Raw genomic sequence first — 57003 nt, 5'->3', positions numbered from 1 at the left:
GCGATTGTGTCTCAGTTTGCAGAAAGAAGAAAAGCAATACCCCAACCGGAATCGCAAAACCGAGTCGTACGAGAAGCCATTTCCGGTTTGCGGTAACCATTTGCTTCAAACGCTGATGTTTATTCATAAGCTACCCCTTTAATTGTGATGGACTCACACGCTAACCTCGTGTCTTTTCAACCTCACCATGTGAATCTCGTACGTTGAATCTCGCGACGAGTCGGTTGTTCTGTATCCATCCAGCTCAACTGTTGATCGAGTTTATGCTGCGTAAACCAGATTAATGCGCTGCCACTGACGAATAGAAGGAAAGGAATCAGGTTGGTCAGGATATTCAGTCGCATCATCATCGGAAAAATCACGGCCATCATGATGACGAACAAGTAATCGAGTTGATATTGGATACCGATCACCTTCTTCGCTTGATCATGCGCCGTTAATGCTCTGACGAAGCGCGCTTCCCTCATAAACAAAACACTTGCCGCACTGGTCAACGATAGAAGGAACGCTGCTATAATCATCGGTGAGCCTTGCGACTGTAAAAAGTAATAAACGAGCACACCGGTCGGAAGGGCGAAGGCGAGCCGTAACAACATCCACTGTACATTCATTTGTTTCACGCTATGTAATCGTTCTTGTTTACTCATCTCATTCACCTCTTAACTACCTATACGGTTTTTAACGAAAAAAGTTCCGTTTTTTTACAATTACCTTGTAGTAGCCAACTCGCTTGACGAACCCGTGACTTCGCTATATAGTTTAGTTAACTTAACTATATTAAAAGGCAGAAAGACTGAGGTTTTCTTTATGAATTTGCTACAAAATCCACGCTTCGTATTCACGTGGTTATCCGGCATGACGCTCACGCTCGGCTTCTCGATTTTCTTCTTGAGCGTGTCGTGGCTCACAATCGATGTGCTGAAGCAACCGGCCCTCCTCGGGATTATCATGACCGCCGTCTCATTGCCGCGCGTCGTGATGATGATATTCGGCGGTGTGTTCGCCGACCGATTCCAAAAGAGTCGGCTCTTGTTTTTGACGAACCTCGGGCAAGGTCTTCTCATGGTCGCGGTCGTGGCGCTCCATCTCGCGGACGCATATTCGGTGTTCGCCTTGATTATGATTTCTATCGTGTTCGGACTACTTGACGGCATGTCCTATCCGGCGTTGTCTTCTTTGATCCCGTCGCTCGTCAAACAAGAAGAGTTGCAGCGTGCCAATTCGCTCTTCCAAGGGACGCTCGAGCTCATGTTCGTGTTCGGACCGTTCCTCGCCGGTGCCTTACTCACATGGGGCGGCTTCGGGCTCAGCTTTGGGACGGCAGCCGTCTTGATTTTCATCGCCGCTCTCTTGATCATGCCACGCTTGATTCGTGACTCCATCCCCCTCGCCCGTGCCATGTCGCTCAGTCATGTCATCGTCGATTTGAAAGAGGGCATCCGTTACGTCTCGAGCACACCAATTTTACGGAGTGGAACGCTGTCGATCGCCATCGTCAACTTGTTCGTCATGGGACCACTCATCATGAGTATCCCGATTCTCGTCGGTGAACGGGGCGGGAATGCGTTTGACTTGAGTCTGATTGAAGGTGGACTTGCTATCGGGACGTTCGCCGCGAGTTTTCTCGTCCTGTTGTTCCGCTCGGTCCATCGGGGACGTTTCGTCTTCCGCGTCTTGTTTTTGACGATTGGGGCCTTCTTCCTCTATACGCAGGCGCAATCCATCACGCTTCTCGCCTTGGCTGCGGCTGCGAGCGGATTCATGTTGATGCTCGTCTACTTGCCGACGGTCACACTCATGCAAGAACATAGCGACCACGACAAAATCGGACGCGTCATGAGCATCATGGCGCTCGCCGCATCGGGACTAGAACCGATTGCGTTCGCTGTCCTGTCGATTTTGGTCGCCCTGGCCGTACCGATTCAAACGTTGCTCATCTCATTTGGTATAATCGGATTAGTATGCAGTATCGTGTTATACGTGCGGAGCCAGACGTTCCGTGACACGCGATGAAAGGAGAACGACGATTGAATGATACACGCAAACAACAAGTCATCGAGATGTACCGTCAAATTGACGAGCTCGACTTGTTGTTCACCAAATATTTTACCGAGTTGAACGAATTCGAACTCAGTTACCAGCAAGAACAGATGTTGCTCCTGTTCAAACGAAAAGACACATGGACGACGACCGAGATTGCGACAAAGATGAATATCTCGAAGAGTGCGGTCAGCCAAGTGCTCAAAGTGCTCGAACAGCGTCGGTTCGTCCAGAAAGAGAAGAACCCGGACAACTTGCGCGAGAGCTTCATCCGTCTCGGTACAAACGGTTTAGAGTACTCGAAACAAATCGATGCGATCGAGGAACGCCTCGCTGAAGAGATGTTCTCCGTGCTCGAAGACGACGAGATGACGATGATCAATCGTTCGCTCGCGCTGATGATCAAGAAGTTCAAATGAAAAATGCGTATCGTCCCGTCTCGGGATGATACGCATTTTTGGTTAGAGTTTCTCGACGACACGTTCCGCTGCCCGGAGCGCGCCTTCAATGTGACCGCCGAACAAGGAGTCCGTCTCCGTCCCAGCGAGTGAAAGCCGTCCTTCCCAAGCTGGGTCGAACGCGATCGGCTGATAGACAGGGAAGTCGGTCAACGGCACCCCATCTTGAACAGTGGCCGTATGCCGGTCACTCGACCAATCGACGTATAAGACGTCTCGCGGCTGTCTCGCCTCTTCCCCGAACAGGCGCACGAGTTGATCGATGACGCGACGATTCAGCTCGTCCCGGTCGAGTACCGAGCGTTCGGCAGCAGACAACCGAAAGAAGCCGAATAACGCGGCCAGTCCGCCCGGTTGTGAGGCGTCATGAATCTCCTGCAACACCCCGGCCCAGCTCATGCCTTGACCAGATTGACCACTGTCTCGCCAAAACGGGCGGTCATACACGGCGAGTACTTTCGCTTGCCCGGCCATCCAGGTCGGAGTGTCTGCCAGCTTCGACTTCGTCGTTTCAAACAGTTCCGGGCGAAACGAGATGCGTGAGACGAGTCGTGGCGGGATGGCTAAGATGACGTGTTCGAACGCTGTTGTCTGTCCGCCTTCGAGCTCGACCACTATCTCGTCTTCCGCCTGTTGAATTGAGGTGACGGTCGACTCGAGTTGAATTGTCCCTGCCGGTAGTGTCGAAGCGAGCGCTGTCGTCAAGCTGGCCATGCCCCCGACGAGTCGCATCGACGGGACGGTGTGGCCAGGCGGGAGCGTATGGCGTTCGATGACACCGAACTGCCGCTCGAGCATCAAGTCACCGGTCGTGTGTTGAGAAAACGTCTGGAGGCCGAGGCGTTCGATCAGCTGGGTGATTGTTGTCTCTGTCTCTGGCCAATACCAGGTAGGACCGAGGTCGAAACCGTCATGGCTTAACACCCGTCCCCCGATACGGTCACGCGCCTCGAACACGGTGACGTTATAGCCTTTCTCAGTGAGGAGCGACGTGGCATATAACCCGCTCGCGCCCGCTCCGATGATGGCGATTGATTTGGTCATATAAATACTCCTTCTCTATACGTGGTGCTCCCATTATACTGAAAAAGATGCATCTATATGATTTGAGCGAATCGCTCGGGAAAGGGCGTTGCGACATGAAGCGTTTCTTCTATTACATCTTATTTCCTTACATCTTGTTAATGCGAGGGTTATATCGGTTTATTAAAACGGAAGGTACAATGTTTTATGCATTCATGTTGTTCTTTGTCCCTATCCATATCCTCATAATTGGCTATAGCCTTCCAGTGTCGCTATTACTAGAAACCTTTTTTATGATTTATCTTTCGGCAGGATTGTTTACGCCGATGTATTACTTCGAATCTGATGTGAAGCGACGACGCACAAAACCGGGATACGTTCCGATTGATGAAACCAAATAGCGTATTAAAACGTATTCAATTAGAAAGGATACGTTTTTTTGTTTCTTATATCGATTAAAAAGCAGAATCCGTAGATTACATAAAGGGGAGGAAGACAGAATGAACATAGCATTCGTCTCGTTATTCGGCTTATTGGTGACATTCTTGCCAATTATTTTAGCCATCACCGTCATCGTGATGGTCATGAAATTTATGAACCGTTATGAACAGCGTGCTGATGAACGGCTTGAGCTTGAGCGTCAAGTAGCCGCTCGTCAACAAGAGCAATTCAACGTGTTAGTAGAACGACTCGATCAAATTGAAGAGAAGATGGAGACTCGCCCGTAAATCGAAAGGAGTGTTTAAATGGATTGGACCACGATCATGTTGACTGCCTCATTGATCTTGAACGCCTTCTTGCTCAATATCATTGCGCAACAAGCAAAAGAGATTAGTGCATTGAAACGAAAACAACTCCATACAGAACCAATCGTGCAAGATGCTGAGTTTCATGCGTTAATTAAAGAAAAGATTGATACGATTGGAATGATTCCGACCGTGAAATTCTTGCGTGAGACATATGACCTGTCGTTGCTTGAAGCGAAACAATTGGTCGATCGGGTAAACGAAAGGGAGTAGCGCGCGCTACTCCCTTTTTCCAGCTTTTATGAGTTGAAGTAACCGACTTTTCCTCTGGCGTACACTTTGTGCGTCACGTGCTCAGGGTCAACTTTGCCGAGTCTTTGATCGAGCCGAGACGACGCAATGATTCCGATTCCATAAGTACCGGTTGCGACAACCGTCACACTGATTAGTTCCGGATTGAGCAGTAGCGTCAAGATCAATACAACATATGCTCCAATCAGTCCAAATGCTGTCCACCATTCGAGACGCACAAGCCGCTTATACTCAGCGGACTGGTTGAAGCGCAGCAATGTGTTCGTCCGAGCCCCTATTTTCACGAGACCGACAGATGGAAACACTAGAAGGAACCAGATGAATTCAGCGAGACGACGTTCGCCAATCATCATCAAGGTCACACTGATTCCTGTAATCAGTGCAAACAGAATGATTGCCTGACGGGTCGAGCGCTTGCCGCTTTCATACAAATGATTGAACCGTTCGCGCTGCGTCATGGAACCAGACTCCTTTTGTTCAACTAATTTCTTTCAACCCAGTTTGGTCTCGCCACTGGAACGGTATCGATTTCTTCGAACCAAGTCGATAGCCGAGACGCCATCCCAATCCTCGAATCCGGTCCACCCAACTGTCACTCAAGTCTTGAAACGGCATGACGGCCCGGACGTGATGCAGCTCGATGCGATGAATCACGTATTGATAGCTAGGTGCCGCTATCGACCGATTGACTGCCATCTTTTCGCACCACTTCTGGTCAAAGAGTTTCTCCCAAGACTTTCGCGTATACGCTGGAGTGGGTTCTTCCTCGGTGTCGAATGCTTCGGCTGTATCAAATAAAGTAGAGTTGTGTAGAACAAAATCCCAAAATGAAATTTCCGAAGCCAACACTTGATCATCCGGTAATTCAACCGTCAACACCACACCTTTATTCCCCGATCCAATCCCTTTGCCGGTGCCTAGGTCAGGAAACTCGTCCCGACACCAAACCGGATAGTTTCCGTTTAGCGGATTTCCAATTCGTTGCTCATATTGTTCAACCATCCAGTCATAAGCCGGTTTGAAAAATTCGAATCCTTCGTCATTGAACATGGCGTAGCGAGGATCACCTTGTAGATACCCTCGCTCCAATGCTACTTTCCAAGCGTCTTCATGCTGATACGTATAATAGATGCCCATATTCATTAACCCTCTCCAGACTTATTCTTTCACCACTTTATCCGATTTCACATCAAGAAGTAGTGAAAATAATGGTCAGGGTTAATCGGTCGATTACAACTTAGGCGTTCGGACTCGGATACTTCACCGCATTTTTCTCGAGCTTCTCTTCAATCGCCTGCGACACATCGATTCCTGCCGCATGGGCGAACGTCAACGCGTAGATGAGGACATCCGCGAGCTCTTCTTTCATCTCGACGTGTTTCGTCTCGAGCGCTTCTTCACTCGACACCCATTGGAACAACTCCAACAGTTCGCTCGCCTCGAGCGATAACGATAATGCCAAGTCTTTCGGGTTATGGTGGAACGCCCAATCGCGCTCGTCACGGAATTCAATCACTTTGTCCATCAATCGTTGTACTTCGTTCATGTCTGTAACTGCTTTCTCTTCCTATGGTGAAACTGTATACTTTTGAACAACGTTGAGTATTCTTCTGTTGTATGAATTACTACTTCATGCAACGCTCGAGTCAACGAGACATACAACCGTCGCGCTTCCTGTGGAAATTCAGGGTAGTTATCTTGATTAACGTCCATTAAAAGTACTGCATCAAATTCCATACCGCGTAAATAGTCTACTGTAGAAATAACGATGTCTTCTCCCACTTTAGTGGTGTCAGACAAAATTAATTGGGTAGTTAAATTAAGTTTCGCATGTAAGAACTGTGCACGTTCAAGTGTTGGTGTGATTATACAAATCGTAAATTGCTGTTCTCGCCAGCGAGCCAGCACTTCTCTTATCTCTCGACTTTTCTTCGTGACTAGAAATTCTATAGGTTGCCCATCTCGATTAAATGGATCAATCCATGTCGTATCGTGATCTGAGTCATACAGTATTTCTTTAGCAAAATTAATAATTGGTTTCGTCGTTCGGAATGCTTTAGTTAAATACTCTATGTGCCATTTTGACGTTCCATTAGTTTGAATCGCATCCCACGACTCCATGTCGAACTCTTGATAACTTTGTAACATATCCCCGAACACGGTCATCCCGTGGCAGATTTTCTCAAGCACCATTAAATCGAGCGGACGAAGCGTCTGTGCTTCATCAACGAAGAGATGGCTCCATTTTTCAGGATATCCGTTCGTTTCATAATGAAGATACATCCAAAGGAAGAGATCTAACCTTGTCGGAGATTTATATTTGTGCCATGCCTTCAATAGAGTCTCATCAACGTCTACTTTCATATGGTCAAGCATCAATGGATTTTTTAGCATTTTCCAAACCGTTTCGGCATCAATTCGTAAAATATCACTCCAAAAGTTTAAAAACGCTTCTCGTTCTTTCTTTTCGGATAGTAATCGATTTTCAAAACTCTCCTTCATCAACTCACTTAATTTTTGACGCTTTTCATCATACAAATATTTTGTCCACGTCGAAGCTGTTTCAATATATTCTTGTTCGTAATCTTGTTTATTTAAAATATGAATTTTTTCAAGTTCACTTCGAATCGTTTGGAGAATCCGCAATCTCCTTTCGTGAAACGTTCCTTTTCCTGACATCCAGATATCAATTGCTCTCTCATGTAAGTTGACTAACTCATGAATTGGTTCATAACTAAAAAGCGTTTCACAGATGTCTTCGTTCCATTCTGCCAACGCCTCATCCACCCACTTGATTAAATGGCTTGATTCATATAGCGGAAGCAATTCCAAATGACCGTTCTGATTTAAAAACTTTTTGTTCAATTGAACCGCAAAATCATCAAACGCCATTGTCGACACCGATTGAATTTGTAAATGCTCCGCGTCCTTCAACAGTTGATGAATAGTCGCCTCATTCGGAGCCAAATAAAGCATCTTCCGACGCTCGTCTTGATACTGCAAATAAGACATACGATGTAGCGCCGTCAACGACTTCCCCGTCCCGGCCGCCCCTTGGACAATCATATATGTATTCACTGGTGCCTGGATGATGTGGTTCTGTTCGGCTTGCCTTGTCGCAATGAATCCATCAATGGATCGGTCTTTTTGTTTCTTTGTCAACTCCTGCTCCATAAAACTCTCTTCTGGGACGTCAGGCACCGTCGAAGGCTTTTTGAATGTCGACTTAATTTGTTCGGTAAACCGTTTCGTCAATGAGCTCGATTGCCGTTTTGGAGCACGACGATGATTTGCCTGAATGACACGTCGTTGTCTTCGATCAAGCTCGAGCTGTGTCATTCCAACGATATCACCACCAGGCGTCTCAATCGTCTCTCCATTAAACATGGACGCACGCATCGCCATCTCACTCCGCCAGTCTAGAACGAGCGGAATCTCAGGTGAACGAGGGTGCGCCACTCCGAACTTCCCGACCGGATAAATCTCTTCTTCGCCTTCGTCCTCAATCACGAATGTGAACGAATACAACTCTTTCAACGCGTCTTTGTACCGTTGTCGCTCCTGTGCACTTTCTGATTGACGTGAATGCCCCCGCATGTCAATCATTTCATAGTCGCTTGACTCAAGACCTGGTTTGTCACCAGCCGTCTTCCCATTTAGATGAGATTCAATGACCATACAAAAATGATCAAGTCGTTGCTGTTCACTTTCTAAAACTGCCTTCATACCTTGCACCCCTACGTCATTTGATATCCTCATTTTACCAAATAATGCATCTTATCGATTTTTCAATATTTATAAACTAGGTGAATTCTTTAAAATGAGATGAAAAATAGTAGTTCAAATTTCTTGATTTATGAATATCAATCATTCTATTTTCTAATTACAAGTTGCTGTACATAATAACTAAAAAACTGGCATCGAATAACGATTCGACACCAGCAGAAAGTTAACTGATTATAGCTAAGGGAGAATATCTTGCTTAACTTCTATATCCGTGATTACCTGTCAGTATCGCTGTACTACATTCTGTTTTTTTCGTTCTTTGCTGCATGCAAATCAATAATCGCTTTATGGCCATGATTTTCTAACAAATATAATAAGTTACTGCCATTTAACAATGTTAATGGCTTATCCTTAACAAAGTTATAGGCATCAGGACCATAGTCTGCAGTAGATACTAAAATCCCTTTAATAGCACCTTCATTCATCACTGTCCCGTATAAGTCACGAACAGCAGACACTCCTACAGTATTTGTGTACCTTTTTGCTTGAATAACTATCTTACCTCCCCGCAAAGGATCTGGGTCAAATGCTATTGCGTCAACTCCACCATCTCGACTTGCTTGTGTGATTCTTACTTCTCCACCATTTTTACTAAACTCTTTTTCAAATATTTCACGAATCAGATGTTCGAAATCCTGCCAATCCATAGAAGCTAAATTTGTTGTTTCTTCTAATTCGTGAATTGTATCCTTACCTTCCATAATCCTATTATCATTCCAGTCCATTTTAATGACCGGTGCGACTGCGGTGAGAGAATAAAGTTTACTACTACCGATTCCTTTCAACTGTTTAAAACATACGTTAGGATTGACCATCTCTAAATTGATATCTAAAAATTCTTCTCGAGACACAAACAAAGAAGATATGCATAACGTCTCTGTCTTTCCAGTTCCTGTATTAATAGAATCCACATAACCATTAATAGCTACAGATTCAATATCGTGTCTCTCATCATATTTAAAAATCAAATGAATCATGCTAAGCAAATATGAATACAGTAGCCGGTCATAGAGTTCATTTAGGTATTTTTCAGATAACCGAACCTCTAAAAAATCATCTCCTTCAACCACATACTTAACCTCTTTAACATTCGTCATGTCTTTAACTGTCGGTAAATACTGCTCAATATAAAGAGTTTTTGTCTCCTTCAAATACTTGGTTGTACGTTGGATTGGGATATAATCCAGTAAAATAAAATGATTTAATATAAAGTCAAAGTAAGACTCTATACTCTCATCTCTATAAAATTTATAGTCTTCAAAAACCTTGTGTACATGATTGAATCTCTTTTGTTCTGCTTTTTCAAAAGCTTCTTTTTCCCGACTCCATTTTTGGTACTTCTCTCGATATTCGCTTAGAGTTTTCTCGTTCCTTGCATCGATTTCATCTTTTTCCGCTAACCAAATATTTTTTTCTTTATTGTATCTAAGCTGAGCTTCTTGTTTCTTCCCTGGTGCCAAAAACGGAAGTAACTCCTCGATAAAGTTATACATAGGTTGATAAACTTGAGCTGAGGGATCAGGTGCATTCCGAACTTCCTCGAGAGTTGGAGAAGAAGGCTCTTTCATAGTAAAAGTTTTTAGAGTGAGATTATCTTTTAAATTTTCATTGCGTGCTCGTTTGATTACACGCTGAAGATAGTCTTCTGCAACCGTTCTCTCATCCTTCAACTTTTTTGACATTAACTGTGCAATCGCTCTTCTGTTAGTTTTTTGTTTCAATTCCTCTTGTTTTTTTATCACTTTATTCCACTGATCTTCCCAAATCTTTAACTGCATTTCCGCTTTCTGATCAATTTCATACATAGACTTCCCTCTGATTATTCGAAATTTACGTAAGCCGTCGTGACGGATTTCTCGCTCATACATAAGGAAGCTCCTTTCATATCATTTGTTTCTTATATTCCCTGTAAATTACTCTTTTCACGAAATTGAAGATAGAATTTTTATAATCATGTCCTAATTACGCACAAAGGATATTGTTTATAAATATTCTTCAAATTTAATCGAAGAGTTCGTAGTAACAGCGTATCCAAATGATATAATCCCACTAAAAAGGGAGGGATTCGGTGCTTACGTTCGACAACGTCTCTGTTCGCCAACAGGACACGCTCATCCTTGAAAATATCTCGTTCACCATCAATCCGGGTGAAGTCGCAGCCATCCACTGCGGCGTCACTTCCCGGGAAATATTATTCTCGCTATTGACTGATGCGCATGCGAACTACTCGGGAACTATCGATACAGCGAATCGTACGCTCTCAGTCTTCTCCATCCGTGACGGCTTATACGACCGGCTGACGGTCGAGGAATATTTGCGTTTCACACACATGCTCTACGAATCGACGGAATCGCTGGATGCCGTCCTGCAAACCGTTCAACTCACCCCATATCGGAACAAACGATTGAACCGGCTCAGCTTGTCGCTCGTCCGGCGCGTCCAATACGCGGCGCTGCTCTTACATAATCGCGACATCTACGTCCTCGAAGAACCGGATCAAAACGTCGACCAAGAGACACGGCACTTGTTCGCAACCGTCTTGCTGCAACTGAAGCAACAACAAAAAGCCATCCTGCTCCTGACGAGCAACATGGAGAGCGCCCTGTTCGTCACGTCGACCGTCTATCGCATCGACCACCGACACTTGCGCCTGCTCGATGTGGAGCCGGATGAACCGGAGGCGAACGAAGATGCCACCCCTGACGTCATGCACGTCCGCTTCGAGAAGATTCCGACGAAAGTGAACGAGAAAATCGTCTTGCTCGATCCGCCGGAAATCGACTACATCGAAAGTCAGGACGGACAATCCGTCTTACACAGTCAGTCCGAGCAGTTCCCGAGCGTCTTCACGATGAACGAACTCGAGACACGTCTGACCCCATACGGCTTCTTCCGCTGCCATCGGTCGTACATCGTCAACCTTCAACGGGTGCGGGAAGTGATCACCTATACAAAGAACAGTTTCAGCCTCGTGCTCGATGATGCGGCGAAGACGACAATCCCGCTCTCGAAGACGAAAATGGCCGAATTGAAGACGATGATTGGGCTGAAATAGGCTCCATTCACTGTCCGATTTGCTCCACTCAGTCCTCAAGAAGCGCCATTTATGGCCATTCTAATGCGCCCCACTCTTCCTCTCGATATGATGAAAGCAAGCAAGACGACATCGACGAGGAGGAACGAGAATGGACTCAATCATTCAAGTGAACGGATTAAAAAAGCTATTCGGCAATGAAGAGGCGTTACGCGACGTAACGTTTTCTGTCGGCAAGGGAGAAGTGTTCGGCTTCCTCGGACCGAGTGGATCTGGGAAGACGACGACCATCAAAATCTTGACGTCCCAACTCGCGCAGACGTCAGGTGACGCCACCGTGTTCGGCGTCCCGGTCTCAGAATTGAAACAAGAACAGTATCGGAAGCGAATCGGTGTGTTGACCGATAACAGCGGTCTATACACGCGTCTCTCGATTGAAGAGAACTTGCAGCTCTATTGCGACCTGTACGACGAGCCACGCACACGTATCGATGACGTGCTCCAGATGGTGAACTTGGCCGGGGAACGCAAAAAACGCATCTCCGCTTTATCGCGCGGGATGCTGCAACGGGTGACACTGGCCCGAGCATTGTTACATGAACCGGAACTGTTATTTTTAGATGAGCCGACGTCCGCACTCGACCCGGTCAACTCACGCCACATCTATAAAGGCATCGAACGCTTGAAGGCAAAAGGGACGACCATCTTCTTGACGACGCACGATATGAACGAGGCCGAAGAACTGTGCGACCGCGTCGCTTTCTTACATCAAGGGGAAATTCAACTCCTCGACGCCCCGAAACGATTACGCCGGAAATATGCGAATGGCTCCATGCGCGTCGAACTGCATGACGGGGAAACGGTTGAATTGAAGCAAGGAAAAGACGGGGCCGACTGGCTACACGAACACATGCGCGACCAAAACATCGCGGCCATCCATTCGAATGAGCCGACGCTCGGAGATATCTTTATCGAAGTGACGGGGAGGAAATTATCATGACATTTTCAATAAAACGGGCACTCGCCATTTTTCAGAAAGACTACAAAGACTTGTCGCGGAACTTATTCGTCTCCTCGACGTTAATCATGCCGCTGTTCTTCGCTGTCTTCTATTCTCAGCTCGGTGGAGAAGGTATCGACGTGACATACTTCGTCATCAATATCACGTTCAGCCTCGTCGCAACGTTCGTCCAGTGTGCCTTGATCGCTGAAGAGAAGGAGAAGAACACGCTCCGTGGGCTGATGTTATCGCCTGCAAGCACGCTCGACATCTTACTCGGAAAGAGCGCGCTCACGTTCGTGACGACGCTCATCCTCATCGCGGCGTGTGCCTTTATCATGGGATACAGCCCGGCGAACCTTCTCGTCATCTCACTCGCACTCATCGTCTCGACGTTCTTTTATATCGGGATTGGAACGATTCTCGGATTGATGACGAAGACGGTCATGGAAGCCTCACTCATCGTCATGCCGGCGTTTTTCTTCTTCTCGTTCTCACCGATGCTGTTGGTATACGAGGACCGCTTCTCCATCATCGGTCTCCTCGAGTACTTGCCGAACATCGTCTTGATCGACCTCGCGCATCAAATCGAGGCGGGAGCAGGACTTGGCTCTACATGGGTGGAGCTTGCGGTTCTGTCGGCTTGGGCACTTGTCGTGTTCGTCGGAAGTATTGTGATGTATAACCGGAAACAGACAGACTAAAAGCGACGATATTACTCGTCGCTTTTTTTGAAGCGTTCTTTTAAATCCATTCCATAAAGAACTACATATAAAAGACATGCTGGTAATACGGTAAACAACGGGACCTTTCTATGAAACCCTAACCCCTCATCGTGAATGCCATAATCAATGGCCCAATATGCTAAACCAATAGATAAGCATAGTCCTAGGAATTTCAACATCTGCTTGCGTTCTCATCGTGATTACTTAGTTTTAAAAAACTTCGTACAACTGTCATACTTGCCACATTCATCCCTTTTTCGTCAGCAAATTAATCAGCGTTTTTCTCGCCTCTGGATTTTTTGCCAATACCAATGCGGCACCACTGACTCCAGCCACAATCGATGCACCCATCCATCTCTTGAACTCCGAATCTTTTTGAAATGACTTATCCACCATTCGCTCAATTCGATCATTGAGTTTGTCTCTAGTTTCATCCGTTAGGTTGTCGTCTTTGAGTTGTTCGGAAAAGACATCAATCGCTTTATCAATCGTACTGTACACTTTGTCTTGCGATTTTGAGCCGACTTCTCCCATATTGCTAACCGCATTTATGACATCAGGAGTATGCTTTAAAAGCGTTTCATCTTGGTTAAAAGAAAAGTCACTTAATTCATTTTCCGTAAACTTTTTTACGGATTGAACGATTTCTCCTTTTTCACTCATCACTTTACCTCCTAGTGTTGTTGTCTCAATCCAATTATACGATACCTTTCAACTCCACATGTTATACAAATGGCAACGCCTCTTCATGTTGCGTATTCGCATTGATCAATCCCCGATTATGGAACGTCGAACTTAAGTCCGCATAGTGTGTCGTAATCGGCAGTCGTGTCTTTAAGAGCGAGTGGACATGCATGAACGATAAACGATACACATCGCTTAACACAGCCTCAAACGGTAAGACGTTTGTCTGTTGCACCACTTTGAGCGGTTTCGCCATCCCGACATGCTTGCTTGGATTGGTCGTAAGAAGATAGCCCATGCGTTCCTTTGTATAACTAAGCCCCTGCGAGGTCTTCCATCCTTCTTCATGAATCGCCATCCGTCGATTGACATTCTTCAAAATTTCCACGTAGTCGAACTGAATCCCACGTGGAGAAAGAAGCGAGTCGATGAGAGCCAAATCTTCACGGCAGAATCCATCCCGGTGGAACGTGATATGCATTGGCGCATGACCATACTGTTCTTCAAATGCATGAAGCGTGTCATAGACGATTTCCCGCATCGTTTCAGAACTGATTTTCTCCCCCGCTTCACTTGTCGAGAGTGATTTCTGCTTAATCATCGCCCCATCTTTCCCAATGATTTGAATGATGCCTGACGCATGTTTTCCATTCTCATGGCTTACGTCTAACCCGACAAAACAATCCGAGTAGAGCGGTTCACCGAGAATCCAAGGTTGAAGGCCTGCCTTCACGTACACACCTAGTAGGATGTTGTACAATGTATCCTCAGAGTTCAGCACGCGATCATGTAGCTCCACACATTGAGTCACGATATCATGTTTCCCACCAAATTCCCGCTTAATGGCTTGATAAGAATGATTGAGCGATGCTTCCTCGGCAATAACAACAACGACACCTTCAAAGTGTTTCGGGACGTTCTTCAATTGGAACATGACGTCTTCTGCCTGTAACAAATCGGTAGAAAGCGTTTGGCTCAGTCCTTTTGGTTTGTTCGAAACGTTGAGTGTCACGCCAAATCTGTCAGACGTAGTCTGCAGTTTCTTGATAAAATCGAGGACTTGCTGCACTTTTTGGCGATCACGTAATTTCGGGTCGACAAAGAAACTGACAGTCGCTTCCCCTTTTTCAAACACGCCGCCATGATTCAAACCACCCTTGGCGTAGCTAGCCGTCTTTCCTTGACCAAATCGAAGCCGAGGAGATGATAACGTTTTGATGGTATAGCCGAGACGAGCCGCTCGTACATTTTGCCGTTCAAATTTCAGCATCGGCAGTCGACCGATCAAATCGAGTGCTTCCGGCATCAGTTTTGACATTCGCGCGTCAGGTGACAATTTGATGATTCGATTGACTGCGCCGAGCTGTTTAGCTGGAATCGTCTCAAATGAACAACTCTGTTTCAGTTGCTCGGGTAAGTATGGAAGAATGTGATTGTTTCGATCTTTGACGTGTACGACGAGTGCGTCTGGTGCGATGATTCGTTTCGGATCTTTCTTTGCGAAATAATCAATGACCGAACACTTAATAATCGGACTCACTTCACTCGCTCGATATGGTGCAACTTCTACAAATTCGTACTCATACGACTTCGGATGAGTCGAATCGATGACACGCATTCCCGCAGACACGGATTTCGGCTCACGCTTGAGCTGCTGCAGTAGGTTTTCGCGGTACTCAAATTGATGGGTTAAATCGAATCCAAAAACAATTTCATCCGTCTGAGAAACGTTCACGTTGAGATCGAGTGCCGGATAGATGAGTAGCCCACTTGTCGACTGTAGGTGCGCCTGTTTCGAGCGGAACTTCCCCCGGTTCATCATGTACTGTGGATGTCCCAATCGCTCCAACTGCTTTTTCAACATTCGTTCAAGTAATGTTCGCTCGACATTACGTGAAAGATTGATCGGACGAGCTTCATATTGAAGAAACGTCTCGTTTCCCCACTGTTTGATTTCCTCAAACGAAGCAATGTACTGATCAAAGAACACAATTGGTTGAAAGTTGTTCAATTTATTTAATTGAAAAATCAACTTCCCTCCTTGCGTATGTCGTGATGATGGATCCTGGAGCGGTACGGTATAGAGATGGAGTGTCACGTCCGTTGCTTTCGTTAATGCTCGCCATTCTGTTAAATAATACTGGTTCATCTTTCCCTCATCCTTCCCCGTTGTTCAATCATTGCATCCACTATAACGGAATTCCTAATATTAGGTAGATAAAATAACGGATAGGGTTCAAATGGGAAGTGTACTACCTGAGACAGAATTAATTTTGCTTTTCGATTCTGCTAAAACGAATTAACTGATTTTCTTCTTTTCGCTCTGATTCTAATAATAAATCCATTGTTGTTAGCCACTGCTGATTCCGCATTTTTGCTGGCAGAATACTATCTAAATCGATTTCAGAAGGGCTCGTCCATATTTTCTTCAGATGACGTTCAACTTGAGGAGACCATTTAATTTTATAGTATGCACTTGACGCACTATTACTGAGATAAAACTCGTGATCTCGTTTTGAATAGAATAATAATTTGTATTTCTTCGAACTGATAATCGGCTGAAGTCCATTGAGAAAATTTATGATTCCATTTAATTTATTGAACTGAGAAGCGACTAAAATGTCACTAAAGATTAATGGCGTTTTCTTTCCCTTTAAAAGCAAATTTATAAAAGCGGAGTGGGTAATAACCACTTCTCCGTATTTTTTCGCCTGATTACTCTTAGGTATTAGATTATACAAACGTTTATTTAAATTATATTGGAACTCATAGTGCTTTAAAAATTGTGGCTGCATCAACTGATTTACGACATCTTGAGAAAATTCAGGTTCATTCAATTGATGCCAATGTCCAATCGGTAAGTATCCCATGGCGATAGGATGATCGAGCATTCTGTCGATAAAAAAGTCTTTTTTATTCATTTCTATGTACATTAATTTGGTAATTTTGTATGAGTTATAACGAGGTTGCTGTAATTCATGCTTATTAAACTCTTTATAAATCATTAGCATTTGAGTCAAATGATTCCGAATTACTTTTATCGCTGCTTCTTCTCGTTGGATGGGTTGCTTTCTGGATTTAAGTTTTTCAGTTCTCCTTGAGACGGCAATTTGTAACTCTCTTAATTGATTTTGAAGTAGTGTAGGCATTTGATATACGGATGACGTGTATTCTTGTTCTGCTAATTTTACTTGTGGATGAATATTAGACAGAATATCACTGAGTTCCACTTCTCGGAGTAATCGATATTCTGCATCAATTGACTTTCGATACTCTTCATTCGCGTACTGCTTGGCACAATCTACTCCAATGAAGAAAAATTTATCACTTTTCCGTTTTGTCATCTTTACTTTCTGTCTCTTTAATTTCGTATTGCATAAATGGCACTTCAATTCTTCATTAGAATTCAATGAGATTGGAATATCAAACTTAAATTCAGTAAGTGCATCATTATATAGTTGTCCAAAAGACTTTTCTAAATTAGAAGGGATTGCACACGTATAGGAAGGCGAGGTTGCAGTGTTTTCAGTCTTAAGTAAGTTGTATTTTTTAATCGACTCTTGAACGTTATATTCAAAATGTGGAAACAGTTTCAGCACGTCGCTGTAATGTAAAATTATTAACTCTCCACGACGGAAGTTCCGTAAAATATACTCACTTGTTTGCATAAAGTCCTCCTATGATAAAATTCCTTTACTGTACAGAGAATGGTGTGCCGCGAGACACACCATTCAAGTTCAACTATTTTTAGCCTTTCGGTGGGTATGAATCAGATCCGTAAGTATTTTTTTCACGAATTCTCCCTTGCTTGTTATGAATGACGAGCTCAGACTGTTGGTTCATTGCAATACTTCTTCCAAAGTTAATCGCTTCTCGCTGTGTATCAAATGTCTTTGTTGCTTTTTGATTTCCAGCACCCTTCACTTGATAGCCGCCATCCTTATGTGGAGTCACATGTTGATTTTTTCCTTTACTCATTGATTAAACTCTCCTTTGATAATAGATTACGAACGAAGCATCTGTTTATATTCAAAGTTTTATTTGATAAAATGGATTAGTCTTTTATATCTAGTCAAGTGAGTTTTGCAGAACTCACTTGACTTTTTTTATTGCTTTTTTTATCTCGCGATTAATTTCTTTCTCAACTGCCCGAATATTTCTTCTTAAGTTTGTTCGATTAACTGTTATCGTGATGCGTTTCAATCTTTCACCTCCTCTTATAAAAATAGATCATTCGTTCGTATATTCAACTTACCATCATCTTCGAATTAAAGAAAGTACAAAAATCAATATATGCAAAATTTTTAAATAAAAAATCAGGATAAAACACTACATATAGTATTTAATCCCGATTTTCCAACTCTTTATTTTAATCAAATTTCGCTAAATCCCAATGTGTCACAATCCCCAATAACGCTTGATTGGACTTCCCTGATTCCGTAATCAATAATGCTTCTAACTTTTTGCCTTGATTTGCAGCCTGTAAAAAGTAGTCTTTTGCTTCATAGATAGTATTTCTTCTCGAAACGAAACGATACTTCCCAGCAAGTTCATCGACAGAAAGAAGATCGCTCACTTTGGTCTCTTCGAATGAAATGAGATCATCCTTCACTTTTGACGCCAACCAATTCGTGATACCGCTTTCAGTCACAAGCGAAATAAATTTTCCGTCTGAATTAAAAACAGGAAATTGAGAATACTGGAATTGATGAACAAACTGGAGCATTTTACTCATCGAGTCCGTTTCATTCAATGAATAGACGTCACAGAAGAAGGTATTCATTCGCTTTGGTGTACGTAACTTTTCTTCGATTTTAATAATCTCATTCACAATTTTATCGTGAGGTTCTGCAATCGATTCACCATTTAATCCGCTTCCATGTTGAATGGCGTTGCGCAAGCGTCCAAAACTTTTGAGCCGCTCCGCTTTTTGTCGAATCAAGGGATTTTGTTTAGCGGCTTGATCCACAAGATAGGAAAAGGAGATGTGCTCTTCCTGTTTTAGCTGCTGACGTAACATTGTCTCAATGCGATGGAACCGATCTAAGAAATTAACAGAGTTTTTCATGAGACACCTCCATGTTTGAAAACCTGATCTCAACGCACCACGAACGCCTCTTGCTTAACAGTTTTCCATGCCTCTCCGTCATACAATTTGAACAACTCGCTAGCCAATTGATAATTCCGCTCAAATGCTACGTTACCTAGATTAAAGAATGGTTTTTTAGACTCGCTCCAATTCCACAACACACGCTTATCTTCTCGAATTGGCATTTGTCGATCTTCTAATAATGCAGTGAGCGCTTTACGTTCTATCGGTTCAGAGTATCCAAGCATCGCATAGAGGAAATATGCATACTCCGTCTCATCAAAATTCAAAACAACGACATGGGCCTTATGTTCATTAATAAACCGCATCATTATCCGATACTGTTCAAATAACAACGGTGCTAAATGCTTACTTTCTGGATGGCTACCACTTAAGATTGATTTCGTTAATCGGGAACACTTCAATCGATGAGGTAACCGTAAAGCTGGGAAAGTAGGAATTGCTAGTACATTCGTTTTAACACCAGCTAGTCGAAAGAAACGTTCGATTTTTTGATCAAAAGCATGTCTTGTAGTCGAACTACTTTTTCCTCGTTCATATATGAGAGACGTCCATGTCAAAAACTGTTCTTCGTCTAAATTCTGATTAATTGATTTAGGGTTAAGGAGCATTCCACCTTCTCGGTACTCGAGTTCCTGAGTTCGATTAAGTGGGGATTGGCCACCCCATACAATGACACGAACGTCTTCGACTTCTTGTGGGATGAAATGTGGAGCTGGTACGTTACTGCCTTCATATATGAATGGTATTAAGTCTCCCCAAATCTGAATCAATTCTTCGTTCATATTCAGCAAACTATTGGATTCTTGACGTGTATTCCAAAGACCCGGCTCAAAGCGCCATGTGTGAAGCGTATCTTGAATAAAGTAGGGATGTTTGTACAGAATCGCCTCGACCGTCTTCGGTGAATATGGATAATGCTGTTGAACCTCTTCAATTAACTTATCCACAGGAACGGGAGATTTCTGTTTCAATAAATAGTTTACTAAGAGTGAACGTGCGCTCGGATGTTCAATGGATGGATCGAGTTCATGTATTCGGTTAAGCCGCTCAGCTTCTCGCATATCCTCTGGTAGATACGGAGCCACTCTGACAGTCGCTTTGCCCTCCTGAAGATTCTCGAATATCATCTTTTGACCCGGTTTAATTCGATGTTCGAAGAGGAAATCGCTAAAGCTGTGACTTCCTGCTTGACCTTTTGCGTTCATGGTAAGGATAAAAGGACTCGACTGATGTAATACCTCTAGCTGTCCAGCGGCAAAATACTTTGTCAACTCACCAGACACCTGAAACGTAGAATTTCTTCGTTCGAGTGTAGATAAACGAACCGTCAAACGGTTATTGGCTGTACGTTCACGTTTAGTAGGTTCAGTAACTTCTATGTTCTGCTTCAGTCGTGGCGATGGGATTGGAGAAATAACTGTTTTCCCTCGCGTTTTTTTTGAAGCAAGATCTAATTCTTCAGGTTTGGAATCATCATAAATAATCGTATTCTGAGAAATAACAATATTTCGTTCCACATTTAAAACTTGTCTCAATCCTTCGTAATAAGCAGAGAATATATTTTCATATGGCTGTTTCCGAAAATACTTTTGAATAATTTCTCGAATTTTAATCGGTGTTTCGCGATTCCGTTTCAAGTGCTCAATAATGGCACCTTTCTGTTCTTCAATTTCTTCTAGAATATCTGGTGACACGGTGATGTTGTAATCCATTGGTGGATTATCATAATCATTTAAACTAATCCGTTGATAAGATGTCTTGAAACGGGAATCTACTTTAGGAAAGAACAAGACGTTAGAATCTTGGATATCGTAGTATGATTTTACTTGTGCAATCACATCATGCCTGACGATGTTTTCGAGTTTATTCTTGTACATATAGCGATGGACCAAATCATTTAGCAATTGCCATTCGCTAAGAATGACATATTGTGCATCCTTATGCCCGTGCTTTCCGTTTAAAACAATAAATCGAGGATCTTTATATAAACTTGCTATTTTATTTTTCAAATCTTTACTCATTAAAATAGGCTCTCGGTTTTGACGTAGTTCACGCTCAAGCGAGTCAAATTGTGACGAAGGATCATTTTTCCGTCTCACGTAATCGCCTTCGCTAATGACCGACGGTACATTTGCTTCTAACGCTGTAGTTAAATTCCGAACAGCATCTTCTCTCTTACATCCTCGTCCTGAATCCCAAATCATCATCAAATACTCAATTAATTTCTCTCGCGTCAATACATCGGTGTGAAGTGAGTTAAATGCCAACTGAATATAACTAATATTTGAAGAGACTACCCCTGAAGATTCCATCATTTCCCCTCGCCCCTTATATTCAAATGTTTTACAATTAAATTATATAAGAAAGGGGCAAAACAATGAATGATATTATCCAACGCCTAATTAATTTTTTATCAGGTAAAGATAATCAACAAGCCTCGATTGATGAGGCTTTAGATTTGCTTGAAGATGAGTTCATCGATTTGCGACAACTTCAACAGATTCTAGCTCACCAAACACAAATCCAAATGAATGAGGGCGTTCTTCAATTAACAAGTCAGAAGAAGCAAACTACACAATCTAAAGCCTTTTCACCTAAACAACGAGCTGAACTCGTTGAGAACCTAGAAAAAAGACTGATAGGACCACGAAATGGTGAACATGAAACACTCAAAGCAGCACCAAGTTCATACTATTTGACCGGTCGACTCTTTCCATACGGCGCCTCATCAAATGTCATTCATGAAGAAGAGACGGATCAACCTTTAAACGAAGTTGAAGGCATCACTGTTGAAGGTGAAGCCATTGAAGAAATCATTACCTCTCAAGATCAATTTCGTAACTCTAGCTTGGGCGTAAGCTTTATTTTAAATGAGATTACCCAACTAACTTGTCACATCCATTGGGCACGTTATGAATCCCTAGAAGAAGATAACTCTTTTTCTTACAAACGGCAGCCGTTCTCAAAAATTGTCTCACTGGATTTAAATCAGAGTGGTGAACTGTCAATCGACTCAGATTCAAATCTACTTTTAAAATGGTATGTTCGTCCGGGAAAATCCGGATTAGACATTAGTCTTTATCTCGTCCACAGCTTGGATTTGAGCTCAACTAATCGTTTTCCGAGACAGGAGGAGATTATCTTCCAACCGCAACTATCATTTAGCGTCAACAAGCAGTCGATTGTTCCGCGTCCTGCTTACGGCATGAACAACTTAATCAATTTCTTATATCGCGGACGGACTGTTCCTATTATTGGTCACCAAATCGGTACAGATTGGTCCGTAGACGACACTACCTACTACTTCACAACGACATGGTTGCCAAAAGAAGAAGTGCCTCTCGTTGAACATCAACGTTTGACGGATACGTCGTTCAACATGCTTGATTTGGCCAAACAGCCTAAAACTGAAGTCATTTCTCGGTTAAACAAATTACCAGACGCGTATATGGAATGGATTGCGGATGAATCCGCGAAGTTGGATGGCCTTAGCGAAATCGACCAATCCTTACTTTCGCAACAGGTTGAACAAGCAAGAGAAACTTGCTCGCGTATGTACGATGGAATTCGTCTTTTGAAGACGAATGACAAAGCATGGACAGGTTTCAGACTCTCGAACTTAGCGATGCATGTTCAACGTGAGCAAGGTATTCATGCCTCGGTATATAAAGAAACAGGACAATACGATTTTGAACCCGTTAAAAGCGAATGGCGTCTGTTCCAGTTAGCCTTTATCCTTATGAACTTACCTAGCAGTTTTGACGAGCAACATGAAGACCGTCAGCTTGTCGATTTGCTATGGTTCCCGACCGGTGGAGGTAAAACGGAAGCCTATCTTGGTTTAGCAGCATTCGTGATGTTTGTTCGCCGCTTAAAGAATGATGCTAGCGACCCAATGAGTTACGGTGGCATGAGTGTCATGATGCGCTATACGCTCCGCCTACTAACCATTCAACAGTTTCAGCGAGCGACGCTTCTTATTTGTGCCATGGAAGCGATTCGTCGACACGAAGATACTTATTCGAATCAGATTCCTGATATTCAATTAGCAGACTTAGGTACCGTGCCGTTCTCGATTGGACTTTGGATTGGAAGTGCATCTACGCCAAACAATTATGATGATGCAAAGATCGCGCTGCAAAAACTAGCAAGCAACGAACCTCTTGAGAACGGGGAAGTTGGCAACCCGATGCAACTTAGCCATTGCCCTTGGTGTGGGGAGAAATTAACTGTACGGGACTATTCGGTCAATCGAGCTAAAGCGACAATCAAATGTCCGAAAGCAAGATGTACATTCCACAGCGGCATCCCAGCATATACGATTGACGAGGCCATTTACGATCATTTACCGTCGCTCGTCATCGGGACCGTCGATAAACTAGCACAAATTGCTTGGCAACCGCGAATTGGAGAATTGTTCGGTCGTAAATCATCCTATCGAGCTTCCGACAACAAATTCATAGACGACTCTCCGACACAAGATTTGCCACGGCAACACGCTTGGCTTCCTCCTGCGGATCTTGTAATCCAAGATGAGCTGCACCTTTTAAACGGTCCACTTGGTTCTCTAACAGGTTTATATGAGTTCGTGATTGATGAGCTCATGGGATTTGGCGAATCAAAACCAAAAATAGTTGCTTCTACCGCTACCATCAGTGGAGCTGAATCTCAAATTCGTGGGCTTTATGACCGACCAGCAAACCAATTTCCAGTCTACATTCAATCACCTGATGACTCATTTTTTTCAAAAACAGTACCGATTGATCAGAAACCAGGTCGTCTTTATGTAGGTATTTCTTCGCCGGGGGTCAGTATGAAAATCCATACTGTGAACGTATACGGAGCATTGATTGCCGCAACACGGAAACAAGAGAAGCAGGCTGAACTCGATCCGTATTGGACCGTCGTTGGGTATTTCAATACAATTCGTGAATTGGCCGGTACGAATACGATGTTTTATGATGAGATTCGGACGTATCTTCAAGCGAATGAAATTGAAGAGCCATTACTCGATTTCGAAGAGTTGACGAGTCGTAAAAAAGCGCAGGAAATTCCAGAACTATTAGCTCGGATGGAACGAACATTTGAGAATGATGAAGTATTGGATGCTGTCCTTTGTACGAATATGATTTCCGTAGGAGTCGACGTCAACCGTCTCGGTTTGATGGTCGTCCATGGTCAACCGAAGACGACTGCTGAATACATCCAAGCTACGAGCCGTGTTGGTCGTCAACACCCTGGCCTAGTCGTAACAATTCTGAACCCTCAACGTACTCGGGATTTGTTCCACTATGAGCAGTTCAAATCTTTCCACCAGTCGTTTTATCAATACGTTGAGCCTACAAGCGTGACACCATTCTCTAAAGGTGCATTAAAACGCGGTATTATTGGTGTTCTCGTGGGATTGATTCGTCAAACGATGACATCGCCTTCTATTTCGAAATCCAATAGCGCAGGTCAATTTGATTTGGATGCTATAGACGTGACGATGATTGATCGCTTTGTCGCTCGAGCTAAGTCTGTGTATGATTGTTCCGAAACAGAAACTCGTCAGCTAGTTAGTGAAGTGTTAGATACATGGGAATCACTCGCTACTCGTACAAATCACGAACTAGCCTATCGTCAAAAAATTGTGAACGGTAGACCGATGAATACGTCACACCATTTGTTGAAGTACTTTGAAGAAACACCTTATACTCATGAGGCGATGTTTGCACTAACTTCTTTGCGTAGTGTAGAACCTGAAATTAAAGTGGAAGAGGAGGTCAATCGCTATGACAGCTGGTGATTCAAAGCATTCTTATCAACGAGGCTCAATTCGAGCGGCTCAATTACTTCATCACTTTGGTCCGGGAGCTATCGTAGATTTACCAGATGGTAGTTTCATTACGAACGCAGTGGATCAATGGAAATTTAAATACGGTCAAATTCGAGAAGAAGATCACGATGCTGTCATGAGCGCATTCAATCAGAAGCCAATTCGCCTACTAAATAGCAATCCTGAAGCAATCCGAACAAAAGTATCACGATTTCCAATCTGGCGTTTTTGTCCGAATTGTGGATCTATGACAGATCAACCGAAACGCACATTTTGTACGAATCCAAAGTGTGAACCCCTTGGAGTAAAATATGCGCCAATGCGTTTTGTAACAGTTTGTCGAAAGGGACACATCAGTGATTTCCCTTGGGTGAAATGGGCGCATCAAGGACATGACGTTTGTGATAAGCCTCGTTTACGACTGATGACAGATAAAGGGACGCTATCGAGTTCTTACAAAACAATGCGAATTATATGCACGAATTGCGAAGCCCCCCCCGTTTCTTTAGCACGGATCAAAGAAAAAGGAGAGCTCGAACGTGTCACTGGTAAAAAATGCGCTGGAACCAAACCATGGATTTTACATCATCAAGTCGAGACGTGCGACGCTGAAATGACAGTAGCTTTGCGTGGAGAGACAAAATTACATATTCCAAACGTTCAAAGTGTGATTACTCTCCCACTCAAAACAGCAAGTCCTGAAGCGATTTATCAAGAAATTGATAAAAAGTATGAATTATTTAAAAATACATGGCCAAACTTCCCCCCAGACCAAAAAACATTCATGCTGAAAGGGTTATTGAGTGACGGAGATTGGACAGAAAACGACATTCAAAAGGGCATTCGTTATTTAGATTCTAATCGGCAATTGGAGGACCTTACTTTTGGTTCTATCAAACAACGTGAGCTCAGTGCGTGGAAACATACAAAAACTGCACCGCTTCAAGAACAAGATTGCCAAGCCGAGCGGGTGCCTGTTCCTGAAGAGTGGACAGACTATATCAGTCACATCACACGCGTAGATTTGATGCGTGAAGTCCGGGCATTGACTAGTTTTAATCGTTTGAAGTACGCAGATTCATTCGTTGAACGTCAAGCAGGAGAAGGTGTTTCCATTTTTAAAAATCATACAAATTGGTATCCAGGAATAGAGATTTTTGGTGAAGGGATTTTTATTGAATTGAATCCAGAGATGATTGAAGAATGGGAAAGTCGTGCCTCTGTAAAACGTATCTTCGAAGGCCAGTTAGCGAGATTCCAACAAAAACGCATAAAGCGTGGCCAAGTCGAAATCGAATTATATCCTCGCCATATTTTGCTTCACACATTTGCTCACGCCTTAATTCGAGCATTTGCTGAAACGAGTGGGTATTCTTCTACCTCTTTACGAGAACGGTTATATTTTGAGAATGGCGCTGCCTCTGTGTTAATCCATACTGCCGAAGGTGACTCTGAAAGCAGTTTAGGAGGATTAATTGAACTCGCCAAGCCAGAGAAGATGTCATTGATGTTAAAGCGTGCCATTGAATTGACGGAGTACTGCTCATCAGATCCGACTTGCCTTGAAGGTGGACAAGATCGCAAAGCTGCAGCATGTCATTGCTGTCTTTTCCTAAGTGAGACGTCATGTGAATGGAATAATGAATTGTTAGATCGGCGGACACTTCATCCAAAATTATCGGATGATCATCTCGCATTCTTTGACATATAACCCGTCGTCAGTAAAAGGAAAGATACAAAAATGGTACGAAGACTTTACAGAAGTCTTCGTACCATTTTTTAGTTATTCACTTCCCCATACACTTCATTCATCATGTCTTCCATAATCACGGTTTTGAACTCATCGTTCTCTAGGATTTTTAGGAAAAACTCTTCATTACTACTCATCCGATCAATGACGAAGTTAATGAACGTCTTCTCAAATGCGAATTTAAAATTCTCTTTTGTATTGTTCTTTGCCTTTTCACGAATATCTTCACTGTTTAACATATCTTCTTTTACTTGCTCACGTGAAAGAAAGTCAGTTTCAGTGAATTGTGTGCCAAAGCGTTCATTTAACTTGTCTAATACACTTGATAAGCGGACTTTCTCATCATCTCCTGAACCACCTATTCCATGCTTTTGAGGAGTCAAATCGTATCCGCCTGTTTTCTCAAGCTCGATGCCACCATCAAACACTTTTTGGTTGCGATAGTATTCAAGCGTCACATCATCGACCAAGTAAACATCTTTGTCATCTCGACCTCGAGGTAACTTACGCAGTAAATACGTCAGATAAATATACAACTTGTGTAAGTCTAAATCGATGAAGGTGATGACTTGTAAAATGAATCCGTAAGTCCGTGCAAACTTAGTGGCTACTTGTTTAAACGCATACTGTTCTTCATCTGAAAGGTTTTTGAATCGGTCTACACCTTTATCAAGAATCGCATTCAACTCAATCTGAGCTTTTGCGGACTTGTTCGCTCCACCTGTCACTTCAAGTTCGTTGACCCTTTGCACTTTTTCGGCCGTGAATAATTGATATGGTTCTATTTCAGCCTGCATGTCATACAAGATGTTCGGGTCAGTCACTTCAGATAAGCTAGTCGATTCATAATAAGGTTGGAACGATGCTTGAATATCTTCTGGGTCGTTCACAAAATCTAATACGAATGTATCGTCTTTACCGGGGCAAGTCCGATTCAAACGAGACAGAGTTTGAACCGCTTTAATACCGCTTAACGGTTTATCTACATACATCGTATGGAGGAGTGGTTCATCAAATCCAGTTTGATATTTTTCCGCCACTAGCAAGACTTTATATTCATCGGAGTTGAACTTTTCAGGTAACTCTCTTTCCGAAAACTGATTCATGTCCGGCTCTGTGTAATTGATTCCGCCGTCTTGAACGGTCCCAGAAAACGCTACTACCGTCTTCAAGTCGTTGTAACCCATCTCTTTGATATAACGATCAAAGGCGACTTTGTAGCGTACGGCATGCAAACGGCTCGCCGTTACTACCATCGCTTTGGCTCTGCCTCCGATTTTACGCTGTACGAAATTTCGATAGTGCTCAACGATAATTTCTGTCTTCTGCGCAATACTGTGTGGGTGCAGGGAGACGTATTGAGCCAACTTCTTCGTAGCTTGTTTTTGTGAGACTTCTGGATCATCGGCTACGGTCTTCGCAATCTTCCAAAACGTCTTGTACGTCGTGTAATTCTCGAGGACATCTAGAATAAATCCTTCTTCGATTGCCTGGCGCATCGTGTACTGATGAAAAGCCGCTGGTTTACCGTCTGGACCAACTGTGCCGAATTTTTCTAGCGTCTTTGGTTTCGGGGTAGCGGTAAACGCGAAGAATGATACGTTATCTTGTTTTCCACTCTTCATGATTGCTTCAACGATTTTCTCATCGACGTCATCCAAATTGTCTTCGGCAACCCGATCTTCTTCGTAAGCTGCTTCTAATGTTTTATCGGATAAGACGTTCGTCAGAGCGGTCGATGCTTTGCCCCCTTGTGAGGAGTGCGCTTCATCAATGATTACTGCATACTTTTTACGTTCCAGACCTGCCACTTTCTCTAAAACGAACGGGAACTTTTGAAGCGTTGTAATGATGATGCGTGTCTCATTGTTAATCGCGCGTGCAAGTTGGTCAGAGTTTTTATCAATCGGCTCAACCATTCCCGCTCTATGCTCCAACTGATAAACTGCATCTTGCAACTGTTTGTCTAAGACGCGACGATCTGTAATAACGATGACGCTACTAAAAATCGATTCGTTGTTCTCGTTATGTAATTTCGCCAATCGATGGGCGAGCCATGAAATCGAGTTCGTTTTCCCGGAACCAGCAGAGTGTTGGATTAAATAGTTACGACCAACGAGATGACGAGATACATCTGTCTCAATTTTACGCACTGCATCCAATTGATGAAAACGAGGGAAGATGAGCATTTGGCGCTCTCCAATGGTCTCACCGTTTGAATCTTTGATTTCATCTTTCTTCACGAAAATGAAACGATAAAGGATATCAAGGAGACTATCAGGTGCTAAAATGTCATCCCACAAATAATGTGTCCGATAATTGCTGTCCTGAGGTAAAGGGTTTCCTTTGCCCCCTAGATTGCCTTTGTTAAAAGGTAAGAAATAGGTTTTACCTTTATCGAGCTTTGTCGTCATGAACACTTCGTCCGGATCAACAGCAAAATAAACTGCCACTCGTTCATTAAACTTAAACAGTTGCTCTCGAGAATCTCGATCATTCTTTAACTGTTTCATCGCATGTTCCACCGTTTGATTCGTTAGCGGATTCTTTAGCTCCATCACGACTAGTGGTAGACCGTTTAGGAACAACACCATATCCAAACTGTTGTTATGCTTGTCGCTGTAATAGACTTGGCGAGACACATTAAAACGGTTCAATTGATATTGCTCGTTCAGCGTCTTGTTCATATCCGTTGGTGGCTTATTGTAGGCAAGGTTTAACGTCACACCACGATCTTTAATGCCTTTACGTAAGCACTCGACTAACCCTTGCTTATGCAATTGATCTTTAATTCGCTTTAGCACTTCTTCTTTGTAAGAAGGACCATACGACTTCTCAAGCGTACGCATGCGTTTTTCCTGCGTATCCTCTAAGAACGCAAACAGTTCTTCTACGTCGATAGCATGTTGCTTAAAAGCGGCACTTGCATCACCTTCCAGCACACGCTTTTTATAGCCATTCGCAATTAACTCAGCTTCAATATTCGCTTCGAATCCTTTTTCTGAAGTATCCATCGCCATATTGTTCACCTCACTTAGTCAATTTCCATTTCACGTACATCAATTTTTCCTGTAACTGCTTCGTAAATTAGGGCTTGGCGGTATTCTTTTAGTTTTTCGATTTGCGCTTTTACCTTTTCAGTCATATCACGAATCTCTTTATTATCAGCATAAAGTTTTTCGGCAATTTGTAACTGCTCATTATAAGGCGGTACTGCAATTAATCCATTTTTTATGGCCTCTTTAGAAAGTCCGTATCGTGTAACACCATTAGCTCTTGTATAAAATTGTTCTCTTATTTGAACGGATTCTAAAGCATAGTACAAATAATGTCCTAATACACTTTCGGCACAACGAATCAATGAAAGATGATAACCGCATACTACACCATCTAAATCTTGAGAAACCCAGGTTGGTATAGCAATATCTGTAGGCGACTCAGAATCTTTAGTGATGATTACATCATGCTTTTTCAATGTAAATATTTTAATTTGATCAACTTTAGCAGTTGCTTTCATGAAATCTAAATTAACAGTTATAGAATCGTTATAATAAACGTCTACATAATTACAAAGCAAAACTTCCTTTTCACCTTCAACACTCTTTTTATCTACATTGCTAGAATACACATTGCCAACATCTTTGATTTTTCGAACTTCCCAATGTTCAGGAATCTCACCAATCCACTCAACGCCTGACTCTTTCATTTTTACATTCGAATTTAAACCTTTTGTAACAGCTTCTGTGATGATTGATTGGCGTTGTTGTTCTAACAGAGTAATTAATTTTTGCTTATTCTTTATTAAAATCTCTACCTCATCATATTTAATGTCTAAATAATTACTTATTACAATTTGCTCATTTAAAGGTGGTAACGCTATTTTCAAACTATTGAATTTATCTTTAGTAAAATGTGCTATCGTAGCTTTATTTACTAAGATATTAATAAAACCGCTAGCTCTCAAAACTATTAACAAATAATGCAAAAATCTTGTATTACCCTTTTCAGAACTCTTTACTCTATGAACTGAGTTCTGAAATATAAATCCTTCTAGTTTTTCTTTTACAACAGCAGATCTAGCAACCTCTCCACCTTCACATACCACTAAGTCACTTACTTCTAAATTTAACATCTTCAATTCATTAGCAGAACAATACATTTCATCTATTTTTTCTAAACTAATATAACCATCTTGAACATTCATTGCTTTTAAGTAAGGCGTCTTTACATCATTTTCATTATTCGAATTTGGCTGAAGCATTTTACCTAATGTAACTTGGTATGCTTTACTTACAGATAATGTGTTCCAATGAATGGGGATTTGCCCAATCCAACTGATACTACTATCTTTATAAATCATCCCATCACCCTCTTCAACTGCTCAGCAATCTCCACTTCTAACGTACGAATTTCGTTCATAATTTCTGCTGAACTGCGTAGTGCTGTGTATTTATAGAACTGGCGAGTGAATGGAATTTCGTACCCGATTTTTGTTTTAGATTCGTCAATCCATGCATCAGGTACATGTGGTAACACTTCACGTGCAAAATAGTCTTCAATGTTTTCTTTTAATGGCACGCTCTCTGTATCACGTAAATCTGAATCAGGCTCGATTTCTGTTTTATTTTTCATGCATACATCCGCTGTTTCATCTTTTTCAGCAAGACCTGCTAAAATCGCTTTTAATACAGGTGCTCCGATTGTGATGTCTGCTTCTTTGAATGCAGCTTTTAACACCTTTGTAAACTCATCACGATTTTTATATACTTTATCGCTCTCTAATGTGCGTAACACATATAAAATTTGTGTTTGTAGCTTCTTCCCTTCTTCGACTTCAAAGTGACCTGCATCGCCTTTCTTCTTCGATATTGCTAAGTTCACAAATCCTTTTTCTTCAACAACACGTGCTAAACGCTCTTCGTTTACTTGGAAATTTAGGCGTAATGGACGCTCTACTGTAATTTTCGAATAGCCAAAATCTTCATTATCAAAAATCTTTACGTTTTCATGTGGCTGCGCATCCCCATATAAACGTACAATCTCATTGATCTGCTCTTCTGTAATTTCATTACGCTTGCTACCCATAGATTTTTTCATCTTTTTCGAGAAGTCTACCGCATTAACCAAACGCACTTTTCCTTTATGAAGTGGAGACTTATTATTTGTTAGGATCCAAATATACGTTGAAATACCTGTGTTGTAGAATAGATCATTTGGTAACGCCACGATACCTTCTACTAAATCATTTTCCAGTACATATTTCCGAATTTCACTTTCACCAGAACCCGCATCACCTGTAAATAATGGAGATCCGTTCATAATAATGGCCAAACGTGAACCTTGTGGATTTTCAGGGGTTACAGGCTTCATTTTCGATAATAAATGCATTAAAAATAGTAGTTGCCCATCACTCGTGCGAGGTGTGCCTGGACCGAACCGTCCATTGAAGCCTTGTTGCGCATGTTCTTCTTTGATTGGTTTCTCATAGGATTTCCAATCTACCCCATATGGAGGATTTGAAATGAGATAATCAAATTTTTCACGGGAGAACTGGTCGTTTGACAATGTGTTTCCTAAACGAATATTTCGTGCGTCTTCCCCTTTAATGAGTAAGTCAGCTTTACAAATCGCATATGATTCTGGATTGATTTCTTGTCCGAAAAATTCCAAGTGCGCCGTAGGGTTTTGACTTGATAGATAATCTTGAGCTACAGACCCCATTCCGCCAGTCCCAGCAGCACAGTCGTACAACGTTTGTGTTAAACCCGGCTTGGTTAGGACACTTGCATCGTCATGTAAGAACAATAGATGGGTCATTAAGGTAATTACTTCACGAGGCGTATAATGGTCCCCTGCTTCTGCATTCTCATTAAATCGACGGATTAATTCCTCAAATACATAACCCATTTCAATGTTCGAAACCGTTTCAGGATGTAAGTCGATTTCGCTAAAACGCTTAATCGTCAAATATAATAAGTCATTTTGATCTAACTTATCGATTTGGCGATCAAAATCAAAATGATCCATAATATCTCGTGCCACTTTTGAAAAGCCATTTATGTAGTCGCGTAAGTTATCAGCGATATTATCCGAATCCGTTAATAACTTATTAAAATCATATTTACTTGTATTATGAAAATTTTGCTTTGAAATGCGATTCAAAATTGGTTCTCGAGCCTCTTCACTCATTGATGAAAATTGATCAGCTTTCACTAGTACTTCTTCTTTCGTACTTTCTAAAACACAGTCAAATCGGCGCAATACGGCTAATGGCAGTACAATTTTTCCGTAATCTTCTGGTTTGTAAGGTCCACGTAGAACCTCTGCAATTGACCAAATAAAGCTTACTTTGTCTTGAAAATTAATCATTTTGAATACCTCATTTTACATTTATTAAGAATCTGTCGTTGATAAATCTATTCTTTTCTATTTTTCTGGAAGATGACTTGTACTAATTATAGTTCAGTAGCTTTTTTTTGTGGACCCCTTATCATCGAACTATGCATTATTTTGTAAAAATTCTTCGTTCAGCGCTATAAAAAAAATGAGCATCGTGTCCAATTTGGACGATGCTCATTTAGATAATCAATATTGGCATAACTCATTATACGTTGCTTCACTAATCTCATCGTACCCGTAGTCACAAAAATACTCGTATGCTTCCGCACCCCAATCCCGTTCTTCTGTTAAATAGAATATTTCTTCTTCCAACTCTTCGTTTCTCTCTCGGAGATTCTCTAATTCTTCAACCATCTCTAGATACTCTTGATATTGCTCTTCCTCATATTCAAACGCTTCTGCTCGCCCTTCCATCCCACGCTCTGCTTCTTCAGCGGCGTGATCCGCATTGGCTCCAAATTTATCAATTCCATTGCAACTTCCTAACAAAAAAAACTTACTAATATATTATTTTTGAAGTATTTTATTGTTATTAGTGACAGAATAGTCATTTTCAATAAGATTTTCAAAATTAAATATTTTTTGAGTATCAAATTGAATAAAAATCCGATTTCTTAATTCTTGATTGATTTCATTTTCACTTTGAATGAGCAACTTATCTTTCCACTGATTCTGTTTGTTAAGCATTTTGTGGATGAACTTATTTAAGGATTTTTTATCGTGCTCATACGCATATATAATAACATTGCTTGAAGAATCATTTTCAAGATTTTCTATAATTTTTTGCCACCAATACTTATCCGATTCTCCCAAAGACATTCCAAATACTATTATTAAATTACTTTCCTTTAATAATTTTGTGGCTTTTTCAAGTCGTAAAGTTGAGGCTTTTTCATTAGACTTTGTTTTGATAAGCATCATTTGCAAATCTTCATCTGTTGAATAAACTCCACATAATTGTGATTCGTCATTTACTCCCATTAATGTTTGCGTTTGAGAATAACCATGAATATGAATAGGTTCACTTATTTTGATACTAGAATTAGGATTTTTTCTAATCCAATTCATAACCATATCTTCAAAAATTTTCGTATAATTAAAAACAATAAAATTTCTTTCTTGATTTTGATTATTAGTTTTTTTATAAATTTCATTCAAAAGGATTTGATCTCTTTCATCCAATTTAATTGGGTGAAGAATTGATTCTTGAAAAACTTCATTTGATTTAAATGTAAATTTATCTAAATTAAGTGATATTAATTGGTCATCGATAAAATTTGTAAATTCATCTACGAATTCTTCAAAATCTTCAATAAAACTGTTCAAATTATCCTTATCATTAATCTTGTCAACGTATCTTCCAATGGCCATCTCGAAATCTGACCAATCAATTTTCGCTACGTTATTTTCTTGAGTCTCAAAACGTTCCTCTATTATAGATTTAAAAATTTCATTATTTAAATTTATATCGTTGCTGTTTTCCAAATAATCATAAAAATCAGAATATCTAGTCTTCAATCCAATATGAATATCCAAACCATTACCAATTAAATATGTAACTTTCATAGATCACATGCCAACTCTCTATATTTTTTAGGTGAAAAGCAGATAAGTAAATTTTATTGTAGGTAAAATCAAACATGAGAAAATACATTTATTCCCTCTCTATTTTTTCATGTTTCAACTAATTTATCAATAAACATAATAAAAGAAACCATCCACCAGCTTTCGCTGATGAATGGTCTCCATTAGAACGTATGACTTACATCATTCCGCCCATTCCACCCATGCCGCCCATGTCAGGCATGCCGCCGCCAGCGCCTGCTGGTTCTGGCTTGTCTGCGATGACCGCTTCCGTTGTGAGGAACATAGCTGAGACAGATGCTGCGTTTTGAAGCGCTGAACGCGTCACTTTCGCCGGGTCGACGATTCCGTGTGCAATCATGTCGACGTACTCGCCAGTCGCGGCGTTGTAACCGATGCCGACCGATTCGTTCTTGAGCTTCTCGACGATGACCGAGCCTTCTTCACCCGCGTTTTCCGCGATTTGACGGACCGGTGACTCAAGGGCACGGAGGACGAGTTTCACACCTGTCGCCTCATCCGCTGTCACTTCGGAAAGAAGTGCACGAACGGCTGGGATGACGTTGATGAACGCCGTACCACCACCTGCGACGATGCCTTCTTCGACGGCTGCGCGTGTCGCGTTGAGCGCGTCTTCGATGCGGAGCTTACGTTCTTTAAGCTCTGTCTCTGTTGCTGCGCCAACTTTAACGACAGCTACGCCACCTGCGAGTTTCGCGAGACGCTCTTGGAGTTTCTCACGGTCGAAGTCAGACGATGTCTCTTCGATTTGGTTGCGGATCGTTTGCACGCGTGCTTTGATCGTTGCTTCGTCTCCAGCACCTTCGACGATTGTTGTCGTGTCTTTCGTGACGACGACTTTCGATGCGCGTCCGAGCTGGTTCAATGATGCCGACTTGAGCTCGAGGCCTAGGTCTTCCGTGATGACTTGGCCGCCTGTGAGCGTCGCGAGGTCTTCGAGCATCGCTTTACGACGATCGCCGAATCCTGGTGCCTTGACCGCGACCGCGTTGAACGTACCACGGAGCTTGTTCAAGACGAGTGTCGCGAGTGCATCGCCTTCGATGTCTTCAGCGACAATCAAGATCGGTTTCCCTTGTTGTACGACTTGCTCGAGCACTGGGATGATTTCTTGGATGTTCGAGATCTTCTTATCCGTGATCAAGATGAACGGGTTGTCGAGCACCGCTTCCATCTTGTCTGAATCTGAGATCATGTATGGTGATAAGTAACCACGGTCGAACTGCATCCCTTCGACGACGTCGAGTTCAGTCGTGAAACCGCGTGACTCTTCAATCGTGATGACGCCGTCGTTGCCGACGCGCTCCATCGCTTCCGCGATCAACTCGCCGACTTCTTCGTCCGCTGCCGAGATGGCCGCGACTTGGGCGATTGCTTCTTTCGACTCGATCGGTTTCGAGATGAGCTTGAGTTCTTCGAGTGCACGACGAACGGCTTTGTCGATCCCTTTACGGAGAATCATCGGGTTCGCGCCCGCTGTCACGTTTTTGAGACCTTCACGGATCATCGCTTGAGCGAGGACTGTCGCCGTTGTCGTACCGTCCCCTGCGACTTCGTTCGTCTTCGAGGCGACTTCGGCAACGAGCTTCGCGCCCATGTTTTCGAAGTGGTCTTCGAGTTCGATTTCTTTCGCGATGGTCACGCCGTCATTCGTGATGAGCGGTGAGCCGAACTTCTTCTCGAGGACGACGTTGCGTCCTTTCGGTCCGATTGTGACTTTTACCGCGTCAGCGAGTGCGTCGACACCGCGAAGCATCGCGTGACGTGCGTCTTCTGAGAATTTGATTTCTTTTGCCATTGTTCATTTCCCCCTAAAAAAGTTTTTGAAGAATGGTGAGTCTTAGCCTACGATTGCGAGAATGTCGCTCTCTCGAACGATTAAGTATTCTTTGCCTTCATGCTTCACTTCGGTACCCGCGTATTTTGAGTAGATGACCAGATCATTTTCTTTGACGTCGAGCGCGATCCGCTCACCTTGGTCCGTGACGCGGCCAGTACCGACTGCGAGGACGCGTCCTTGTTGCGGCTTCTCTTTCGCCGTGTCAGGAAGCACGATGCCTCCGATCGTCTTTTCTTCTTTCTCCACGACTTCGATGATGACGCGATCGCCTAGTGGTTTTAACATAGAAAAAACCTCCTCCGAATATGAATGATGTATCGTTGAATCGTAAGTTTTAGCACTCGTCAAAAAGGAGTGCTAACATTGATTAGTGTAGTATGAGACGCCTGAAAATGCAAGCGGGAACATCGAAAAAATGCTCCCACTCGCGGTCAAGAGACCTTATTTGTTACAATGGTTAAAAGGAACGTTGACTCTTAGGAATAAGGACGTGTTGAATTGGCTACACTAAACTCAAACCAATCGATAAATACCCGTTTTTCGATGGCGCCTAACATTCGGATTCGGCATATCATCCCGATTCTGCTATACGCGTTTGTTCAATTCTTTCCGGTATTGATTAGCGGAGTGCGTCCAGAATGGATCACGCCGACGGCAACCGGACTCTGGTTCGCCATCGGATTCAGCTTGACGATCGTCATCTCGCTCTTCCTGCTTCGTCCCGACTTGAAGCTGTATAAGCAACAAGGGATCCAGGCGAACTTGAACGACACGGTCAAATGGATCGGACTCGGAATTCTCATGCAGTACGGGCTCGTCATCGTCGCCAACTTGATTGAGACGTGGATCTCGGGTGATGTCATGGGGTCACAGAACACCGAGGAAATCGCGGATATCGTCCGTCTCGTCCCGGTTATGACGCTCTCAGTCGTCTTGCTAGGCCCAATCATGGAAGAGATTCTGTTCCGCCACATCTTGTTTGGTAACTTGAGCGCCCGCTTCGGGTTCTGGATCGCCTTCGCGGTTAGCTCGCTCTTGTTCGCGCTCATCCATGGTGACAACAAGATTCTTGTCTATGTCGCGATGAGCTTCGCCTTCACGGTCGCGTATGCCAAGACGCGTCGCTTGATTGTGCCGATCGCGATTCACGCGTTTAACAACGCGCTCGTCATGGTCGTATTATTCTTAATGTAGAAATGAGGTGGCATTGATGCCGCGACACTTAAAAGTTATGTTTTTGTTCAGTCTCTCTTTCGGGATTCTGTTCACCGTCCTCGCCTACTACTCGGTACAAGAGTACGGCTTCAGCTTCTGGACGTACTTCATCATCGCCGTAGCCGCGTATGACTTCTTCAAGGTGTATCAGATTTTGACGCTCGCCCGAAAAGCGAAAAAAGAAAAGACCGATAAATCGGCATAACGAAAAGACCAAGCGCGCAGCTTGGTCTTTTCTTATGGATCACTTTCTCCCAAACCAAGGATTCAAGATTGTAAAATAAAGGTATTAATCATTTATAGTAGTATAAAAATGGTAAAGGGAGCTGGTTGTATGTTTAAGAAGATGATGAATAACGTAGCGGTCACAGTCCCACTCGAGGCGTCCAAACTTCAATCGTTCATAAGTCCAAAAATCCCCGAGCTGTCGGATGTGACCGTCGAGATCACAAACGGACAATTGATTTTAGCAGGGTCAAAGAAAGTCGGGGTCGCTTTCTTCTCGAAAGATGTTCGGATGAAACTGACATTGGTGCCAAAAGAGATTCACGGGCGGAAAATTGTGTTCACTGTCGTAAAGGTCGAGCCGACGGATAAAGAAATCTTCAACGACAAGTTTTTAAACCACTCGCCTTATATCACTTACGATGCTCGAACACTGACGCTCGACTTGAGTGCGATCGGCCCGCTCCAAAAAGTGAAAGTCGGCAACATCAAGTCACTTGCGTTAGAAGAAGGACGTGTCGTTTTAGTCATCGGCGCATGAACATCCGCTCTGACTCATCCTGGCTCTTTTTTGAAAAAGAAATCAATCTGCGTTATATTTGATAGGTTAACTATCAAATAAGGAGAGGTATGATGAAGAAAGCAATTCTCGCGATGGTCGCTTCCCTGTTTCTCGTCGCCTGCTCAAACGAAGACGACTTGTCTACATACGAAGAGTATGGCGTGCTCGAGGAGACGATTGAAATCGCACAGTATGAACCGAAAGTCGAGACGGACAACGACGGCAACCGCGTCATCTTGTTCTATGCAGGTGAACGTGTCGCCTATAAGAGCGTCTATGTGAAAGACGAGCGTCACCTGAAAGTCATCAGCACGGACGATGAGCCCCCGCTTTATAACGACACGCTATAAAACACAGCCCCCTTCGCGCGAAGAGGGCTGTTTTCAATTCTCGTAATGAATCTGTTGCTCATTTTGTAGTCGATACGTGATCAATCGCTCGCTGTCTAACGGTTCATGGAACAGCGACACGGCCGTGATTTGGTTATTGTCATACGTCCGATAATAATAGATGCCATCGTCGACGTTACAGCACGAGGAATAGATGGTGTACTCGTACGTCCCATCTTCCGCCTCGTTCAAGCCCCGCGTTTGCATCACCGTATCCAACAGTTTGAAAAATTGTCCGACCGCGGACGCCTCGGTCGGTTCACAGACCGAGTTGAATGTGGCGAACGTTGCCCGGACGAATCGCGATGTCGACGATAACTCACCCGGCAATCCCTGCCCGCCCAATCCGAGACAATAGGCATCGAGGTTCAATGTCGGTGCGAACGTATTGGCCGGCAGCTTCGTCGAGATGTGCCGATAATCGTTCAGATTGAATAGCTGATACTCGAACGACGGATTGTTCGTCAAGACCCCGACTGGATTGTCGTACACGCGCAACCCGTCCGCCATCGGCTCAACAACAATCGAGGTATCCTTGTCGGCGATCATCCAGTGCAGCGGGTGAAGCGGGAGCGCGTCGCTGAAATTGAGATTGATCAGATGAATCGTCGCCAGTCGCTCTTTCACTTCCTCGATTGTCGCGCACTGCCCGAGGATCCACGGGATGAACTCGAACGGGGAGACGTTGTCTCGTCCGTCGACTTTTGGCTTGAACACGGCATTCCCCGGGAAGTTCAACCCCGCCATGCTGAGCCCTTTCTCGTTCGTCGCCTCGTAATAGAGTGGATAGTCTTCCACGACGGTCGCCATCCCGATCATCGCGTAATGGTTCGCATTCTCGCCCATCCGTCTGAAGTTGAACGGATAGTGTCGGGGCGTGATCGTCACTTGTTCGTGATAGGACACGTTCAAGTCTAAGTTTCTGCCGAAGTAGTGGGCGTGCGGAGCGTACGTGATTGCTGTACACATAACAAGACTCCTTCCATTCCAATGCATACAATAACAGCACTCTTTGTCCTATTCACGTTATCGAGGAACTTCAACCAAAGACCGGTCAGGCTTTCACCTGACCGGTCTCGAAGTCTTGACACTCATTCATCATGTACATTCCTTTCAACGCGTGGATGAAATCGATGCCATAGTAGCATCGTTATCGTTAGCTAGTCTGCATCAAATAAGCTCAAGAATACAAACAAAAATATCGCGTCGGCCAGGTCTTCCCGCTATGTTATGCGTGACGTTCGGTAGAAGGTTCGAGGTCTTGAAAAAACCAGAGACCAAAGCCCTTTAACCCGAAGATGAGTGCCAACCCGTAATGCATGAGAGCACGCAAGGAATGGTCGAGTGTCTCGACACGGAACGAGATGAAGAAGCCGATCATCAAGAGGACAATCACGACGCGAAGCGTGAACGTACTTGCCTGTTCCCCGATGGCCTTCCCTCTCGCGTCACCTTGTGCATACGCCACGTCACGGCGCCAGTAATAGAGGACGAACGCGAACGACATCAAAGTACTTTGAGGCACGTCCCCGAGCAGCAGCTCCAATACGACAAACCCGAGCATAACGCCCGTCCCTAGTTTTAATACCTCTTGATTCGAGAACTTCCCCCGAATACGTAGCATCGTTGGTGATTTTTTCATAACACAATAAACCCAACCGTCAACACACCATATAAGAAACCTAGTACGATCACACTGATGGCGATCGACTTATATTGCGGATATTTATGTAACACGACCGCTCCCGCGATGACGTGAATAAACGCGACGATGAACGTCACAATCGCAAAACCCATTGGTTCATTCCTCACTTCCAAAAAAAATAGAAAATCATGGGAATTCATCCGTTTCCCGGTACAATAAAGTCTGCATTCATTATATCAATTCTCGGAAAGAAGGCACATCCTATCATGAATTATTCACGTACCGATTTATCGACGGAGGAAATGCTCCTCGTCAACAGCGAAGTCGAGAAAAAGAAACGTAATCTCGTCGTCGCGTATTTGCTTTGGTTCTTCCTCGGCGGTTTCGGCGCACACCGTTTCTACTTTAAAAAGACAGGTAGCGCCCTTGGGATGCTAGCTCTTACGGTTGGTTCAATCATCCTTACCGTCGTCTTGATTGGTTTCGTTGGATTGTTCGTAGCAGGCATTTGGGCGCTCGTCGACGCGTTCCTCATGCCAGGCTGGCAACAACGCGAAGTCGAAGCCATCGAGCGCGAGACGATCGAATCGTTGAAGACTCGCTCTGAGCGTCAAGCTGCCTTTTAACGACCAGGACGGTCACGCCAATGCGTGACCGTCTTTTCTATTAGAAACTATTCTCTTTCAAGTAGAACGCGAAATTCCGGTGCTTCCGTTCTTTCGTCGCGTAATGAATCCATAGCCACGCGAGCGACTCGAGCTCCCGCGCCAGCTTCAAGTGCCGGAGCGTATGAGCGTCAAAGCCAATCTTCGAGGCGAGGTCTTGGACGGCCCGGACCGACTCCTGCTCGTCACCGGCGATGAACATCATCGACATGTTCGGGTTCTCCAAGTTCTCGACGCCGGTCTGGTTGAACGCCTTGACGATGCGGACGTGCGGAGCGAGCTCCTGCAGATGTTCGGCCCCTGATTTCCCTTCCGGCCGCTCGATGGCGTCAAACTCTTTCGCAATCGGATTCGTCACGTCGATGACAATCTTATCGTCCAAGTCCCGGAGCGATTGAATCAAATCGACGGCCGCCGCGAACGGCGTCGTCAGCAACAGGATTTGCGCGTTCGACGCCACTTCTTGGAGCGACATCGTCCCCTCGCGCTCCGAGCGCGTCCCGTACAACACTTCATAGCCAACGTCCTCGAACTTGCGCCCGAGCGTCCGTCCGACTTTCCCTGCTCCTAAAATACCAATCTTCATATAGTCCGACTCCCCTTCACAGTTCTTCGTCTGCGTGCCGTAGCCTTTCTCTTACCCCTTCCCCGGCTTCAGACGAAGAAAAACCTGTGTGCATTGTACGCTTGCCACCAATTTATATGGTAAAATTTTTATATCATATGTGAGATAGGAGCCATGCTTATGCAACGTCCGCTTCGCAAATCCGCCACGAACCGCTCACTCTTCGGTGTCTGCGGCGGCATCGCTGAATACTTCGAATTATCCCCGCTCGGCGTTCGTCTGCTCTTTTTAATCGTACCGGGGAACGTCCTCATCTACATGATTCTCGCCAACTCGATGAAGGACGCCCCACGCTATCTATAAAAAAACTCGGAAGCCGCGGCTCCCGAGTTTTTTTATGCGTTGACTTTATCTTTCATCGCCGCGAGCGCCCCACTGTTGATGAAGTGCCATGGCTTGTTGTAGTGCGGTTGGAAGAAGAAGTCGACATAGGCAAGCTCTTCAACCGTCATCTCGTTTTGGATGGCGAGCGACAACGTGTTGACCGCTTGCGTCATGTCCGCTTTCGAGAGGACTTGTCCTCCGACGACGCGGTGTGTGCCGACTTCATAGACGAGTTTGAACTGAACCGGTTCCGCTGTCGGCATGAACTCCGGACGGTACGCATCCTCAATCATGACGCTCTCGACGTCAAGACCGAACAGGCCGGCCGCTTCTTCCGTGAGACCTGATGAAGCAATGTTCCAATCGTAGAGACGGAGACCTGACGTTCCTTGCGTCCCTTGATAACGGACACGCGGTGCAATCAAGTTCTCTGCGACGAGCGTTCCCATGCGGACGGCGTTCGTCGCGAGCGGGATGTAGGCGTGTGTGCGCGCCGGGTTGTAATAGACGGCACAGCTGTCACCAGCCGCGAAGACGTCCGGGTTGCTCGTGCGCATATACTCGTCGACGATGATGGCGCCGTTGCCGAGCATGTCGACTTGGCCTTGAAGGAGTCCCGTGTTCGGGCGGAAGCCGACACAAAGGATGACGAGGTCGGCCTCGAACTCACCTTTATCGGTCACGACGTGTGTGACGTTTCCATCTGTACCACGGAACGCTTCGACCGTCTGGCCGAGCTCGAGGTCGATGCCGCGTGACGTCATATCTGCTTCAAGTTGATCCGTGAACGATTTGTCGAGATATTTGTTCAAGATGCGGTCGGCGCTATCGATGAACGTGACGTGTTTGCCGTACACTTCGAACGCTTCGACGAGCTCGACGCCGATATAGCCGGCACCGATGACGGCGATGTTCGTCGCGTCTTTTGCCCGCTCGATGATGCGTTGGGCGTGGCCATAGTTTTTGCAGAGCTCAATCCCAGTCATCTCGATGCCAGGAAGCGTCGGGACGATCGGCCATGAACCAGTCGTGACGATCAAACGGTCGAACGTGTCATAGACGTCTTCTCCCGTGTCTAGGTTTTTCGCATGGACCGTCTTCGCTTCCGTGTCGATGTTCAACACGTCGTGCTTCATGCGCATCGTCGCACCGAGTTCTTCGAGTTCGGTCGGTGACGCGTAGAAGAGCTCTTCAGCACGTTTGACGACACCGCCAACGTGGAGGGCGATCCCACACGAGAGGAAGCTGACGTTGTCGTTGCGCTCATATACCGTGATGTCGAGATTGTCGTGCTTGGCGAGTAATCCTTTGACGGCTGCTGTTCCTGCGTGTGTACATCCGATGACTGCGATTTTCATATGGTTGTCTCTCCTTTGAGTGTTAGGCAAGTTAGTGTTTGTGATAAATATCACATTTACTTTCTGAACTTAGTGTACTATTTCACAAGAAGGTTTGACAATCCTTTTGCTCACTTTTTCACGTAAATATGTCGAAAGTTTGAACACCCACTGTGACAACAAAAAAGCACCGTCCCGTTAAGGAACGATGCTCACTTCTCATTCATTTGTTTCATCAAATCCATCTGCTCTTTCACCATCGCCTCTTTCTCACGACGGAGCACGCCCCGGTACGTGATGCGTGAAATCGATAAGCTGATTTCATACAAGAAGAAGAGCGGCAATGACACCATGAGATGCGACGTCAAATCCGGCGGCGTGATGAACGCGGCGATGACGAACAAGGCGAAGTACGCATACTTCCGAATTTTTGATAAGAAGTACGGCGTCACGACACCGATGCGCGTCAAGAACATCGTCACGACCGGCAACTGGAACAACAGTCCGAATGGGATGGTCAGTTGCAGCAAGAACGTGAAGTAGTTCGACGCCCCGATGATTTGCGTTAGCCCGAGGTCTTGCCCGAGGTCCGTCGAGATATCGAGGACGAGCGGGAACAACCAATAATAGGCGAACGCGAGACCGATCAGGAACAAGATGAAGATGATCGGGATATAGGCGAGCGTCGCTTTCCGCTCGTTCGGATGCAGACCAGGTGCGACGAACGCCCACAGTTGATACAGTAGAAACGGACCGGATGTGACGAGCCCGATGACGAGCGCCAAGTTCAAGTAAATCATGAGCGGGTCCGCGACCCCAAAGGCGTTCAGTTCGAGCCCTCGTTCGACGAGGTCCGCCTGCAGATAGGCGAGCACGTATTTGACACTCGGCAAAGCGATCAAAAAGAAGGCAAAGACGACAAATGCCGACAGCATCAGTCGTCTCCGCAGCTCTGTCAAGTGATCGGACAGCGCCCGCTCTTGATCAGGTTGATGATTCATGATTACTGCTCTTTCTTCTCAAGTTCTTTCTTATCTTTCTCGTCATGTTCGTTCATCATGCCGTTCGTGGCATTTTTGAACTCACGGAGCGTTTGACCAGCGGCGCGTCCGAATTCAGGCAATTTCTTCGGCCCGAAGATGATGAGCGCGACGATGGCGATAATGAAGATACTTGCGCCTCCTGGAATACCGACGACGAGCAACGATGATAGTAATTCCATTATTGATGGACCCCCTCAGCAGATGGATAGTGTTGCATAAAGTAAATGAGCGACTGGAGTTCGATCGACAAGTCGATGTGATGGACGCGGACCGTGTCCGGCACCGTAAGACGGGCCGGCGTGAAGTTCAAGATGCCTTTGATGCCGAAGCGGACCAAGTCGTCCGCGACAGGCTGCGCATAGGCAGACGGCACCGTTAAGATGGCGACGTCAATCTTGTTCTGTTTCATGATCTGTTCCATCTCATCGACGTGATGAATCGGGACACCGGACATCGTCGTGCCGACTTTTGTCTCGTCTGCGTCGAACCCGACGACGATATGTGTGTTATTGTTTTTAAGGAAGTTATAGTTGACGAAAGCTGTCCCAAGATGACCAACCCCGACTAAGGCGACGTTCGTAATCTCGTCCTGATTCAGTGTCTTACGGAAAAAGTCTAACAGATACTGTACGTTATAGCCATATCCCTTTTTACCGAGCGCACCGAAGTACGAAAAATCGCGACGGATCGTGGCCGAATCGACCTTGACCGCCTCGCTCAGTTCAGCAGAAGAGACACGCTGTTTTCCTGATGAATGTAGGCTTTGGATAAACCGATAGTATAGTGGCAACCGTTTGGCTGTCGCTTGCGGAATCTTTGGTTCGTTTTGACTCAACGGAAAGAGCCTCCTTTTTACGACGCGTTTCAAACGAATCTAATTTCATACACCTTGATTGTAAACGAATTCACATGACCACTCAATGAATATACCTGAAATGGGGAAGAAATAAAGTATACTAAATAGAGAGAAAGGGGTTTTTTCACTTGATCCTACTGCAAGTCAATAACTTATCGAAATCATTCGGCGTCGAGCCGATTTTAGAGAACGTCAAACTCGAGATTCAAGAAGGCGAACGTGTCGCCCTCGTCGGCCGCAACGGCGCCGGCAAATCGACGCTGCTCAAAGTCATCGCCGGGGAATACAACTACGATTCAGGTGACATCATGAAGCCGAAAGACGTCACCATCGGCTATCTCGCCCAAGATTCAGGGTTAGAGTCGAACGAGACGATTTGGAACGAGATGCTCACCGTCTTCACCGATTTGATCGAACAGGAGAAGACGCTCCGCCGCATGGAACAAGACATGGGTTCTGAGCGCATCTTGAACGACCCGGCCGCCTATGAGCGTCTGCTGTCGTCTTACGATGAAGAACAACACACGTTCAAAGACCGCGGTGGCTATCAATATGAGGCGACGATCCGCTCCGTCCTTCACGGGATGCGTTTCTATCCGGACGACTTCGAACGCCGCATCGATACGCTCTCCGGCGGACAACGGACACGTCTCGCCCTCGCGAAGATGCTGCTCCAAAGTCCCGACCTGCTCATCTTGGATGAGCCGACGAACCACTTGGACATCGAGACACTCGGCTGGCTCGAGAAGTATTTGAGCGGCTATAAAGGCGCCGTCCTCATCGTCTCCCACGACCGCTACTTCCTCGACCGCGTCGTATCGGTCGTCTATGAGCTGTCCCGCCACCGCAGCCGTCGCTTCGTCGGCAACTACACGAAGTACCTTGAACAGAAGGCTGCCATTTACGAGCAAGAGAAGAAGCAGTTCGATTCGCAACAAGAAGAGATCGCCAAGATGCAGGACTTCATCCAGCGTAACATCGCCCGGGCAACGACGACGAAGCGGGCCCAGAGTGTCCGCAAGCGTCTCGAGAAAGTCGACCGAATGGAAGCGCCGGACGGTGATGAGCGTAGTGCCGTCCTCTCGTTCTCGATTAAACGCCAAAGTGGGAACGACGTGTTGAGCGGCAGCGACCTCGCCATCGGCTATGAGGAACCAATCGCCCAGCAGCTCCGCTTCCAACTGCAGCGCGGCGAATCGGTCGCCCTCGTCGGCCCGAACGGAGTCGGCAAATCGACGCTCTTGAAAGTGTTGACGAAACAACAGCCGGCCCTTACCGGTGACATCCGCTACGGTACCGGCGTCGAAATCGGCTACTACGACCAGGAGCAACAGAACTTGTCGGATGCCAACCGCGTCATCGACGAGATTTGGAACGATTGGCCGCTCATGCGCGAACAAGAAGTGCGGAGCCTGCTCGGCCAGTTCCTGTTCAGCGGCGACGACGTCATGAAGCGCGTCCATGAACTGTCGGGTGGAGAGCGGGCCCGTTTGACGCTCGCGAAACTGAAGCTCGAGCAACCGAACTTGCTCATCTTGGATGAGCCGACGAACCACTTGGACCTCGACTCGAAGATGATTCTCGAGAACGCCCTCGTCGACTATCCGGGCACGATCCTATTCGTCTCGCACGACCGCTACTTCATCGACCGGCTCGCGACGCGCGTCTTAGAGATCACGCCGAACGGCATCGACGAATACCTCGGCGATTACTCATATTATGTCGAGAAGAAAGAAGAACTTGAAGAACTGGCCCGACTCGCCCGCGAAGAGACGAAACAAGTCATCGTCAAGAAACAGCGCGCCGACAAGGAGCAGCAACGTGAGGAACGCCGGATGAAACAACGGATCGAGGAAATCGAGCTCACCATCGAACAACACGAGGCCCGTCTCGAGGAAATCGAGCAGCTCTTGTGTGAACCGGACGTCTTCAACGACTTCGCTCGGGCACAGGAACTGTCGACCGAGTCCGACGCGACGAAAGAATCGATCACGGCACTGTATGCAGAATGGGAGGAGCTCCATTCATGATGCGATTCCGTGCGATGCGAATCGAATGGATGCACGCCTTTCTTACCGGTCTCGCCTATATCGTGCCGACGGGGACGGAATTCGTATCCGAGCTGATTCGCGGGGAACCGACGATCGTTCCGTCGTTCCTGTTTTATTTCCTGCCGGTCGTCATCGGCTTCATCATCCAGACGTGGAGCGGGATTGTGATCAGTTTGTTGAGCGGCCTACTCATGAGCACGCTGTTCATCCGCCTCGTCGTTTGGCCGGTCGACGTGACCGTCCACAACTTTTACACCCCAGGCTCGGTGTGGGGACACTTCTATCAGTCGACTCTCCTCATGTGGGTGCTCGCCCTGATCGTCTTCATCGTGAGCTGGGTGAACATGTGGTACAAACAGAACAAACATCATCCGGACGTATAAAAAAGGGAAGCCGTCTCCAACGTGAACTGAGCCCCGTAAAATGGACAGTTTAATAAAAAACCCACGTTTTCTATGCTGCGATCAGATGGCCCCGATATTGCTCCGGGGTCATCTTTTTTAGGTTCCATTGACCGCGTTCGCAGTTGTAATAGCTTATGTAGTCCCCGACCATCTCTCGGACTTCATCGACTGACCCGCACGAACGGTTGGTGACATAGTCCTTCAAATGACCGAAGAACGATTCGATCGGTGCGTTGTCGAGACAGTTGCCCCGACGTGACATGGACTGGATCAGTCCGAGGTCGCCAACGAGTTGCTGGTAGTCCGGATGGGTGTAGTGAAAGCCTTGATCCGAATGGATCATCGCCTCGGGATGCAGGTTCCCTTGGAGGTGATTTTCAAGTTTTTCCATCGTCTGAAAGACGAGGTCCATGTGAAGGCTTGTGGACAGCTTGTGCGCCACGATCTCGCGTGTGGCCACGTCCTTGACGCATGACAGATAGACGTTCTCGCCGGAGGCGATCGGGAGATAGGTGATGTCGGTCACGAATACCTTTCCGGGCTCGCTCTGTCGAAACTGACGGTTCAACAGATTCGGCACGACGCGATGCTCGTGCGTCGCCTTAGAGAGCTTCCGATAAGGATTCATCTTCCGGATTTTGGTGACGATGTTATACTTGCGCATCAGTCGGAGAATACGCTTATGGTTGATCCGGACGCCGAGGGTAGCGAGCACCTCCATGTACAGCCCCCGATAACCGATTTTGCCTTTATGGCTGTCATGGATTTTCTTGAGGAGTGTCGCATCTAGGTAATCACGCTCTTCCCGGAGGGACTCCGCCTCGGCACGGTTCAACCAGGCGTAATAGCCACTGCGGCTCACTCCGGCGATCTCACATAGTGGGCGGACGAGATTCTTCAGCTGTGCGATGCGGATGACGGTGTTGATGGCCTGATATTTCTCTGCTGGTGTCAGTTCGTATGTTTCGCCTGCCCTTCTAACTTCTCTAGCTTTTTTAAGAGCTCGTTCTCTGCCGTCAGGTATTTGATTCGTGCCTCTGCCTTCGCCAACCGTTTCTCCATGGACTCGTCTGTTTTCGGGCGTCCGCCTCCCGTAGCCTTTCCACGTTTATCGTTCCGGAGACCCTCTTCTCCGTCTTTCCGGAACGTTTGGCGCCAGCGATTCAACGAGGACTGCGCTTTTCGTTTCCCGATCACCGTCAGGTCGAATCCGGCCTCCGTGAAGATTTGTTGAGGTCCCTTTCCCTCCATATTCTCACGTACGGCCTTGACCTTGAACTCGGCGGTGTACTGGATCGAGCGTTCTGATACCGAAGCGACGTTCGGATTTTCTTCGAGCTGGTTGATTTGAGTCATATTGAAGGTGATTTTACTCATGGTTGTTTCTCCCGTCTGAATGAATAGGTTCATTATAGCGATTCGTATCCACACGAAAAACCCCGAATGATACACTTTTTTTCAAGTGTCTATCATTCGGGGTTCAGTTCAACGTGGAGACCGGCTTCCCTTTTAACAGTTAGAAATAACGTAGCGGCTGGAATCCGCGTGTATGGAAGTCGAGCTTGAGGCCGTCTTCCGTGATAAAGAACACGTACTCGTTCGTATCGACATCACGGACGAACACTTTATAAAACGTGAGTGTCTCCTCACGGTTCGTCACATACTTCGCCTCATGCGTCGAGATCACTTGCGCGAACAATTGCTCTTCGTCAAACTCGTTGACGATATCCTCGAACTTCGCCGCTTCTTCTTCGGTCGCTTCTCGTCCCGGCGCAATCTCGTAATATGCGTCGCTCGCTTTCGGCTGAACGCCGAGGTTGCGGTCGACGACGATGACGCTCTCGATATTTTGATCGTCTAAGCTCTTATAGCCGTACAACGTCTCGACGAGCGTGTTCTCACCCGTGACCCGGCCGATGCCTTCGAGCGATTCCGCTCCTGTGAGTGAAAGGACGCGTGTCGCTTCCGGCACGATTTCTTCTTGATAGGCGATATTATAGGCGCGGATAATCTCCCGTACTTGCAAAAACGTCGCGACGACGAGCAGTACGACCAGACCTCCAATAATGATGCGTTTCGTCATGTCTCTATTTCCCCCTAGACTGTCATGCTCTCTTCTAAGGATAACCCAGGAACCGCATTCATCGCCAGTGTATCGCGCTTTCCGCGCACATACGCGTGATGTGCCGCCACCCCGATCATACCAGCATTATCTCCGCATAGATCAAGTGGTGGGATGACGAGGCGGATGCCTTCGCGGTCCGTCGCTTCTTGAAGCGCAGTACGGAGTCCACGGTTGGCCGCGACGCCACCTGCGACGAGCAATTGTTTGGCTCCTTTTTCTTTTACGGCACGAATCGCTTTTTCGACGAGCACTTCGACGACGCTCGCTTGGAAGCTGGCCGCCAAGTTTTCAGGGATGACCGTCTCCCCACGCTGTTCGGCATTGTGGACGGCGTTGATAACTGACGACTTGAGCCCGCTGAAGCTGAAGTCAAAACTTCCTGCCTCGAGGCGAACCCGTGGGAACTTATACGTGTCTTCCCCGTTAGCCGCGAGACGGTCGATGGCCGGGCCGCCCGGGTAAGGCAGGCTGAGCGTTCGTGCGACTTTGTCGTACGCTTCTCCGGCCGCATCGTCACGCGTCTCACCGATGACTTCGAACACACCGTGCTCGGGCATATAGACGAGCTCTGTGTGTCCGCCTGAAACGACGAGACAGACGAGTGGGAACTCCATCTCCTCGACGAGTTCGTTCGCGTAAATATGTCCGGCGATATGGTGGACGCCGATGAGCGGTTTACTATGGGCGAACGCGAGCGCTTTGGCCGCACTGATGCCGACGAGCAGCGCCCCGACGAGACCAGGTCCTTGTGTGACCGCGACGGCGTCGACGTCTTGCATCGTCACGCCGGCTTCACTGAGGGCGTCATCGATGACGTACGTGATTCGTTCGACGTGGTGGCGCGAGGCGACCTCGGGCACGACCCCACCGAACCGTTTATGACTTTCAATCTGCGACGAGACGACGTTCGATAAGAGCGTCTTGCCGTCACGCACGAGCGCAACGGACGTCTCATCACAGCTCGATTCAATCGCGAGGATGAGCGATGTGTCCATCTGTTTCACTTCCTAACTTCGCCCAATAAATATAGGCGTCTTCATTATTGTCTTGATAGTATCGTTTCCGACGTCCGGCATTTTCGAAACCGAACTGTTCATACAGCTTTTGGGCGCCGATATTCGAGACGCGCACTTCGAGCGTGAGCGCCGCCAATGACTTCGAGCGAGCGAATTCAACGAGTTGCGTCAACAGCAGATTGCCGATGCCTTGTCCGCGATATTCCGGTAAGACGGCGATGTTCGTGATATGCCCTTCGTCCACGATTTGCCAGACGCCGACGAACCCGACGACGCGACGTTCATGGACGGCGACAAAATAGACGGCCTGCTCATTCTTGAGCATCTCGTTCATGAACGCTTCTTTCGTCCATGGGATGGCGAAGGACGCTTCTTCGACTTTGGTCACTTCCTCGACGTCGAGCCAATTCATGCGCCGAACTTTAATATCAGCCATTGTTTTGTCCCTCGAGCCATTTTGCTTCCGCTTCAGCGAGACGCAGATACTCAGGCTCAAACGCGTGGACATCGTCCGTGACGTCACCTAACGCGACGAGATCGCTTGCCCGGCCATAGCTATGCGCGGCCGGTGCTTCGGTATAGTCGTAAGACGCGAGTACGTCACGGAACGGCTCGACATCACCAACAACGACGAACGGTCCTGTGATGGTGGCTTCAAGCCAAGCAGCGACCGAGGCGTGACGGTCAGGTGTCACGGCCTCGTTCTGCTGATAGTGACCGATATACGCATTGCCACGACGGGCGTCGATGAGCGCGACGACCGGGAGCTCCGTATTCGGGGCCGCCGCCATGAGATGGAGCGCCGAGACCCCGACGAGCGGGAGTTGAAGCGTGTAGGCGAGCGTCTTCGCGGTCGTGACACCGATGCGGATACCCGTATAAGATCCCGGACCTGTCGTCACGACGATACGTTCGAGCTCGGTCGGTGTCCATTTGACCGCATTCATCAGTTGTTCAATCATCGGCATGAGCGTGACGGCATGGTTTTTCGAGACCATGACTGTCGCCTCGGCTTGAATCTGTCCGTGTTCGCTGAGGGCGACAGATAGACGTGTCGTCGCCGTATCAATCATCAGTTGCTTCATGCGAGCACCTCCTTCACCAGCGCATCATAGACGTCGCCGACGGGCGCGAACGTTAGTTGACGTTCCTCGTCCCCGACTCGCTCGATTGTGATGGCGAGCCGTTCCGTCGGAAGTGATGACTCGATCAAGTTCGACCATTCGACGATGGCGACACCATCGCCGTTGATGTATTCTTCGAGGCCGATATCGTCCCCCGTGTCTTCGAGACGATAGACGTCCATATGGTAGAGCGGCAAGCGCCCTTGGTATTGTTTCATGATGGCAAACGTCGGGCTGTTGACGTTACGCGTAACACCGAGGCCTTTACCAAAGCCCTGGGTGAACGTCGTCTTACCGGCACCGAGGTCGCCGTTCAACGTTATGACCGTCCCGGCTTTGACAAGTGTGGCCAACTTCTCTGCCACTGCCTGCGTCTCAGCCGCAGAATGGGTAATCAATGTATACATGATGTTTCTCCTTTAGTCGGTTCTAGCGATACGTACTCATTGTACACTCAATTTTACGCAAAAAAAAACACGAAACGTCATCGTTTCGCTATCTCATTTAAAAAATTGGTTGCGGGGGCTGGATTTGAACCAACGACCTTCGGGTTATGAGCCCGACGAGCTACCAGACTGCTCCACCCCGCGACGACATATGAAATTAAATAAAAATTGGTTGCGGGGGCCGGATTTGAACCGACGACCTTCGGGTTATGAGCCCGACGAGCTACCAGACTGCTCCACCCCGCGATGGTTTGAATTGTTTCGACATCCTCTATAATAAGTGAAGTAGTTATATAATGCAACCTTTTTCTTCATGTTTTTTCAGAATTGGAATCGGGAACATTTAAAAGAGTGCAATCTATAAGAGAAAAGGAGCGCGACCGTCATGTCGAAATGGGGTAATCGCTTTAAAAAATGGTTCTTTTCCGAACTGGACGCATCCGTCTATTTTCACACCGTCCCGTTCATTCCGAACGAGACCGTTCATGGAACGCTGCGGGTGTTGAACACCACTTCGCATGTCGTGCGCCTGCAAGAGCTAACGCTTAATTTTTTGACGACGTTCAAAGATATCACGCTCGAAGGCAATGAATTCAATCGGGAGGCCGACTTGCAAGAAGTTCCAATCGTCCTATCCGCCGAGCTCGAACCGGGTGCTGAAGAGCACATCCCGTTCACGTTCGATTTGACGATGTATGCCCCCTCCACCGCCGGAGCACCATACAGCGTCGAAGCGACCGTCTGGGACACCGACGGCAAACGGGTCTGGTTCGATGTCATCGAAAAAGTCGAAGTCGAACCGCTCCCTGCCTTGAAACGCTTGTTACAGGCGACCGAACATGCCGGGCTCGAGCTCATGTTCGTCCGTAACGTTATCGACCCGATCGGAGAAGAACGACCGTATCCATTCGTCGAGAAGTATGGATTCAAACCGGTCGGTGACTGGGCCGACGAGTTCGAAGTCGTCAAATCGTTCTGGCGGGTCGACGAGGACGGGGTCGACGTCTATTACTGGCTCGACAATATCGAGAAGCAACGTACACTCGAGTCAATCGCCAATGACGTCACGATGCGCCATCGCTCGCTCACGTGGGACCAACTCGAACGCGAGCAAGACCGGCTCGGCCTCGGCATTCAAGAGACGTTACGTAGCCACCGTTCTTCATGAGCGGTGGTTTTCAATTGTCCAAACATCGTTACTCGTCGAGACGATCGTTTGGAACTTTTCGCGCTGCGGATGCATGAACAGCTCGTATTGGAGTCGACGCTCTTCGTGCGAAGCCTGTAAATATGTGAGATCCATTCCCCGTTGCTGGATATCTCGAACGGAACGTCGCGCAAACTCAGTATCACTGTCGGTATATAGATAAGCCGAAACATCCCACGAATCTGCAGCGAGGAACGCGACGCTCATGCCTTCGATGATGGTGATCCGTTTTGTCGGGTCAATCCACGTTCGTTCAAGGTATGGAACGTCAATCGTGAAAAAACCGATCCCTTCACGCACCATACGAACATCACGCTCTAGTGAAGGTAGATGGTGCGCGGACGGATGACAAGCTGTCATCTTATAATGATGCTCCTGCCCGTCGACCGTGTAATCGAGCATAGCGCTCTTCCGTAACATCGAGTCCGTGATATATGGATCGGTATTGATGTAGTTTACGTCTCCGAGGCGCTCGCGTAGGGCGTCTGCAAATATCGCCTTCCCGGCACCCCCGTGTCCCGAGATGGCGATAATCGTGCGCTCCTCTCGTTCGGCCTGGGCAACCATCATATCAATCAATTCATTCATAATGCTCCCCCTTTTGGTACACTTCATATAGAAAGGAAGTGTACCAATCCGATGTCAACTTGTCCATTTTGTCATCCTCAACTTGACCCGTCTCAGACGATCGTCGCCGAGAATGAGACATGCTACTTCTTGATGCACGACCGTGAGCAGGACTTGCTCGTCGGCTCTGGCGTTATCGTCCCAAAACAACATCGGGCGACGACGTTCGATCTCACGCCTTCGGAATGGCGCGATACATACGAGTTACTCCACGAAGCAAAGTCCTTCCTCGAGAAGACGTATGGTCCTGATGGGTATACGCTTGGCTGGAACGTCGGAACGGCGTCAAACCAGACCGTCCCTCACGCCCACCTGCACGTTATCCCTCGATACGCCGACGGACCGCACGCGGGTAAAGGTTTACGCCATTGGTTGAAACGACCAGAATAACCAAACAGCTCATCGTGTGAGGATGAGCTGTTTTCGTTTCGTTTCTATTTCTTCGAGTTGTTGTTCTAGACGTTCTACTTCTCTCGTCATTTTCTCAATCAGTTGAGCGATTTCACGATCGAGTCCTTTTACCTTGTCTAGCGAATCATTGATTCGTCCATGCATCGTCCACTCAGAAAAGATGTCATCGAGGAAGTAGTCAGCGAATTGAACGAGCGAACCGCGTTCGATTTGTAAGCCACTGACGACTCCTTTCACGTCAGCCAACTCCCGCGAGAAGCGCTCGAGCGCAGCTTGAAGTTCATGCATCTTCCGTTCCGAAGCATCGATGGCATCATGTTTCATCGCTGTCGCAATCAAGCCGCCTCCAAAGAACGTATCATACGTCGACCAACCTTTCGCACTGTCGAGATGTTTAAGTGTTCTCGAGATGGCCGTCCGTGCTGAATTTCCAGCGACGATGGCTTCTTTATATTCAACAAGCACCTCATTCATTTTTACCTGTTGATCCGTGAGTCGATATAATTCTTCCCTAACAGTAAAATCTTGCTTCAAATGAGTTTCCTTCTCTTTTAGGAAGGTCTCCCATTTCGCGTCGATTCCACGATACGTCTCAAATGTTTCATATAAGTCACGACGCTCAAGCGCTAACTCATCCACCATCGCCTCATGTTCCCGTAACTTCAATTCGGCCCGGGCCGCCTCTTCTAATTCAATCGTTTTTTGTTCGTTGAATGTTCCCCTTAGCTTACACCATGCGTTGACGAGCGAGAATGAATCTAAGTCATAGACATCGCGCTGTTCCTTCGTAAACGAATTGAGAAGTTGCTTTCGCACAGCTTCATGTTCGGCAATTTGCTTGTCGAGTGTTTTTAATTTACGGGCGAGTCGGTCCCGTTCTGCCATCTGTTGTTGTAAGTCGTGGTGGGTTTGGTAGAGATCACTCATAACGTTTTATTCCTCCAGTTTCTTTTCGATAATATTCTAACAGGTCTTTGACGTGTACCCCGTCAATCGTTAAGCCGTCAATCGATGAGTCCTTGATTTGGACACCATCGAGCCGACAGTTTTCAAAAAATGTATTCGTCAGGTTTGTATGGAAGAACGTCGTCGGCCTCCCTGATTCGTACATGGTGACGAAACGATACTGAGAACCAGATAGATTCAAATCATCAAACTCCGTCTCTCTGAAGTTGATATTCCGAAATTGGCTCTTCGTGAAATTACAGTTGTGCGCCTGAAGCTCTGAGACGTTACTATTCGTGATGGAAACACGACTCGCATCCATCCCATACGCTTGAGCACCTGTAATGGAAAGCTCTTCATAGCGCAATATCATGTGATCTGTCCGTTGCTTCACTCGTTTGACGAAACAAACTTCCTGATCTGATTCGAAGACGGATTGGTAACCAGCTGCTCGATAAAATGCCACGTTGTTAGGTTGGGCTGTGGATGTCTCCAACTCCCAAATTCGAACAGTCGGATGAAGCTCCTCGATTGATTGTAGTGCCCGTTTCCCAATCCCTTTACCTTGTCTATATGGATGGATAAAGATGCGGTCTATCCGGCCATAATCTTGCCCTGTCAACGTCACGACGGCTCCACCGACGACTTGTCCTTCAAGCTCGATGACGTAGCATGTCAATTGTTCAATCAAGTACAGGCTCATCGCCTCGTCATCATAACCGGGTGGTTCAATATTTAAGTCTCGATATGGTAGTCGGAGACGGTCTGCCTCTTGTTTAAAACTTGCCCGTGAAACCTCAGTGAATATCGTCTGGTCTGAGGTTGTAGCTTCACGAATGTGCATGATGATTCCCCCTCTTCACGTGTTTATACGCAAAGAAAGAATTAAAGGTTTCGAGAACGACAAAAAAGGACGATCGAGCATTTGCTCAATCGTCCTTTGCGTTGGCCTAGCAACGTCCTATCCTCACAGGGGGAGACCCCCAACTACTTTCGGCGCTGAAGTACTTAACTTCCGTGTTCGGCATGGGAACGGGTGTGACCACTTCGCTATCGCCACTAGACAATTATTATATTAACATACCGATTAGGATAAAGCAATACTATTAGGTAATTTTGTTTAAAATAATCACATAAAGAAAGACGACCGAGCGGATGCTCGATCGTCTTTCGCGTTGGCCTGGCAACGTCCTATCCTCACAGGGGGAGACCCCCAACTACTTTCGGCGCTGAAGCGCTTAACTTCCGTGTTCGGCATGGGAACGGGTGTGACCACTTCGCCATCGCCACCAGACATCGAGAGATCGTTCTCTCAAAACTGAAGACTCATCAATTCATCCAAACCTTAGACTAGATCAAAGCCTCGACCGATTAGTATCATTCAGCTCCACACGTCGCCGTGCTTCCACCCATGACCTATCTACCTCA

General features: G+C 45.9%; 56 protein-coding genes, 2 tRNA genes, 2 rRNA genes and 1 pseudogene (1 of these 61 only partly in view). 19 read left to right on the top strand and 42 right to left on the bottom strand.

Features of this window, described 5'->3' with window-relative positions; genetic code table 11:
* Together KNP67_RS13410 and KNP67_RS13405 are read right to left on the bottom strand one after the other, a co-directional pair.
* A protein-coding gene (locus KNP67_RS13410) for a hypothetical protein (RefSeq protein WP_214756807.1) crosses the window boundary here: on the bottom strand, positions 1-127 show its beginning. Its footprint begins 329 nt before the window's first position; the window shows 127 of its 456 coding nt (coding positions 1-127); its start codon is at positions 125-127; its stop codon lies off the left edge, out of view.
* A gap of 55 nt (positions 128-182) precedes the next feature.
* Positions 183-647: a hypothetical protein gene (locus tag KNP67_RS13405; protein ID WP_214756806.1), complete on the bottom strand. Its 465-nt coding sequence runs from the start codon at positions 645-647 to the stop codon at positions 183-185.
* 160 nt (positions 648-807) lie between these two features.
* Between KNP67_RS13405 and KNP67_RS13400 the strand changes: the two genes are divergently transcribed.
* Complete coding sequence (locus tag KNP67_RS13400; protein WP_131472830.1) at positions 808-2013, top strand: MFS transporter; 1206 nt, start codon at positions 808-810, stop codon at positions 2011-2013.
* 14 nt (positions 2014-2027) lie between these two features.
* Complete coding sequence (locus tag KNP67_RS13395; protein WP_251130879.1) at positions 2028-2459, top strand: MarR family winged helix-turn-helix transcriptional regulator; 432 nt, start codon at positions 2028-2030, stop codon at positions 2457-2459.
* Positions 2460-2501: 42 nt separating this feature from the next.
* On the opposite strand, the gene KNP67_RS13390 is transcribed toward KNP67_RS13395, so the two are convergent.
* The gene (locus KNP67_RS13390; RefSeq protein WP_214756804.1) at positions 2502-3542 is read right to left on the bottom strand and encodes a flavin monoamine oxidase family protein; all 1041 of its coding nucleotides are present in this window, start codon (positions 3540-3542) and stop codon (positions 2502-2504) included.
* Between the two features lie 479 nt (positions 3543-4021).
* Between KNP67_RS13390 and KNP67_RS13385 the strand changes: the two genes are divergently transcribed.
* Positions 4022-4249: a hypothetical protein gene (locus tag KNP67_RS13385; RefSeq protein ID WP_214756803.1), complete on the top strand. Its 228-nt coding sequence runs from the start codon at positions 4022-4024 to the stop codon at positions 4247-4249.
* Between the two features lie 18 nt (positions 4250-4267).
* Positions 4268-4540, top strand: a complete 273-nt coding sequence (locus KNP67_RS13380; protein WP_214756802.1) for a hypothetical protein — start codon at positions 4268-4270, stop codon at positions 4538-4540.
* A gap of 26 nt (positions 4541-4566) precedes the next feature.
* Here the strand turns inward: KNP67_RS13380 and KNP67_RS13375 are convergent, their stop codons facing one another.
* The 5 genes from KNP67_RS13375 to KNP67_RS13355 all read right to left on the bottom strand — a co-directional run bounded on the left by KNP67_RS13375 (position 4567) and on the right by KNP67_RS13355 (position 10233).
* Positions 4567-5037, bottom strand: a complete 471-nt coding sequence (locus KNP67_RS13375) for a hypothetical protein (protein WP_214756800.1) — start codon at positions 5035-5037, stop codon at positions 4567-4569.
* A 19-nt stretch (positions 5038-5056) separates the two neighbouring features.
* Positions 5057-5722 carry a DUF3841 domain-containing protein gene (locus KNP67_RS13370; protein ID WP_214756799.1) on the bottom strand — a complete coding sequence of 222 codons (666 nt, stop codon included), beginning with the start codon at positions 5720-5722 and terminating at the stop codon, positions 5057-5059.
* Positions 5723-5816: 94 nt separating this feature from the next.
* The gene (locus KNP67_RS13365; protein ID WP_034781437.1) at positions 5817-6125 is read right to left on the bottom strand and encodes a nucleotide pyrophosphohydrolase; all 309 of its coding nucleotides are present in this window, start codon (positions 6123-6125) and stop codon (positions 5817-5819) included.
* Positions 6122-8305, bottom strand: coding sequence for a 3'-5' exonuclease (locus tag KNP67_RS13360; protein ID WP_214756798.1), 2184 nt, complete (start codon positions 8303-8305; stop codon positions 6122-6124). Before KNP67_RS13360 ends, KNP67_RS13365 begins: the two co-directional genes overlap by 4 nt.
* Before the next feature lie 296 nt (positions 8306-8601).
* Positions 8602-10233, bottom strand: a complete 1632-nt coding sequence (locus KNP67_RS13355; protein ID WP_214756797.1) for a restriction endonuclease — start codon at positions 10231-10233, stop codon at positions 8602-8604.
* A 200-nt stretch (positions 10234-10433) separates the two neighbouring features.
* Between KNP67_RS13355 and KNP67_RS15590 the strand changes: the two genes are divergently transcribed.
* The 3 genes from KNP67_RS15590 (at position 10434) to KNP67_RS13340 (ending at position 13103) form a co-directional block, all read left to right on the top strand.
* Positions 10434-11420 (top strand): LytTR family transcriptional regulator DNA-binding domain-containing protein, encoded by a 987-nt coding sequence (locus KNP67_RS15590; protein WP_214756796.1) that lies wholly within the window; start codon positions 10434-10436, stop codon positions 11418-11420.
* Between the two features lie 130 nt (positions 11421-11550).
* Positions 11551-12399 carry an ABC transporter ATP-binding protein gene (locus KNP67_RS13345; RefSeq protein WP_214756795.1) on the top strand — a complete coding sequence of 283 codons (849 nt, stop codon included), beginning with the start codon at positions 11551-11553 and terminating at the stop codon, positions 12397-12399.
* Positions 12396-13103 (top strand): ABC transporter permease, encoded by a 708-nt coding sequence (locus KNP67_RS13340; protein ID WP_214756794.1) that lies wholly within the window; start codon positions 12396-12398, stop codon positions 13101-13103. The genes KNP67_RS13345 and KNP67_RS13340 overlap by 4 nt, the downstream gene beginning before the upstream one ends.
* Before the next feature lie 267 nt (positions 13104-13370).
* On the opposite strand, the gene KNP67_RS13335 is transcribed toward KNP67_RS13340, so the two are convergent.
* The 6 genes from KNP67_RS13335 to KNP67_RS13310 all read right to left on the bottom strand — a co-directional run bounded on the left by KNP67_RS13335 (position 13371) and on the right by KNP67_RS13310 (position 21236).
* Positions 13371-13787: a hypothetical protein gene (locus KNP67_RS13335; protein ID WP_214756793.1), complete on the bottom strand. Its 417-nt coding sequence runs from the start codon at positions 13785-13787 to the stop codon at positions 13371-13373.
* 61 nt (positions 13788-13848) lie between these two features.
* Complete coding sequence (locus KNP67_RS13330) at positions 13849-15957, bottom strand: Piwi domain-containing protein (protein WP_214756792.1); 2109 nt, start codon at positions 15955-15957, stop codon at positions 13849-13851.
* Between the two features lie 118 nt (positions 15958-16075).
* Positions 16076-17476 carry a hypothetical protein gene (locus KNP67_RS13325; protein ID WP_214756790.1) on the bottom strand — a complete coding sequence of 467 codons (1401 nt, stop codon included), beginning with the start codon at positions 17474-17476 and terminating at the stop codon, positions 16076-16078.
* Positions 17477-17555: 79 nt separating this feature from the next.
* Positions 17556-17786 carry a DUF2188 domain-containing protein gene (locus KNP67_RS13320; RefSeq protein WP_131472816.1) on the bottom strand — a complete coding sequence of 77 codons (231 nt, stop codon included), beginning with the start codon at positions 17784-17786 and terminating at the stop codon, positions 17556-17558.
* Between the two features lie 391 nt (positions 17787-18177).
* Positions 18178-18876: a CBS domain-containing protein gene (locus KNP67_RS13315; RefSeq protein WP_214756789.1), complete on the bottom strand. Its 699-nt coding sequence runs from the start codon at positions 18874-18876 to the stop codon at positions 18178-18180.
* Positions 18877-18905: 29 nt separating this feature from the next.
* Positions 18906-21236 carry a hypothetical protein gene (locus tag KNP67_RS13310; protein WP_214756788.1) on the bottom strand — a complete coding sequence of 777 codons (2331 nt, stop codon included), beginning with the start codon at positions 21234-21236 and terminating at the stop codon, positions 18906-18908.
* 62 nt (positions 21237-21298) lie between these two features.
* Between KNP67_RS13310 and drmA the strand changes: the two genes are divergently transcribed.
* Positions 21299-24709 (top strand): DISARM system helicase DrmA, encoded by a 3411-nt coding sequence (gene drmA, locus KNP67_RS13305; protein ID WP_214756787.1) that lies wholly within the window; start codon positions 21299-21301, stop codon positions 24707-24709.
* Positions 24696-26450 carry a DUF1998 domain-containing protein gene (drmB, locus tag KNP67_RS13300; protein ID WP_131472810.1) on the top strand — a complete coding sequence of 585 codons (1755 nt, stop codon included), beginning with the start codon at positions 24696-24698 and terminating at the stop codon, positions 26448-26450. The genes drmA and drmB overlap by 14 nt, the downstream gene beginning before the upstream one ends.
* Positions 26451-26518: 68 nt before the next feature.
* Here drmB and KNP67_RS13295 read toward each other — a convergent pair whose 3' ends face one another.
* The 7 genes from KNP67_RS13295 to groES all read right to left on the bottom strand — a co-directional run bounded on the left by KNP67_RS13295 (position 26519) and on the right by groES (position 36618).
* A complete protein-coding gene (locus KNP67_RS13295; RefSeq protein ID WP_214756786.1) occupies positions 26519-29509 on the bottom strand; it encodes a type I restriction endonuclease subunit R in 2991 nt (996 codons plus the stop codon).
* Between the two features lie 14 nt (positions 29510-29523).
* Positions 29524-30849: a restriction endonuclease subunit S gene (locus KNP67_RS13290; RefSeq protein ID WP_131472806.1), complete on the bottom strand. Its 1326-nt coding sequence runs from the start codon at positions 30847-30849 to the stop codon at positions 29524-29526.
* Positions 30846-32858, bottom strand: coding sequence for a type I restriction-modification system subunit M (locus KNP67_RS13285; protein WP_214756785.1), 2013 nt, complete (start codon positions 32856-32858; stop codon positions 30846-30848). Before KNP67_RS13285 ends, KNP67_RS13290 begins: the two co-directional genes overlap by 4 nt.
* A 216-nt stretch (positions 32859-33074) precedes the next feature.
* Positions 33075-33377, bottom strand: a complete 303-nt coding sequence (locus KNP67_RS13280) for a hypothetical protein (RefSeq protein ID WP_214756784.1) — start codon at positions 33375-33377, stop codon at positions 33075-33077.
* 18 nt (positions 33378-33395) lie between these two features.
* Positions 33396-34454 (bottom strand): AbiH family protein, encoded by a 1059-nt coding sequence (locus KNP67_RS13275; RefSeq protein ID WP_214756783.1) that lies wholly within the window; start codon positions 34452-34454, stop codon positions 33396-33398.
* A gap of 196 nt (positions 34455-34650) precedes the next feature.
* The gene (gene groL / locus KNP67_RS13270; protein WP_214756782.1) at positions 34651-36291 is read right to left on the bottom strand and encodes a chaperonin GroEL; all 1641 of its coding nucleotides are present in this window, start codon (positions 36289-36291) and stop codon (positions 34651-34653) included.
* Positions 36292-36333: 42 nt separating this feature from the next.
* Positions 36334-36618: a co-chaperone GroES gene (gene groES, locus KNP67_RS13265; RefSeq protein ID WP_021065365.1), complete on the bottom strand. Its 285-nt coding sequence runs from the start codon at positions 36616-36618 to the stop codon at positions 36334-36336.
* Between the two features lie 213 nt (positions 36619-36831).
* On the opposite strand from groES, the gene KNP67_RS13260 reads away from it, so the two are divergent.
* The 4 genes from KNP67_RS13260 (at position 36832) to KNP67_RS13245 (ending at position 38685) form a co-directional block, all read left to right on the top strand.
* Positions 36832-37527, top strand: a complete 696-nt coding sequence (locus KNP67_RS13260) for a CPBP family intramembrane glutamic endopeptidase (protein WP_251128785.1) — start codon at positions 36832-36834, stop codon at positions 37525-37527.
* A 16-nt stretch (positions 37528-37543) separates the two neighbouring features.
* Positions 37544-37753: a YdiK family protein gene (locus tag KNP67_RS13255; protein ID WP_021065367.1), complete on the top strand. Its 210-nt coding sequence runs from the start codon at positions 37544-37546 to the stop codon at positions 37751-37753.
* Positions 37754-37882: 129 nt separating this feature from the next.
* Positions 37883-38314: a hypothetical protein gene (locus KNP67_RS13250; RefSeq protein WP_214756781.1), complete on the top strand. Its 432-nt coding sequence runs from the start codon at positions 37883-37885 to the stop codon at positions 38312-38314.
* A gap of 92 nt (positions 38315-38406) precedes the next feature.
* Entirely contained in the window at positions 38407-38685 is a 279-nt protein-coding gene (locus tag KNP67_RS13245; RefSeq protein WP_029596198.1) for a hypothetical protein, read from the top strand.
* A gap of 33 nt (positions 38686-38718) precedes the next feature.
* Here the strand turns inward: KNP67_RS13245 and bsh are convergent, their stop codons facing one another.
* From bsh to KNP67_RS13230, 3 genes are all read right to left on the bottom strand, one after another.
* Positions 38719-39693 (bottom strand): choloylglycine hydrolase, encoded by a 975-nt coding sequence (gene bsh / locus KNP67_RS13240; RefSeq protein WP_029596199.1) that lies wholly within the window; start codon positions 39691-39693, stop codon positions 38719-38721.
* 259 nt (positions 39694-39952) lie between these two features.
* A complete protein-coding gene (locus KNP67_RS13235; protein WP_214756780.1) occupies positions 39953-40366 on the bottom strand; it encodes a hypothetical protein in 414 nt (137 codons plus the stop codon).
* The gene (locus KNP67_RS13230) at positions 40363-40521 is read right to left on the bottom strand and encodes a hypothetical protein (RefSeq protein ID WP_029596201.1); all 159 of its coding nucleotides are present in this window, start codon (positions 40519-40521) and stop codon (positions 40363-40365) included. Before KNP67_RS13230 ends, KNP67_RS13235 begins: the two co-directional genes overlap by 4 nt.
* A gap of 114 nt (positions 40522-40635) precedes the next feature.
* Here KNP67_RS13230 and KNP67_RS13225 point away from each other — a divergent pair, with 114 nt between their 5' ends.
* A complete protein-coding gene (locus tag KNP67_RS13225) occupies positions 40636-40995 on the top strand; it encodes a TM2 domain-containing protein (RefSeq protein WP_035385696.1) in 360 nt (119 codons plus the stop codon).
* Between the two features lie 40 nt (positions 40996-41035).
* On the opposite strand, the pseudogene KNP67_RS13220 reads toward KNP67_RS13225, so the two are convergent.
* Positions 41036-41623 (bottom strand): annotated as a pseudogene (locus tag KNP67_RS13220) (NADPH-dependent F420 reductase); the annotation flags it as partial.
* Positions 41624-41779: 156 nt separating this feature from the next.
* Between KNP67_RS13220 and KNP67_RS13215 the strand changes: the two are divergent.
* Positions 41780-41962 (top strand): PspC domain-containing protein, encoded by a 183-nt coding sequence (locus KNP67_RS13215; protein WP_029596204.1) that lies wholly within the window; start codon positions 41780-41782, stop codon positions 41960-41962.
* Between the two features lie 32 nt (positions 41963-41994).
* Here KNP67_RS13215 and KNP67_RS13210 read toward each other — a convergent pair whose 3' ends face one another.
* From KNP67_RS13210 to KNP67_RS13195, 4 genes are all read right to left on the bottom strand, one after another.
* Entirely contained in the window at positions 41995-43341 is a 1347-nt protein-coding gene (locus KNP67_RS13210) for an FAD-dependent oxidoreductase (protein WP_214756779.1), read from the bottom strand.
* Between the two features lie 191 nt (positions 43342-43532).
* Positions 43533-44321, bottom strand: coding sequence for a twin-arginine translocase subunit TatC (gene tatC / locus KNP67_RS13205; protein WP_214756777.1), 789 nt, complete (start codon positions 44319-44321; stop codon positions 43533-43535).
* 2 nt (positions 44322-44323) lie between these two features.
* Positions 44324-44542, bottom strand: a complete 219-nt coding sequence (locus tag KNP67_RS13200) for a twin-arginine translocase TatA/TatE family subunit (protein ID WP_021065382.1) — start codon at positions 44540-44542, stop codon at positions 44324-44326.
* Positions 44542-45198, bottom strand: a complete 657-nt coding sequence (locus tag KNP67_RS13195; RefSeq protein WP_029596207.1) for a redox-sensing transcriptional repressor Rex — start codon at positions 45196-45198, stop codon at positions 44542-44544. The genes KNP67_RS13200 and KNP67_RS13195 overlap by 1 nt, the downstream gene beginning before the upstream one ends.
* A 149-nt stretch (positions 45199-45347) precedes the next feature.
* Here KNP67_RS13195 and KNP67_RS13190 point away from each other — a divergent pair, with 149 nt between their 5' ends.
* Both KNP67_RS13190 and KNP67_RS13185 read left to right on the top strand, forming a co-directional pair.
* The gene (locus tag KNP67_RS13190) at positions 45348-47249 is read left to right on the top strand and encodes an ABC-F family ATP-binding cassette domain-containing protein (protein ID WP_214756775.1); all 1902 of its coding nucleotides are present in this window, start codon (positions 45348-45350) and stop codon (positions 47247-47249) included.
* A complete protein-coding gene (locus tag KNP67_RS13185; protein WP_029596209.1) occupies positions 47246-47653 on the top strand; it encodes a hypothetical protein in 408 nt (135 codons plus the stop codon). Before KNP67_RS13190 ends, KNP67_RS13185 begins: the two co-directional genes overlap by 4 nt.
* A 70-nt stretch (positions 47654-47723) precedes the next feature.
* Here the strand turns inward: KNP67_RS13185 and KNP67_RS13180 are convergent.
* The 8 genes from KNP67_RS13180 to KNP67_RS13145 all read right to left on the bottom strand — a co-directional run bounded on the left by KNP67_RS13180 (position 47724) and on the right by KNP67_RS13145 (position 52631).
* Positions 47724-49051 (bottom strand): IS3 family transposase gene (locus tag KNP67_RS13180; RefSeq protein ID WP_214756773.1). Its coding sequence is split into 2 segments (ribosomal slippage): positions 47724-48682 and positions 48682-49051, totalling 1329 coding nucleotides; the frame shifts between segments, so codons are not numbered across the junction.
* A gap of 139 nt (positions 49052-49190) precedes the next feature.
* Positions 49191-49757: a hypothetical protein gene (locus tag KNP67_RS13175; RefSeq protein ID WP_131472770.1), complete on the bottom strand. Its 567-nt coding sequence runs from the start codon at positions 49755-49757 to the stop codon at positions 49191-49193.
* 14 nt (positions 49758-49771) lie between these two features.
* Entirely contained in the window at positions 49772-50794 is a 1023-nt protein-coding gene (tsaD, locus tag KNP67_RS13170; RefSeq protein ID WP_214756771.1) for a tRNA (adenosine(37)-N6)-threonylcarbamoyltransferase complex transferase subunit TsaD, read from the bottom strand.
* Complete coding sequence (gene rimI / locus KNP67_RS13165) at positions 50766-51251, bottom strand: ribosomal protein S18-alanine N-acetyltransferase (RefSeq protein ID WP_214756769.1); 486 nt, start codon at positions 51249-51251, stop codon at positions 50766-50768. Before rimI ends, tsaD begins: the two co-directional genes overlap by 29 nt.
* A complete protein-coding gene (gene tsaB, locus KNP67_RS13160; RefSeq protein WP_214756767.1) occupies positions 51244-51900 on the bottom strand; it encodes a tRNA (adenosine(37)-N6)-threonylcarbamoyltransferase complex dimerization subunit type 1 TsaB in 657 nt (218 codons plus the stop codon). The genes rimI and tsaB overlap by 8 nt, the downstream gene beginning before the upstream one ends.
* Positions 51897-52346, bottom strand: a complete 450-nt coding sequence (gene tsaE, locus KNP67_RS13155) for a tRNA (adenosine(37)-N6)-threonylcarbamoyltransferase complex ATPase subunit type 1 TsaE (RefSeq protein ID WP_214756766.1) — start codon at positions 52344-52346, stop codon at positions 51897-51899. The genes tsaB and tsaE overlap by 4 nt, the downstream gene beginning before the upstream one ends.
* Positions 52347-52452: 106 nt before the next feature.
* Positions 52453-52529: transfer RNA gene (locus tag KNP67_RS13150), tRNA-Met, on the bottom strand.
* Between the two features lie 25 nt (positions 52530-52554).
* Positions 52555-52631: transfer RNA gene (locus tag KNP67_RS13145), tRNA-Met, on the bottom strand.
* Between the two features lie 139 nt (positions 52632-52770).
* Here KNP67_RS13145 and KNP67_RS13140 point away from each other — a divergent pair.
* Positions 52771-53553 (top strand): sporulation protein, encoded by a 783-nt coding sequence (locus tag KNP67_RS13140; protein ID WP_021065391.1) that lies wholly within the window; start codon positions 52771-52773, stop codon positions 53551-53553.
* Here the strand turns inward: KNP67_RS13140 and KNP67_RS13135 are convergent.
* The gene (locus KNP67_RS13135) at positions 53548-54180 is read right to left on the bottom strand and encodes a uridine kinase family protein (RefSeq protein ID WP_214756765.1); all 633 of its coding nucleotides are present in this window, start codon (positions 54178-54180) and stop codon (positions 53548-53550) included. The genes KNP67_RS13140 and KNP67_RS13135 overlap by 6 nt on opposite strands.
* A 51-nt stretch (positions 54181-54231) precedes the next feature.
* Between KNP67_RS13135 and KNP67_RS13130 the strand changes: the two genes are divergently transcribed.
* A complete protein-coding gene (locus tag KNP67_RS13130; RefSeq protein WP_029596217.1) occupies positions 54232-54609 on the top strand; it encodes an HIT family protein in 378 nt (125 codons plus the stop codon).
* A 9-nt stretch (positions 54610-54618) separates the two neighbouring features.
* Here KNP67_RS13130 and KNP67_RS13125 read toward each other — a convergent pair whose 3' ends face one another.
* The 4 genes from KNP67_RS13125 to rrf (KNP67_RS13110) all read right to left on the bottom strand — a co-directional run bounded on the left by KNP67_RS13125 (position 54619) and on the right by rrf (KNP67_RS13110) (position 56869).
* Positions 54619-55557 (bottom strand): coiled-coil domain-containing protein, encoded by a 939-nt coding sequence (locus tag KNP67_RS13125; RefSeq protein ID WP_214756764.1) that lies wholly within the window; start codon positions 55555-55557, stop codon positions 54619-54621.
* The gene (locus KNP67_RS13120; RefSeq protein ID WP_021065395.1) at positions 55550-56419 is read right to left on the bottom strand and encodes a GNAT family N-acetyltransferase; all 870 of its coding nucleotides are present in this window, start codon (positions 56417-56419) and stop codon (positions 55550-55552) included. The genes KNP67_RS13125 and KNP67_RS13120 overlap by 8 nt, the downstream gene beginning before the upstream one ends.
* Before the next feature lie 104 nt (positions 56420-56523).
* A 5S ribosomal RNA gene (gene rrf, locus KNP67_RS13115) occupies positions 56524-56639 on the bottom strand.
* A gap of 114 nt (positions 56640-56753) precedes the next feature.
* Positions 56754-56869: ribosomal RNA gene (gene rrf / locus KNP67_RS13110) — 5S ribosomal RNA — on the bottom strand.
* Between the last annotated feature and the right edge of the window lie 134 nt (positions 56870-57003).

Source organism: Exiguobacterium sp. s157, assembly GCF_018618205.1.
Taxonomy (GTDB): Bacteria; Bacillota; Bacilli; order Exiguobacteriales; family Exiguobacteriaceae; genus Exiguobacterium; species Exiguobacterium chiriqhucha.
The sequence above is the reverse complement of the archived record's forward strand: the minus strand, read 5'-3'. Positions and strand labels throughout refer to the sequence as shown.

What these genes read in the sequence shown, in the direction of transcription:
- KNP67_RS13140 (WP_021065391.1), top strand. Translation starts at nt 52,771, where the DNA reads ATGTCGAAATGGGGTAATCGCTTTAAAAAATGGTTCTTTTCCGAACTG.
- KNP67_RS13250 (WP_214756781.1), top strand. Translation starts at nt 37,883, where the DNA reads ATGTTTAAGAAGATGATGAATAACGTAGCGGTCACAGTCCCACTCGAG.
- KNP67_RS13405 (WP_214756806.1), bottom strand. Translation starts at nt 647, where the DNA reads ATGAGTAAACAAGAACGATTACATAGCGTGAAACAAATGAATGTACAG.
- KNP67_RS13295 (WP_214756786.1), bottom strand. Translation starts at nt 29,509, where the DNA reads ATGGCGATGGATACTTCAGAAAAAGGATTCGAAGCGAATATTGAAGCT.
- KNP67_RS13120 (WP_021065395.1), bottom strand. Translation starts at nt 56,419, where the DNA reads ATGCACATTCGTGAAGCTACAACCTCAGACCAGACGATATTCACTGAG.
- KNP67_RS13315 (WP_214756789.1), bottom strand. Translation starts at nt 18,876, where the DNA reads ATGAAAAACTCTGTTAATTTCTTAGATCGGTTCCATCGCATTGAGACA.
- KNP67_RS13365 (WP_034781437.1), bottom strand. Translation starts at nt 6,125, where the DNA reads ATGAACGAAGTACAACGATTGATGGACAAAGTGATTGAATTCCGTGAC.
- KNP67_RS13235 (WP_214756780.1), bottom strand. Translation starts at nt 40,366, where the DNA reads ATGAAAAAATCACCAACGATGCTACGTATTCGGGGGAAGTTCTCGAAT.
- groL (WP_214756782.1), bottom strand. Translation starts at nt 36,291, where the DNA reads ATGGCAAAAGAAATCAAATTCTCAGAAGACGCACGTCACGCGATGCTT.
- KNP67_RS13375 (WP_214756800.1), bottom strand. Translation starts at nt 5,037, where the DNA reads ATGACGCAGCGCGAACGGTTCAATCATTTGTATGAAAGCGGCAAGCGC.
- KNP67_RS13390 (WP_214756804.1), bottom strand. Translation starts at nt 3,542, where the DNA reads ATGACCAAATCAATCGCCATCATCGGAGCGGGCGCGAGCGGGTTATAT.
- drmB (WP_131472810.1), top strand. Translation starts at nt 24,696, where the DNA reads ATGACAGCTGGTGATTCAAAGCATTCTTATCAACGAGGCTCAATTCGA.
- KNP67_RS13340 (WP_214756794.1), top strand. Translation starts at nt 12,396, where the DNA reads ATGACATTTTCAATAAAACGGGCACTCGCCATTTTTCAGAAAGACTAC.
- drmA (WP_214756787.1), top strand. Translation starts at nt 21,299, where the DNA reads ATGAATGATATTATCCAACGCCTAATTAATTTTTTATCAGGTAAAGAT.
- KNP67_RS13200 (WP_021065382.1), bottom strand. Translation starts at nt 44,542, where the DNA reads ATGGAATTACTATCATCGTTGCTCGTCGTCGGTATTCCAGGAGGCGCA.
- KNP67_RS13135 (WP_214756765.1), bottom strand. Translation starts at nt 54,180, where the DNA reads ATGAATGAATTGATTGATATGATGGTTGCCCAGGCCGAACGAGAGGAG.
- KNP67_RS13355 (WP_214756797.1), bottom strand. Translation starts at nt 10,233, where the DNA reads ATGTATGAGCGAGAAATCCGTCACGACGGCTTACGTAAATTTCGAATA.
- tsaD (WP_214756771.1), bottom strand. Translation starts at nt 50,794, where the DNA reads ATGGACACATCGCTCATCCTCGCGATTGAATCGAGCTGTGATGAGACG.
- KNP67_RS13380 (WP_214756802.1), top strand. Translation starts at nt 4,268, where the DNA reads ATGGATTGGACCACGATCATGTTGACTGCCTCATTGATCTTGAACGCC.
- KNP67_RS13175 (WP_131472770.1), bottom strand. Translation starts at nt 49,757, where the DNA reads ATGACGAAACGCATCATTATTGGAGGTCTGGTCGTACTGCTCGTCGTC.
- rimI (WP_214756769.1), bottom strand. Translation starts at nt 51,251, where the DNA reads ATGGCTGATATTAAAGTTCGGCGCATGAATTGGCTCGACGTCGAGGAA.
- bsh (WP_029596199.1), bottom strand. Translation starts at nt 39,693, where the DNA reads ATGTGTACAGCAATCACGTACGCTCCGCACGCCCACTACTTCGGCAGA.
- KNP67_RS13290 (WP_131472806.1), bottom strand. Translation starts at nt 30,849, where the DNA reads ATGATTTATAAAGATAGTAGTATCAGTTGGATTGGGCAAATCCCCATT.
- tsaE (WP_214756766.1), bottom strand. Translation starts at nt 52,346, where the DNA reads ATGTATACATTGATTACCCATTCTGCGGCTGAGACGCAGGCAGTGGCA.
- KNP67_RS13210 (WP_214756779.1), bottom strand. Translation starts at nt 43,341, where the DNA reads ATGAAAATCGCAGTCATCGGATGTACACACGCAGGAACAGCAGCCGTC.
- KNP67_RS13310 (WP_214756788.1), bottom strand. Translation starts at nt 21,236, where the DNA reads ATGATGGAATCTTCAGGGGTAGTCTCTTCAAATATTAGTTATATTCAG.
- KNP67_RS13255 (WP_021065367.1), top strand. Translation starts at nt 37,544, where the DNA reads ATGCCGCGACACTTAAAAGTTATGTTTTTGTTCAGTCTCTCTTTCGGG.
- KNP67_RS13345 (WP_214756795.1), top strand. Translation starts at nt 11,551, where the DNA reads ATGGACTCAATCATTCAAGTGAACGGATTAAAAAAGCTATTCGGCAAT.
- KNP67_RS13335 (WP_214756793.1), bottom strand. Translation starts at nt 13,787, where the DNA reads ATGAGTGAAAAAGGAGAAATCGTTCAATCCGTAAAAAAGTTTACGGAA.
- KNP67_RS13130 (WP_029596217.1), top strand. Translation starts at nt 54,232, where the DNA reads ATGTCAACTTGTCCATTTTGTCATCCTCAACTTGACCCGTCTCAGACG.
- KNP67_RS13245 (WP_029596198.1), top strand. Translation starts at nt 38,407, where the DNA reads ATGAAGAAAGCAATTCTCGCGATGGTCGCTTCCCTGTTTCTCGTCGCC.
- KNP67_RS13360 (WP_214756798.1), bottom strand. Translation starts at nt 8,305, where the DNA reads ATGAAGGCAGTTTTAGAAAGTGAACAGCAACGACTTGATCATTTTTGT.
- KNP67_RS13330 (WP_214756792.1), bottom strand. Translation starts at nt 15,957, where the DNA reads ATGAACCAGTATTATTTAACAGAATGGCGAGCATTAACGAAAGCAACG.
- KNP67_RS13400 (WP_131472830.1), top strand. Translation starts at nt 808, where the DNA reads ATGAATTTGCTACAAAATCCACGCTTCGTATTCACGTGGTTATCCGGC.
- KNP67_RS13385 (WP_214756803.1), top strand. Translation starts at nt 4,022, where the DNA reads ATGAACATAGCATTCGTCTCGTTATTCGGCTTATTGGTGACATTCTTG.
- tatC (WP_214756777.1), bottom strand. Translation starts at nt 44,321, where the DNA reads ATGAATCATCAACCTGATCAAGAGCGGGCGCTGTCCGATCACTTGACA.
- KNP67_RS13215 (WP_029596204.1), top strand. Translation starts at nt 41,780, where the DNA reads ATGCAACGTCCGCTTCGCAAATCCGCCACGAACCGCTCACTCTTCGGT.
- KNP67_RS13185 (WP_029596209.1), top strand. Translation starts at nt 47,246, where the DNA reads ATGATGCGATTCCGTGCGATGCGAATCGAATGGATGCACGCCTTTCTT.
- KNP67_RS13275 (WP_214756783.1), bottom strand. Translation starts at nt 34,454, where the DNA reads ATGAAAGTTACATATTTAATTGGTAATGGTTTGGATATTCATATTGGA.
- groES (WP_021065365.1), bottom strand. Translation starts at nt 36,618, where the DNA reads ATGTTAAAACCACTAGGCGATCGCGTCATCATCGAAGTCGTGGAGAAA.
- KNP67_RS13285 (WP_214756785.1), bottom strand. Translation starts at nt 32,858, where the DNA reads ATGATTAATTTTCAAGACAAAGTAAGCTTTATTTGGTCAATTGCAGAG.
- KNP67_RS13230 (WP_029596201.1), bottom strand. Translation starts at nt 40,521, where the DNA reads ATGGGTTTTGCGATTGTGACGTTCATCGTCGCGTTTATTCACGTCATC.
- tsaB (WP_214756767.1), bottom strand. Translation starts at nt 51,900, where the DNA reads ATGAAGCAACTGATGATTGATACGGCGACGACACGTCTATCTGTCGCC.
- KNP67_RS13370 (WP_214756799.1), bottom strand. Translation starts at nt 5,722, where the DNA reads ATGAATATGGGCATCTATTATACGTATCAGCATGAAGACGCTTGGAAA.
- KNP67_RS13125 (WP_214756764.1), bottom strand. Translation starts at nt 55,557, where the DNA reads ATGAGTGATCTCTACCAAACCCACCACGACTTACAACAACAGATGGCA.
- KNP67_RS13225 (WP_035385696.1), top strand. Translation starts at nt 40,636, where the DNA reads ATGAATTATTCACGTACCGATTTATCGACGGAGGAAATGCTCCTCGTC.
- KNP67_RS13325 (WP_214756790.1), bottom strand. Translation starts at nt 17,476, where the DNA reads ATGCAAACAAGTGAGTATATTTTACGGAACTTCCGTCGTGGAGAGTTA.
- KNP67_RS13320 (WP_131472816.1), bottom strand. Translation starts at nt 17,786, where the DNA reads ATGAGTAAAGGAAAAAATCAACATGTGACTCCACATAAGGATGGCGGC.